We start from the raw sequence: 52,500 nt of genomic DNA on the forward strand, positions 1-52,500 counted from the left end.
ACTGAAATTTACTATGTAAAAAAGCGCCGAACATAGTCGGCGCTTTTTGTTAACGATGGCGCATAAGCGGGAATAACAACACATCTCGGATAGATGGAGAATTAGTTAGCAGCATAACCAATCGGTCAACACCAATTCCTAGTCCGCCTGTAGGCGGCATACCGTATTCTAACGCCTCAACGAAATCTTCATCCATCAGGTGGGCTTCATCATTGCCTTGCTCGCGTTCTTTTAACTGTGCTTCAAAACGTTCCCGCTGGTCAATCGGGTCATTTAATTCTGTAAACGCATTGGCGTGTTCGCGGGCTACGATGAACAGCTCAAAGCGATCGGTGAATCTTGGGTCTTCTTCATTTTTCTTGGCAAGAGGTGAAATTTCTACTGGATGTCCATAAATAAAGGTTGGCTGTATCAGTTTTTCCTCTACCTTTTGTTCGAAGAACTCATTTACAATATGACCATATTGCATGTGTTCGGTAATTTCCACACCATGTTCTTTTGCCAGGGCACGCGCTTCTTCCACGCTCATTTCCTTCCAGAAATCGGCTCCTGTGTACTCTTTTATGGCATCGACCATATGAAGTCTCTTCCACTGAGGTGTCAGGTCTACTTCATAGTCCCCATAATTAATCTTTGTTGTGCCCAATACCTCTTGGGCAATGTGGGCAATCAGATTTTCGGTTAGACTCATAATATCACGGAAATCAGCATAGGCTTCGTATAGCTCGATCATTGTAAATTCAGGGTTATGGCGGGTAGATACTCCTTCATTTCTGAAAACACGGCCGATTTCATAAACCTTCTCCAAGCCGCCGACAATCAATCGTTTTAAATGAAGCTCGATAGCAATCCGCATGTATAACGGAATATCCAATGCATTATGATGTGTGATGAACGGACGGGCTGCCGCTCCCCCTGCAATCGCGTGCATCATTGGTGTTTCGACTTCCAGGTATCCTTTCTCATCCAAATATCGCCGCATAGCTTGAATGATTTTACTGCGGGTAATAAAGGTTTCCCTGCTTTCCTGGCTCATGATAAGATCGAGGTAACGCTGACGGTAACGCTGCTCAATATCCTTTAAGCCGTGGAACTTATCGGGTAACGGACGAAGGGCCTTTGTCAGGAAAGTAAATTCTTTTACTTTGATTGAAAGTTCACCCATTTTTGTTCTAAAAACCGTTCCCTCAACTCCAACAAGATCGCCTAAATCAGCAGAATTAAAAATTTGGTAGGCCTCTTCACCGACTGCATCCTGTCTGACATAAATTTGGATTTGTCCTGTTAAATCTTGAATATGCGCAAATCCTGCTTTTCCTTTTCCACGTTTGGTCATAATACGGCCCGCAAGGCGGACAGAATCTGTTTTTCCTTCAAGCTCTTCTTGTTCTAAACTGCCGTATTGTCCTTGTACATCATTTGCGGTATGGGTCCGCTCATAACGCTTTCCAAATGGGTCAATGCCACTCTCTCTCATTTCTGCCATTTTTTCGCGTCTGACCATTAATTGGTCATTTAATTCTTCCTGACTCATGTTTAATCAACTCCAATATTTCTAAATATGTAATCGCCAGTGATTCCGCGTGGACATTTTTTCACATACTATATTATTTTACACAAAATCAAATGTATAGACATCAAAAATGTTGAAATAAATAAAACTGCCAGTTTTCCTCTGGCAGTTTCATTCCTAAAGTCATTATAGGTATTAGGCAATTCGCTGTCAAATTGCGGAGATTAACCAACAATCGCTTGATCATGGTCTAATTCTCTTGCTTCCACATCAGCCACTAGATCATTTAAGACCCCGACCAATTGATCACGGGTAATACATTCGTTAACCGCATTGCGTGCATTTGCATTGCCCCGGATTCCCTTTAAGTACCAAGCGGCATGCTTTCGCATTTCCCGAACAGCAATATGCTCATTTTTAAGGGCAATCAGGCGGTCTAAATGAAGGATGCAAACATCAATTTTTTCGCGCACAGGCTGTTCACCCATCAGTTTTCCGGTTTCTAGGTATTGAACAGTGCGGTAAATCATCCATGGATCTCCAAGCGCTGCCCGGCCGATCATAACACCGTCAACACCGGTTTCATCAAGCATTCTTTTTGCATCCTGTGGTGTCTTCACATCTCCGTTGCCGATAACCGGAATGTCGATGGATTGTTTCACTTCCTTAATAATATCCCAATTGGCCGTTCCTTCATACATTTGGACGCGTGTGCGGCCATGGAGGGACACAGCCTTTCCTCCGGCACGTTCAACGGCTTGGGCATTCCGGACGGCATATATATGGTCTTCATCCCAGCCCATACGCATTTTAACGGTAACCGGCTTTTCCACTGCATCCACTACCGCGGACACCATTTCATAAATTTTATTAGGGTCCAGCAGCCATTTTGCGCCTGCATCACATTTTATGATTTTTGGAACTGGGCAGCCCATGTTGATATCAATAATATCGGCGTTCGTATTTTGATCCACAAATTTAGCTGCCTCAACAAGGGTTTTCTTTTCACCGCCGAAAATTTGCAAGCTTAGCGGTTTTTCACGCTCATCTATATAGAGCATGTTCATCGTCTTTTCGTTTTTGAAAACAATCCCTTTGTCACTGACCATTTCGGCACAAACCAGTCCTGCCCCGAACTCCTTTACCGTCAAACGGAATGCAGAGTTGCAAACACCGGCCATCGGCGCTAAAACCACCGGATTTTTCATTTCGATATTCCCGATTTTTAACAATGATTACCCTCCCATCTTTTGTTAGTTATCTTTAGGTGTTAAATCATCAAGACTTATATTTAAGCACGAAGCTATTTTACTTAGCAAATCTTCTCCAGGAAGTCGGTTTCCTCTCTCAATTTCTCCTAAAATGGAAACTGATACACCTAGTTTTTTTGAAAAGCCTTCTTGGGTATACCCCTTTAGTTTCCGATAAGCTCGGATACGTCTCCCCCATTTTTCCGCTTCCATATTCGGACTCCTTCTTTAGGTAATGTAATAAACCATGGTGTAAGCTGTTCTTTTTCGAACATCCGTAAATCAGGATTTAACTCCAATAATGGCACCATCACAAATGCCCGTTCGAGCATTCGCGGGTGTGGAACAATCAGCTTCTCCGATTCAATATTTTCTTGGTTATAAAGGAGAATGTCAAGGTCAATCGTCCTTGGACCCCATCTTATTGCCCTTTTTCTTCCAAGTTCTGTTTCTATTAAAAGACACCGGTCAAGCAATTCAAACGGATTCAAGTCGGTGGTTACCTTGATAACCATGTTTAAAAATAAATCCTGGTCTTCGTAGCCAACCGGGTCGGTTTCGTATACAGAGGAGTAATTTACCAGCCGAATTTCCTTATTGCCTGTCAGATGGCGAATGGCACTCGTCATATTCTCATAACGGGTTCCAACATTTGAGCCAAGTGCAATAAATGCTGTGTTTGACACTTTTATCTCCTCCTTGTAATTTCTACCGCTACAAAGTTGTAGTGGCCTGGGATTGGCGGGTCAGGTTTGATGACTTTAACGGTTACTTCTGACACCGGGTGAAACCTCTCAAGGACACCGGAGGCAATCGCTTCCGCCACCGCTTCCACTAATTTTCTGGGTTTCCCTTCCACAACTTCCTTGCATAGTTGATAAAGTTCACCGTAATTAACGGAATGTTTCAAGTCATCAGTTTCTCCTGCTTTTTTTAAATCTGTCGAGACGGTCAAGTCGACATTAAACCGCTGTCCGAGAACGTTCTCTTCAGGAAAAACACCATGATAGCCGTAAAATTGCATTCCTGACACATAGATTTTATCCAATTGATTCACCTTTCCCCATTAAGGTATCCATCATTCTGGCCATCCGGCTCATTTCCTTGACATCGTGCACCCGGACCATCTGACAGCCTTTTTGAATGCCATAACATATTGTGGCCCCGGTACCTTCCATTCGTTCTGTTACCGGCAGATCCAAAGCCTCGCCAATCATTCGTTTACGGGAAACGGCCAACAGCACCGGATAGCCGAGCATAACAAGCTTGTCCAAATTTCGCATCATGAGCAGATTTTCTTGATAGTTCTTGGCAAACCCGATACCCGGATCCAGAATAATATTTTCATCTTTTACCCCGGCTTTTTTTACTAACGCAATACTTTCGTAAATGTCGTTCAGTACATCCCGGACAAATTGACCATAATGTTGGTCGCGCCTATTATGCATTAAGATAATGGGAACATCAAGCTCAGCGGCGACGGAAGCCATTTTATCATCAGCCTTGGCCCCCCAGATGTCATTAATGATATGGGCACCAGCTTTAATAGCCTGTTTCGCCACTTCAGACTTATATGTATCAATCGATAAAGGAACGTGAACATGCTTTTTCAGTTCTTCAATCACCGGTACAATCCGCTCAATTTCCTCTTCATCGGAGATTCTCGTATAGCCTGGCCGTGTCGATTCCCCGCCAATGTCAATCATATCGGCTCCGTCTGCCACCATTTGTTTCGCATGCTCAATGGCTTTATCCATTTGGTCGTAGTTTCCCCCATCTGAAAAGGAATCCGGGGTGACGTTTAGGATTCCCATGATAATGGTTTTATTCATATAATTTAAAGCATACGGGCCGCAGCGGATTTGTTCTTGAGCCTGTTTCATTGGTTACCCCCCTATGCAAAGTTCATCTCTCTTATCATACAGGAAAATCGATTGGTTTTCCTAATTTGCACATAAGAAAAGCGCAAGCGCCCTGTTCAGCGCACGACAAACCTAGAGAGCTCCAACTGAGATAAGGTGAAACTTCATTCAGCGAGCGTTTTACTCGTTGATTGTTAGTTGAACCAATCGGGTTCTTACGGGCAGTTGAGAATCTACTGCCCGTTGAACAGGATAAAGGAAACACGAAGGGCGAAGCGCATTCGTGCTTGACTTATCGTAGGGTGGAGACCGAAGGCGTCACGTCGCTAGGGCGCTGGAGCTAGACCATTCTAAAGTTCAAAAATTTTATACTTATCCACTAAAAAAGGCCCGGCGGGAGCCAGGACCTTTTGTGTGTATTATTCAGCATCGTATTGGTAAAGTGGAGTACTTAGATAACGTTCGCCGTTATCTGGAATGATAGCAAGTACTTTTTTGCCTTTACCAAGTTCCTTTGCAACCTTTAATGCAGCAGAAATAGCAGCCCCTGAAGAAATTCCGCCTAGTATGCCTTCTTCTCTTGCCGCACGGCGGGAAGCTTCGAAAGCTTCTTCTGTTGAAACTTGAATCACTTCATCGTAAATATTGGTATTAAGTGTATCAGGAACGAATCCTGCACCTAAACCTTGCAATTTGTGAGGACCTGGTTTGCCGCCTGAAAGAACAGGTGAATCTTTAGGTTCAATTGCATAAATTCTAACATTAGGGAATTTTTCGCGGAGAACACTTCCCGCACCGGAGATTGTTCCACCTGTACCAATTCCTGAAACAAATGCATCTAGGCCATCCATTTGCTCGGCAATCTCTTTACCAGTCGTTCTGCGGTGAACTTCTGGGTTAGCTTCATTTTTGAATTGCTGTGGCATAAAATAGCCGTTTTCTGAAGCCAGCGATTCTGCCTTAGCAATGGCACCTTTCATTCCTTCTGGACCTGGTGTCAAGACAAGCTCTGCACCATAGGCACGCAATAGGTTACGTCTTTCTAAGCTCATTGTTTCTGGCATCACGAATACAGCTTTATAACCTTTAGCTGCTGCAACCATTGCAAGACCGATTCCGGTATTGCCGCTGGTAGGCTCAATAATCGTGCTTTCGCCCGGCTTGATGAGACCTTTCTCTTCAGCTGCTTCGATCATTGCTAAACCGATCCGGTCTTTTACACTGCTGCCAGGGTTAAAATACTCTAGCTTTAAATAAACTTCTGCGCTGTTTTCATCTACTATCCTGTTTAATTTAACAATTGGTGTTTGACCGATTAATTCGGTAACTGAATTTGCAACACGAACCATAATGGCACCTCTATTCCGAGTATTTTTATTGGATTTATATAGAATTTATCAGTTTTCCCCTTGTTTTGTCAATCTATTTGTATCAGATTTCCTAAATAATTTGAAAAAATTTCAAAAAGAAAATCCTTGTTAAATTTGGCTGCTGATTGCGGTGAAAGCCGCTCTTTTTAAATAACAACAGGAACCATTAACCTAACCAAAAGAAAAACACAGAAATCAAACCTGTGTTTATTGTTCGTCTTTTGCATTGCCGTAAAACCAGTCCACTTTGGCTGCATCCCAGAGGGTATCTGCCGAAGCGGGGGAATTCATCTGTTCAAGGGCGATTTGCCGGCGAATCTGGTTTTTTACATCTTTAAAAGAATACGTCTTGCCGCTCATTTTCCCTTCCAATTTTACTATTGCGTAACCTTGGTCGGTTTTGATTGGCCCGCCATAGCCGCCTTTTTTCAACTTCTTTGTTGTCGCAATATAGCTGCCGGGATAGAGCTCGTCATCCTTTGTAATATAACCTATATCCCCGCCTTCATTTGCAGAAAATTCATCGATGGAACGCTCCATGGCTAATGCCGAGAAGCTCGACCCCTGTTTCAATTCCCTGATAGTCTTCTCTGCCTCTTGCTTAGTCTTTACCACAATATGCGACAGATGAAAGGCTTCGGGCACATTATATAAGTCTTTATTTTTCTCATAATAACTTTTTATCTCTTTTTCAGTGACAATCGCATCTTTGGTTAGTATTTCTTCGAGGAGCAAACTGTTTTTGATTTGCTCCTTCCACTTTTTTTCGGAAGGATAATTTTTTTGGTTAAAGGAATCATTGGTTGCCTGAAGCAGCCGATATTCACGGTTGACTTCTGAATCAGCAACCGTAATATGATATTTTTCAGCCAATTCCTGAACTACCTTTTGGTCTACCATATCCTTTAATACATCTTTTCCATATTTGGTTTCAAGCTCGTGAAGCCAATCCTGTCTTGTGATCTTCTGGCCGCCTATGGTCGCCACAGCCTCATTGCCCGCCGCGGTCCCGGAAGCATCTGTCTCTCTGGAGAGAAAAAAGGTAACGGTCAAACAATTGAGCACAACGAGCCCGGCAATTACCATCAAAAGCTGCTTCTTCCCCAAACTTTTCTCCTCCACCGGAAAATGTTATTTTGCCTCTTCCTTTAGCTTTTCTAATTCTTCCTTGGTGAACAAGTATTTTTCATTACAGAAGTGACAATGGGCCTCTGCCTGTCCGTCTTCTTCAATCATGGCCGAGATTTCTCCGGCACCTAGCCCAATGATGGCATCCGCGAACCGTTCTTTAGAACAGGTACATTGGAAACTTACGGGCATGGTCTCTATGATTTTTACATTTTCCTTATCAAACAATCTCTCCAATATTTGTTCAGGGCTTAAACCTTGTTCAATTAGTTTGGAGACAGGCGGAATGGCTTTTAATTTTTCTTCCAATCGGTTGATAACCTCATCATCAGTTCCCGGCATGATTTGTAAAATAAACCCTCCAGCCGCCAAAATCGTATCATCCGGATTAACCAGTACCCCCACACCTACAGATGATGGTGTTTGCTCTGAGACCGCAAAGTAATAAGTGAAATCTTCCCCTAACTCCCCTGATACAAGCGGAACCTGGCCGGAAAAGAAGTCACGAAGGCCGATATCCTTAACAACCGCCAATAATCCGTCGGTTCCGACCGCGCGGCGAACATCCAACTTGCCATGTTCATTATGTTCAAAATCAACTTGAGGGTTGCCCACATAACCACGGACCTCACCTTTGGCGTTACTGTCGACAATAATGGCCCCAAGTGGTCCGCCTCCGTTGATTTTAATCGTTAACTTTTCGTCCCCTTTCAGCATGGCCCCCATCATGACCCCCGCGGTCATCGTGCGGCCAAGTGCCGCTGATGCGGTCCGCCATGTCTGGTGGCGCCGTTGCGCCTCACTTACTGTCTCGGTTGTACAGGTTGCATAAGCCCTGATGCTCCCATTAAAAGCAAGTGCCTTCACTAAGTAATCCTTCATTCTTATACCCCTTTCTCGTTGCTACTCTTTAGCGTATCCATGTTCCGGGTATAGATAAGCTGCAAACCTTTTAATGTTAAAAACGGATCCACGACATCAATCACAGTTGATTCTTGTGCAATTAAGCTGGACAGGCCCCCTGTGGCAATGACGGATGGCTTCTTTTTGCTTTGTTCAATCATTCTTTTCACGATGCCCTCAACTTGTCCAACGTAGCCGTAAAGAATGCCCGCTTGCATGGCAGACACAGTATTTTTGCCAATCACGCCGCCTTCAGGACGGGCGATTTCAATCCGTGGCAATTTAGCGGCCCGGGAGTAGAGCGCTTCCGTTGAAATCCCGATACCTGGTGCGATTGCGCCACCCAAGTACTGCCGGTCATCATTAATATAGCAATACGTGGTAGCCGTGCCAAAATCCACGATAATCAGCGGACTGCCGTACTCGTGAATAGCCGCAACCGCATTGACGATCCGGTCCGCTCCCACCTCTTTTGGATTATCATATTTTATGTTTAATCCGGTCTTGATACCTGGGCCAACAACCAACGGTTTAATATGAAAGTACTTCTGGCACATTCTTTCCAATGCGAACATGATGGGCGGAACCACCGAGGAAATAATAATCCCGTCAATATCGGAAAAGGATAACCCGGAGAAGTCAAACAGTGATTTGACATTCATGCCAAACTCATCTTCAGTCCGGTGGCGGTTCGTCTCTACCCGCCAATGATGTTTCAAAAGCTCCCCTTCATACACCCCAAGGACAATATTGGTATTCCCTACATCAATTACGAAAATCACATCTATCACTCACTTTTACGATATATTCTTCTGCACATGGCAACATAATACCATACTATAGGTGCGGATGAAAAAAAAGAGTGCTTCATTAAGAAGCACCCTCATTTTATTTATAATCGATATCTTCAGGTGGGAGGTCCAAAATAGATTTTTCCTCTTCATCCTTTTTCTTGATTGTCACTTTTACATCATCATCTTTTTTAATATCTAATTTAACCGTTTCAAGCTCTGCTGGGTTTTCTGGAAGATGGCCTTTTTCAACCAAATAATGGATTTGCTCCGCATTCAATGTCTCCACTTCCAACAAGGTCTTGGCGATTAAATCTAGTTTTTCACGGTTTTCGGTAAGAATCTTTTTACATCTTTCATAAGACTCTTTTATGATCCGCTGGATTTCAAGGTCAATTTCATACGCAATGGCATCCGAATAGTTTTGCTCGTTATGAAGGTCACGTCCTAAGAATACTTGGCCGCCTTGATTTTGGCCAAACTGGAGCGGTCCAAGTTTCTCACTCATACCAAATTCGGTAACCATTCTGCGGGCAATTCCAGTAGCCCGTTGGAAGTCATTGTGGGCACCGGTACTAACCTCGCCAAATACAATTTCCTCCGCCACACGTCCGCCGAGCAAGCCGACAATCTTGTCAAGCAATTCCGGTTTGGTCATGAAATAACGGTCTTCCCTCGGAAGCATTACCGCATAACCGCCTGCTTGGCCTCGCGGTACGATGGTCACTTTATGCACCATGTCCGCCTCATCAAGAATGAGGCCAATGACGGTGTGACCGCCTTCGTGGAATGCCACAATTCTTCGCTCTTTTTCAGAGATGACCCGGCTCTTTTTAGCAGGCCCTGCAATAACGCGGTCGGTTGCTTCATCAATATCAACCATTTCAATTTTCTTCTTATTTTGTCTTGCGGCAACTAATGCTGCTTCATTCAATAGGTTCTCCAAATCAGCGCCTGAGAAGCCTGGTGTACGCATTGCAATATTTTTTAGGTTAACTGTTTCATCCAAAGGTTTGTTGCGGGCGTGTACTCTAAGTACTGCCTCACGGCCATTGACATCCGGACGGTCAACCGTAATCTGGCGGTCAAAACGGCCTGGACGCAATAACGCTGGATCTAAAATATCCGGACGGTTAGTAGCCGCAATAATAATTATTCCTTCATTGGCTCCGAAGCCATCCATTTCAACTAACAATTGGTTTAAGGTTTGCTCACGCTCATCATGACCGCCGCCTAAACCTGCCCCACGCTGACGTCCAACGGCGTCAATCTCATCTATAAAGATGATACACGGAGCATTTTTCTTGGCATTTTCAAATAAATCACGGACACGGGATGCACCAACACCAACAAACATTTCCACGAAATCGGAACCGCTGATGGAGAAGAATGGAACGCCTGCCTCACCAGCAACTGCACGGGCAAGCAAGGTTTTACCTGTTCCTGGAGGTCCCACAAGCAGGACACCTTTTGGAATCCGCGCCCCTAGTTCAGAGAATTTGCGCGGGTCTTTTAAGAACTCAACAACCTCGACTAGTTCGGCTTTTTCTTCGTCTGCACCTGCTACATCTCTAAAACGAACTTTTTTCTTATCATCGTTATAGAGTTTTGCTTTGGATTTGCCGAAGTTCATGACCCGGCTGCCGCCGCCTTGAGCTTGGTTCATCAGGAAGAAAAATAATATAAAAATAATCACAAACGGAATAATGGATGTGAAGAAAGTAACCCAGCCGCTAGTTTCTTTTGCAGGCATGATTTCCACTTTTGAATCCGATTGGTTAATACGTTCAATGATTTGTTCACTGTTTGGAACATATGTGATAAACTTTTTACCACTTTCAACATCTTTATCGAGTTGACCGCGGACTTCAAAAACGCCCCGATCTGGCTGCATTGAAAATGTATCGACTTCATTGTTTTCCAAATGGGCAATGAACTCATCATAATTAATATGATCAGTAGCTTCATTACTTCCGTTAAAGAAACTTACAACACCAATAATGACTAAAAATATCAATAAATAAAAGATGGTATTACGGAAGATCCGATTCATCTCTTACCTCCTCCCACTTAAACAAACTATACTAAATAGTATCATAGAAAATCTTGTTAATTCAAGGAATTGCTCTTACTGCAATAACTTAAGAAATGTCTCCAAAATGCTTAAAAAACTTCTTGTTTATAGCTATGGCTTAAATATTATTGCTGTATACTTCCGGCTTAAGAACACCAATATATGGAAGGTTTCGGTACTTCTCCATATAATCCAGCCCATAGCCGACCACGAACTCATCGGGCACGATAAAGCCGACATGATCCGCTTTGATTAGGCTCTTCCTTCCAGTAGGCTTATCAAGCAAGGTAACAATTTTAATCGATTTCGCTTTCCGGTAATGAAACAAATCGACCAAATAGCTTAAAGTTAAACCGCTGTCGATAATGTCTTCAATGATTAAAATATCTCTTCCTTCCACTGACGTATCCAAGTCTTTGAGGATTTTTACTTCCCCTGTAGAAACCATGGCATTTCCGTAGCTGGAAACATCCATAAAATCCATTTCCAGATAACAATCCATCCGCTTTAACAAATCCGCCATAAACGGCATGGCCCCTTTAAGGACACCTATTGCAAGCGGGAAGCGGTCATGATACTCTTCCGTTAACTGAGCGGCCAACTCCTTTATCTTTTGTTGTATTTCTTCTTCTGAAACTAAAACCTTTTCAATGTCCTGGTTCATCATTAAATGTCCCCCTAGAAGTTGATTCCTTCTCATAAGTGAGTTGTATATATGGTCGTGATGCTGTTTCCAATCCTTCATATGAAGACTTTTTCAGGCCTGGAAGCCAAAGAATGCAGTTATCTTTGTCCGTAATGACAGGCCATGTATCCCGGTCATGAAGCGGAATCTTTTGGTCAATAAAGATATCTTTTAACTTTTTTGACCCTTTCATTCCTTTTAACGTCATTCGGTCCCCATTTTTTCGAGTTCGAATGATCAGCGGCCAATTTACAGAGTCTGAATGAAACAATGCTGAATGAGAGCGTGTGGCGGGAGGTATTCCGTTTCCCGGCTTTATATGAATCGTTGATCCATTTGGCAGAGACACCGTTCCAGGTCCGTCTATTTCAAAACAATACTCTTCGGACTTTTCTGTCCTAAACCGAAAGGATAATTCGCTGTATGATCGGCTAACGATTAAGCCTTTGGGCAAATCCAGTCTCCCCGATGGCCCGCCATGCCGGATTAAGTAAAAAACATCGTCGATATGTACAGCAGAAAGATCACCTGCAGATTCTTTATAAAGATAGTTTAATATTAGTTGAATCCCTCGCCTTTGTAAAGGAGAAGGCATTGCAGAAAAACGTTCTATATCAATGATAATTTGCTGTTCTTGCCTGTTTTTCATTACTGTATTCAATTGTTGGACAGTTAATTCCTGAAGATATTTTTCATCAGCCTGCAAATCTTCGCTGAACCGTTGAAAATTATCATGGACATGCGGGTTTTCCTTCTTTAGAAACGGAATAACGTGATGCCGAAACCGGTTCCTGGTATAAACAGCTTCCAAATTGCTTGGGTCGATTCTTGGGGTCAAGTGATGCCGCAGGCAATAATCCTCTATTTCTGCTTTGGTTAAACATAAAAACGGGCGGAATAGCAAGCCCCCGGCAAACGGCCGGGAAAACGGGATTCCTGCCCGCGCCAGCCCAGTGCTGCCCCTGGTTAGCCTCATCAATACAGTTTCCATCTGATCATCACCATGATGGCCAAGCGCCAAATAGGAGCAGTGGTATTTCTCCATCACCTGCCGGTAAAATTGATACCGGACTTCCCTTGCTGCTGTCTCGGCACTTTTCCCCTCCGCCTCCATGATTTGCGGAACATTTACCTGAATCATTTCAAAAACAACCCCGTGTTCCGCACAAAAACTTTTGACAAAGATGGCATCCTCGAAGGACTCCTGGCCGCGAAACATATGGTCAACATGAGCCGCCACAATCTCGAGGTTCCATATTTCCCTCTGTTTGATAAAATAATGCAGCAGTGCCAAAGAATCCGGTCCTCCTGACACCCCAACTACCACTTTACTGTTTTCAAGCGCAAATAAATGACGTCTAAGAAAAGACCTGACCTTTGCTTCTAACATTTAAGATGCACTCTTTCTAATAAATTTTCCAATTACGTTACTCCATTCAGACAAATGGTGTTATTTTACCCCCAGGCCAATTTTCAAAGCCCGGTTATTATTGTGTTCTACTATACGATTTATAGGAAAATAAGTTTCAACATTTTTAAAGTAATTTCAAAAAAATATACCCGCCATAGATTAGCCCCAGGACAGCCGCGATAATGAAGGTTTCCTTCCAGTTGCCTTTTTTCTTTTTTTTACGGTAAGCTTGCCTGCTGGGGGGCTGGCTTGCTGTGCCAGGCCGATTCGGCTTTTGATTTACACCCGTACCGCGCGGGCTGTTGGCGCCTCCGCCAGGACGGGCACTTGCGCCAGAGGTGGCAGGCTGCCCCGCTGTTTCCCGTTTTGTTATTATCTGCAGCAAATCCTGTCTCATTTGCTTAGCCGAAAGGTAACGCCCCTCTAAAGCTCGTGTGATGACTTTCTCATATGGGTGCAATTCCTGCTTTTGCCTGAGGGCCTCTGTTAATTGTGCCATTCCCCCTTTTTGTTTGGCAAACCGATTCGGATAAGCCGTATTTATCATGATCATGGCACAAGCGAACAGGTCATATGAGGGTTCAGCTTTGCGTGAGCCGAGCCCCCAGTAACCGCGGTCATAAAACTCGGTAAACTCTTTTATGGCCCTGCCCTGAATGGTCGTCCCGCCAACATCAATACATCTTACAGCGGGAGGGGGGCCAGTGACAATTAAGTTTTCCGGTTTTAAATCGCCGAATACCCAGCCGTTTTCATGGAGTTGGGCCAGGTCATTTAACAGCTGCAAGAACACTACAGGCAGCCACGACTTTCCTTTCTGCTGGAGGAATGAAAGCAAGTCGGGGCCTTGAAGATATTCCATTACATAAAAAGAAAACTTTTCGGTGCCGGTTTGCCAATCGTCCACATCAAGCAAAGAAGGCCCAAGGGAAGACCCCTGGACCTTTGCAAAGGATTTTAGTACGTTTACCTCCGACGTGATAGACATACTATTATCGCTCATTTTTAATGCGGCTTGACGGCTGCCGTACTTTACAAGGTAGACCACCCCATTGGCTCCATATCCAAGTTCCTTAACCATTGTATACTGGTTGTGATGCCATTTTCCGGCCACAACCGTACCCGGCTTTATTTTATACCGACTCTTCAAAGAATGATTCATCATCATCTGACAGCAAGCTCCTTACACTTCGCTTTTCATTAAAGGACGACAGGGCGGCGCGAATTGCCGGACCCGTTGGGGTGATTCCTCCAGTCGACAGTTTGGAAAACACACTTGTCAAAGATTGTAGATTTGGCGTCCAGTCCAGCAATATTTCGACATCATTTCTTTTCCCGGGAAATGCATAAACAGAAAACTGATTTCCCCCGGTCCTGGCATTTAAACTAAGGGAAAGGTCCAACAGGGCCTCCTTTACTGTCGGAAGCTTGTGCTTCATGCTGGCGCTTGTATCGACAAGAACCAACACCTCCAATTCGACAGTTTCCCCGAGTTCATCGACAACCTCCATCACTTCGCCCCGTTTTTCCGGCGGCAGGTCTTCCATCGATTGCGAACGGCCGAGAATTTGCTGCAGCTCACGATTGACGACTCCTTGTATCGTCTGGTTCATTGCTTTGCGGGTCACCATTTGGACGGTCTGTGAGAGCTGCTGGGCATAGACAATCTGGCTGACTCCTCCGCCCGACATGGCGATTCCTTCAATTTCGGTCATTCCTTTTTCATCTATGACGTCATGCTCCATCACTCCAATGACATTCACGGTAATCCCTTGCTCTCTGGCAAGAGCGGCCATGGCAATTGGATCCTCACCCTGATTGGAACAGCCATCGGTTATCAATAAAACTTGCCTTATCTTCCCGGTATTCATATTTTTCTCCCTCCACATCCGTTGTATTGGTACCATTTTCGACGGAATGAAAGGTATTTATACATAAACAGCCGGCAAGCGGTGCAAATTAAGCCTTTATGCCCTGCGCCTTTTCTGCACGGGGATACTCGCCCATTTGGGGGTATTGTGCTTGATTTTTGCGACCATGACGGTCATATCATCATGAATGATATCCGACATTGATCTTATAACTTCCTCCAAGATCAAATCCGCCACTTCCTGCGGGTCATCCGTTTCCAACTCAATCAGTTTTCGTTTCATCCATAAATCATAATTTTCCACATGTTTAGGTCCCTCAAAGACCCCGTCGCTCATCATAATTAATAAATCACCTGCTTTTAGTTGTTCGCTCACCACATCCACTTCAAATTCCTGGAGAATCCCCATTGGCAAATTGCTGGCGGAAATCTTAATAATTTTCTTTCCACGTTTAATAAAGCTAGGAGTGGATCCAATTTTGAGGAATTTCGCTGCGGCATTTTTCAGGTCAATCATAGCCAAGTCCAATGTAGAAAATATCTCATCTGTAGTCCGTAATGAGAGGATAGAATTAATGGATTTTATCGCAATTTTTTCTTCAATCCCTGTTTGCAGGATTTTTTGTAATAGAAGCAAGGTCTCTTCACTTTCATAATGGGCACGTTCCCCATTCCCCATGCCATCACTTATGGCAATGGCCAACTTTCCCAAGCCCAATTCAATGGTGGAATGGCTGTCACCGGACACCAATCCGCCATCCTTTGCGGCGTGGGCAATACCCGTTTCCACAACATAGGCCTTGGAGGAACGGAAAACGGCATGGCAAAATCCATTGGGGTATTTGGCGCATTCCTCATGTTTGACAATGATCGTTTCCCCCACTATATCCGAGAGCATTGGGGCAATTAGTTTCTCGCATTCACCACGGCCGTGACAAAACGGAACGGCCATTTCAATGTCGACGTTTCCCGGTTCCAAACTATAAATCTCTACATTCTCTATATGGATTCCAAAGCCTTGGAGAGCTTCCATGACTTGTTCTTCCTGTTTATAATAGTTTTCCCGCTCACGCTGGATTTCCTCGGCAAAGTTATTCATCACTTCCGAAACGCCCAATAACTGGTCGGCAACCAGTTTCCTGCTTTCTTGAACCTTTTTCTTTAATTTTTGATTGGCTTGATAAAAAGTTAATTCCTGCCCAATCGTTTCATATACCTTTTTCGGCCTTGAACAGAGTTTTTCCCATTCCCTGGTCAGCCTCAAGGAAATGTTCCCATCATTCCGGTCCATTTCATGAATAATTTCCTCCATGCAAGCATAGGTTGTATGGAAGTTCTTCGCCCAGCATTGTTCCTTTTTAAAACAGGTTTGGCACGTCCGTTCGGTGACATGGCTCATAAAGTAATCCATTTCCCGTTCCGATTCATTTTCCACAGGTTCACTGTCGATTTGGGAAAAGCTCTTGGATAAGGCATGGAATACATTCGAGAATTGCGAGACCCGCTGGGCGGTCACATCGCGCATTTTCCGCATGAATTTTTGCTGTTCCGCCGTGTACTCAGGGGTACCTGGAATATATTTGGCCAATCGGGAAGTAAGAGCCTGAGGCGTCAAGAGAAACAGAAGAATAGCTGCTCCGGATTCCATTACGGCCATTTTTAAGGATCCGCCACCTTCTCCATACATTCCGATCAATAGTGTCGCGATCATCAAACCGATGGAAACCCCGATTTTTCTCCCTTCCTTCATCAACCCCCCCAATACCCCTGAAAAAGCCAGCAAACTCATTTGATAAAAATTGGACACACTTGCAAGGCTGAAGATTAGCCCGGTGACCACTCCCACCGTCGAGCCAATTGTCGCACCGCCAATAAACGCGAAGACTAGCACCAAATATCGTGACATAATATGTTCAAGCGATAGGTCTTCAATTTTCCAGCCAATCGTTCCTGTCAAAATCGATGCCAGCAAAATGATAATGCAAACAATCTCTTCTGTTTTTAGTAATTGCCTTCGCTTATGAAACGTGACCAAAGGGATGCTTTGCAGAAAAATCATCGTCAGGATAAAAGCAAGACTTGCTTGGACACCGGCCATCATCCCGTCATATAGTGTCAATTGTTCCGATAGAATCATAGCCTCCACTAACTTGCTGACTCCTAATACTGCACCCACCAGGTATGGCAACGTTCTCATTCCATTAACCAGCCATTTCTTGCTGATTTGATAGATGAGCATAAAACCGAAACATACGATAAAAGTAAACGCGGCATTTGCAAGTGACAGTGTTACCGCACCAGAAATTAATCCAATTAAGGCAAGCGGTGCCTTATCTCTTTTGATCAGATAGACAGAGGCAAAAAAGGGCAGACTAAACGGAGTAAGCTTTGCGAGAATCAAGGCTCGTCCAAGCAGGAATCCAACCATTAACAACAAGACCCCTTTTTTAATAAAAAAGGTTTCCAGCAGCGATTGAACTTTTTTCAAGCCCTTGCTGAAATCCGGTTTCGATGATTGAAGATTAACATCGCTAATAGGTTCAATCAGACTTTGTTCTACCTTTTCCATGTTCACACTCCCCATCTTGTATCTATTGACAACTATTATAAATTTGCTAGATTTAAAAGTTTGTCAAATTAGTGAACGCGGGAGTGAAAATCATTCGACTGAATCCTCTATATTTATTCAAATAATCAGAACTATCCCGAATTGCCGCCGGGACAATCAAATGATATTGGCATGTTTTAAGCTATTTTGTATGTTTCCTGCCGGGAATAAGAAAAGCGCAAGCGCCCTAATCAGCGCACGACAGGCCTCCTCCAAAAAGCTAACGCTTTTTGTTCCTGCGATGCTTATGCTCCCCAAGCAACTAACTGAATAGGCTTCATCGGCTTTGCGACGAGCTGAACAGCCGCTTCCTTGAATAATCTTTGGCGCAGGAGCAGAAGGCGCATTCGTGCTTGACTTATCGTAGGGCGCTGGAGCTAGCCCATTCACAAGGTCAAAAGTTTTATACTTTCTTATCTTTTAACAAAAAAAGACAAGTCCTAAAGACTTGTCTTTCATCTATTAAAACCAAGTAATCCTTGCGTTATCCATATAAATAATAGCAGCAAGTTAACCTCGTCTAGCACCTCTTCCGCCGCGCTTCGACTCCGTATTTCTCTTCAAGGAAGATAAACGATCTTCGCTATCCTTTAGGAAACGAGCCATTTTCGATTCGAAAGTTTCTGGCTTATTATTATTACGGTCATTTGCCCTTCCTTGACGCGGACGTTGTGAATGGGAATGTTTTCGTTGTTCTGATTCGGGTCTATCCTTTGCCTTTTTTATGGATAGTCCAATCTTTCCATCATTCTCGACGTTAAGGACTTTAACCTCTACTTGATCACCGACTTTTAAATGATCATTGATGTCCTTTACATAATTGTCCGCAACCTCACTAATGTGGACGAGTCCCGTTGAACCATCCGGCAGCTCCACAAACGCTCCAAAATTAGTAATTCCTGTTACCTTTCCTTGTAACTTGCTGCCTACTTCAATTGACATAAAAAAAACGTTCCTCCTTAGAAATATAAAAAATCATACTTACTATATATTATACAGAATGGGAAAATTAAGTGTCAATAACACGGCTATTTGGTTGTTTTTTCCTTCTTATCATCTGGAATACTGAAAATAATTTCATTTTGGTCGGAGAAAAAGTATTCCTTTCTGGCAAGCTTCGCGATATAATCATCATCATTTAATTTGACGATGTCTTCCTTTAATATCGCCTGCTGTTTTTTTAAATCGGCAAGCTCACGGGAGAGCTTTTCCTTTTGGGCAACCTTCACTTCAAACTTGGCTGTTTGGGAAAGGTAACTGGAGATCATCAAGTACGATAGTACGCTGGCAATAACAAAAAACAGGGAAAGCCTTCTGATTAACAGCTTTCTTTTTCTGGCTGAGGCAATTTCCGCATATTCCTGCTGCTTGGCATAGTCTGTCTCCATTTTGGATACAGTTCGTCGTTCAGCTCCCATTTATCCTTAATCCTTCCTGCTATTTTTTTCGTTTCCATTTTCCCAGTATCGTACTAATATAATTCCTGATTCTCTCAAAATTTCCTGCCGTTTTATTATATAACTTCTCGACGGATTTTTTAAGGCTTTTCGGCAAAAGTTTCCAAAAAATTAATAATATTCTAGTTATCACGTTGAATATGATTTTCAGAATCCATAATACTATCTTCCAAATAAGATTGACAAGGGATAGAAGCCCCCTGCCAATGGATAGAAGGATAATCACAATCAATTGAATGAGGCCGGTAATCGGTTTAAAAACTAACAGAATAAATGTATCGCGCAGGAAACGGGCAATTGAAATCACGGTTTGAATCAATATTTCCAGCAGCCGAAGATAGATGCCTTTGAACAGGCTTTGATAGGCAGCGAATCCGCAAAGCAGGGCTATAAAAATATAAAACCGCAGTTCGCCATTATTGGCCAAAAATAAAGCATAAAAAATAAGCAGGGCTTGGATTGTCCAAAAAAGAAGATCGTTTATGAAGACAATCCAAGACTTTCTTTTTGGGCGTTTCAAAAAACGCTGGTACGTATCTAGCAAAGCCCCAAATAGGGAGCCCATTCCAATCATGGAGAGCATCGTTAAAAATTGCGTGGAAAGGCTCATCGGAACAACTTGCTAAAGAACCCTTTAGCCTTCTCCCCATGATTTTCATCCAAATAGACCAGATCATATATTTTCCCCTTGATTGAAACGACCCCTTTTTCCACATCAAGGTTTTTCATTTGCAGATTTTGCCCCTTAATGGCTAAGAACCCCATCGTTGTTTCCAGCAGAAATTCTTCATTGTCAAAGCTTTCTACTTGCTTCACACCGGAAATTTCAAGAAGTTTTCTTCCTCTCATGATGACGTCATGGTCTGGAATACTACTTTTCGATGAATTCGTTTCGTAATATTGACTCATTCCTCATCCCTCACAATCCTTTGTACAACCATTCTGTACATACTATGTGAGGGCTGGATAAATTAGAACATCTCGTTATTGTTCCTCTTGGTAATTTACCCTTTCTTCTTTTAAAACGGTATACATCTCGGCCGCCTCTTCCTTCCGGGTCGTTTCCTGAATCCGCTCAATTCTGACCGTGACTCTTCTTTGACCAAGGCGAAGCGTCAGTTCATCCCCCACTTTGACTGTGGAACTGGCCTTTGCTTCCTTGCCATTGATCTCAATTCTCCCTTGATCGGAGACCTCTTTAGCCAACGTTCTTCTTTTGATAAGCCTTGAAACTTTTAAAAATTTATCTAACCGCATATCTAATACCTCCACAATCTAAAGACCTGAAAATTTTGCTTCGTCCCAGTAACGGTCCAATTCTTCAAGCGTAAAATCATCAAACGTTTTTCCGCTTTGATTCACTTTTTCTTCAATATACCGGAACCGGCGGATAAACTTCTCATTGGTGGCAAACAGCGCCTCTTCCGGATTAAGTTCCAAAAATCTGGCCACATTGACGAAAGCGAACAATAAATCGCCAAATTCCTGATTGGCCCGGTTGAACCCTTCCTCGGTGCCATCCAATTCAGCGATAAATTCCTGAAGTTCCTCTTTCACTTTCTCCAAAGCCGGCCCGATTTCCTTCCAGTCAAACCCGACATTCGCCGCTTTTTTTTGCAGTTCATAGGCCCGCAGCAAATTAGGCAGGGCAAGCGATATGCCGTCAAGGATAGACTCAGGAGTTTCATTCCCTTTCTCCTGCCGCTTGATTTCCTGCCAATTTTGCACCACTTCTTCGGCGCTGTCCGCTTTCACTTCCCCAAACACATGCGGATGCCGACGGATCATTTTGGCGGATATTCCTTCAATCACATCGTCGATGGTAAAGAACCCTTCATCCTCGCCAATTTGCGCGTGAAGCATGACTTGGAGCAATACGTCACCCAATTCCTCCACTAAATGATCAATATCCCCGCTGTCAATGGCATCGATGACTTCATAGGTCTCTTCAATCAGATATTTTTTTAACGATTCATGGGTTTGCTTTTTATCCCATGGGCAACCGTTCGGCCCGCGTAAAATCGCGATAATCTCGCGGAATTTCGTGAAGTTTTTCCATAGAATCGATTCTTCCTTGACCGGAGGCACATAAACAGAGGTGAGATTGTTGACAGTCATTTGACGGTCCAGTTCATATAAAGGCACCTTTTGAATAACCTCATCCTTACTGCCAGCTGCCGTGACAATTACCACGCCATAATCTTCGGGATACTTTTCCATTAACACCAGTTTGACGTCGGAGGCCACAAATTGGTCGTATACTTGACTGATGATGATATGCTGGTCCATTTGCAGCTGCCGAGGATGGATGTCCGTTCCATCCAACAGTTGAAAGCCTTCAACCGGGTCGACTTTTACCGAGATAAATAAGGCGTCAATAAAGCTTTGGCCGCCGCCTATTTTCACTTCAATCCCCTGTTTAGGTCCTTCTTCCAATAAAAGCTGCACAGTCCGTTCCGCTACAAGTGGATGGCCCGGAACCGCATAGATAAGGTCATTATCCTGTGATTTTTCCATTAGTGTACGGACAATTTCCTGATAAACCTCCTCGAACTGGTCATGTTTTTCATATACATCATCAAAGGAGACGCAGTTCATCCCTTCCTCCTGCAAAGAGTTGACCACGGGATGTTCCTTTGTCCGCAGAAAAACGATGTTTGCCTTCATAAGTCTCCGATAGACCCCGAGGGGCAACTGCTCGAGTTCGCCGGCCCCTAAACCTACAATTTCAATTGTTTTTACCATGATAACCTCGATCCTTTCGAGCCATAAGATGAATGAGTTTACTGCCAAACGGAAATAATCCGAGCTCTTCCTCAAGAAATGCTTTTCTTCTAATAATCGTGAACATAAACAGACCACCTCCCAATACTACAGCGGTTAATGATTCAAATGCCGCTCCGGTGCGCCCCCATTGTTTCGCCCCTGCCCATTCATCCAGAACGTAAATATATCCCTTCAAAAATATCAGCATTACGACGGCTGCCATCAGTATGGTCACAAAAAATCTTGCATTGAATAACCGCACTTGCAGGGAATTTTTTAACCGAAGCCATAGAGCTGCGGTAATCAGGCCAAGGGAGACGAGCGAGGAGATGGCTGCTCCCTCTGTATGAAAAACCGGAATCAACAATATATTAAATAAATATTTTAATGGAAACAGGAGGGTAATGGCTGCCGCGGGAAAAATGAGACTGCCTAACCCCTGCATAACCGCTATAATGGTTAAAATAACGGATGTAAAAAAAATAACAAAGCTTAACAACCCCAATACAGGAGAACCTGACCCGTTTTCAAATAGCATGATATTGACAGGCCGGATGATGGCCCACAAGCCGACGGATGCGCCGGCTCCGATGACGATACTTACTTTAATGGCCAATCGGATTTTATGGTGCAAAAATTGCGGTTTGGCTGCCAATCTCTCGCGGGTGATTAACGGGACAAGTGTCAAGGACATGGAAGTGGCCGCTACTGTCCCCAATTGAATCAGCGGCTGCCCCCGGTCAAATACCCCTTTTAGACTCTTGGCCATATCCGGCTCCATGCCGCCTGCAACAAGGAGAGAGTGGAGGTTAAGTGAATCTGCCAATTGCAAGAAAATCATAAGCATCCCGCTCAAACAAATGGCTAGCCCTTGGATAGTCAATGTTTTAAAAATTGGTCTCGCCTCTTGAAGCGTTGCAAGCAGGCTGTGAGTTGGCAGACCTAATATTTTCAATTCTTTACGTTTCCAAAGAAATGTAAACAAAATCATTGCGGCCACGATGCTTCCGGTAAAGGAACCGAACATCGCCCCTCCGCCAATTAAATACAATGAAACGCCTTTTTGCATGAACAGGTAGGATAATCCAAGAATGGTTAACACCCGAACAGCTTGTTCTGCCACTTGCGATAGGGCGGTTGGGATCATGTCCCCCTTTCCTTGGTAATAGCCTCTTAACACAGAGACAAAGGGCATGGTCAGAAACACAACCGAGACGACCCTAAATAATATCGCCAAGTGGCGGTCATGCATCCAAGAGGCAATCAAATCGGCACCGAAGTATAAAACCAAAAAACAGATGAGTCCAAACAGCTGCAGATAAACAAGTGAGAGTACCATGAGCAAAGGGGCCCTAGCATGATTGCCGGTTTCCCGCTGCTCCGCAAACAGCTTTGAAATGACCACCGGAAAGCCGGTCGTCGATAAAACAACAGCCATTCCATAAAATGGGTAGATTTGCTGGTATATGTAAAATCCAATATCTCCTACGATATTCTGAAAAGGAATCCGATATAATGCACTTAATATTTTTGTGATGATGGCCGCAGCCGTTAAAATAAAGGCTCCCCTGACCAGTGCCTTCGATGGGTTCACTGATTTCACCTGCCAATCATTAACTCAAAACAATATTATAACATTAAAAAAGGCAGCAACGGCTGCCCTTTTTAAGTATTATGTGTATTCTATTGCTCCATTTGCCTTGCTAGGAAGCCTGCTGCCGTTTCAACCGCTTTTTGCTCTACTTCCCCCAATGTTCCCTCTTTTGAGATAATCATGACGGCACCAATCGGGTCCCCATTGGCAATGATTGGTCCAATGGTGTAGGAGGTGACGGTTTCCTCGATGCCCTCCACCAAGGAAACCTCCCCCTGGGATGTCAGAAGAACCGAGTTACGGTCCTCCATTGTTTTTTCGACTAAATCACTAATATTTTTATTTAAGTAATCTTTTTTAGAACCACCTGCTACCGAAATATAGACATCACGATCACAAATTAAAACAGGATTTCCGAGGCTGTCAAATAAGGCTTCTGCATATTCTTTGGCAAAATCGCTTAATTCGCTGATTGGTGAATACTTTTTTAGAATAACTTCCCCATCGCGGTCAACGAAGATTTCCAATGGATCTCCTTCGCGGATACGCAGCGTTCTGCGTATTTCTTTAGGGATTACAACACGACCCAAATCATCGATTCGACGAACTATTCCAGTTGCTTTCATCCAATGTTGCCTCACTTTCATCTGATGATTTTTCAACATGGTAATGAAGGAAGTCCTTCGTATGTATCATTACCTGCTTTGAACATAGTATCTTTCATCTGGAAAGTTCTATACACATTCGCAATATTTTTTCACCTTTTGAAGAATCCTTCAAAGATGGAAAAAAACGAAAATGCCTAGAGCTGTCCATTAAGGGGTCTGACTCCACGCCTAAACCAATATATAGAGCATTTACTAAAAAGTAGCCCTATATATAGTGGAGTGGTGTCTGACTCCCTTTGCTTTTTGGACAGCCCTAGGCACTTATAAGTTTATCTGCATGTGTGTTGTTGGCAACTAGGTGCTAGACAGGATTCTCCTGGCCTTTTTTTGCTAACGGAATGCTTTTAATCATTTCCAAAACAATATGAAGCCATTGCGCAGGGTGATATTCTTTTGTGTCGATAACAATGATCAGCCTGCCGTTCTCCATCCCCGGCGTGACGGACCTGCCGAACTGGCTGCCGAGGTGGAAAATTTTACTGCCGTCAATCCCGTTGGTGATGTCCTCGTTCAAGAAAATCGTTACCTTTTGTTTTGCCTGTTTAATCTGCTCAACACCGTTTTGAAGGGCAAACACTTTGATTTCGGCTATTTGGAACAGGTAGGCAACCTCGTCAGGATACTCCCCAAAGCGATCCTGCATTTCCTCCTGCAGTTCTTCTATTTCTTCAAGAGAATCCGCGCCTCGGAAGCGTTTGTACATTTCAATCTTTTGATTGCCGTCTTTAATGTAAGAATCGGGAATGTAGGCGTCGATTTCCAAATCGATTTCCACGGTGCGTTTGGCTGTTTCTGTCAGGTTGCCTTTTCTCTCTTCAACCGCTTCCTTCAGCATTTGCGAATAAAGATCAAACCCTACAGAATCAATGAAACCATGTTGCTGGGCCCCAAGCAGATTACCCGCGCCTCTGATTGTCAAGTCACGCATGGCAATTTTAAAGCCGGAGCCTAACTCAGTAAATTCCTTGATCGCTTCCAGCCGCTTTTCGGCTACCTCGGTCAATACCTTATCCTTGCGGTAAGTGAAATAAGCATAAGCAACCCGATTGGAACGGCCGACCCTGCCGCGCAGCTGATAAAGCTGGGAAAGCCCCATGCGGTCAGCATCATAAACAATCAAGGTATTCACGTTTGGTATATCCACACCGGTCTCGATAATGGTCGTACTGACGAGAACATCGGATTCCCCGGCGAGGAAATTCAGCATAACCGATTCGAGTTCGTTCTCGGTCATCTGGCCATGGGCATAGGAGACCCGTGCATCCGGAACCAGCATGGAGATTTCCTCGGCTTTGCGCTCTATATCTTCCACCCGATTATACAAAAAGTAGACTTGTCCGTCCCGGGCCAGTTCCCGCTCGATCGCTTCCCTGACCAGTGCCCCGTTATACTCCATGACATAGGTTTGTACTGGGAACCGGTTTTCCGGCGGGGTTTCGATGACCGACAAATCCCTGACACCGAGCATCGACATATGAAGGGTCCTTGGAATCGGAGTGGCCGTTAGGGTCAGCACATCGACGTTGGTTTTCAATTTTTTGATCTTTTCTTTATGGGTAACGCCAAACCGCTGTTCCTCGTCGATAATCAATAAACCCAAGTCATGGTAAATAATATCCTTCGACAGGAGTCGATGGGTTCCTATGACAATATCGACAGTCCCTGCTTTTAACCCTTTAATGGTTTCTGTTTGTTGCCTTTTCGTGCGGAACCGGCTAAGCAGGCCGATATTAATCGGAAAGTCCTGAAACCTCTCCCTGATGGTTTCATAGTGCTGCTGGGCGAGAATAGTAGTTGGAACCAGAAAGGCCACCTGCTTCCCGTCAGCTATTGCCTTAAAAGCAGCGCGAATCGCCACCTCCGTTTTTCCATAACCAACATCACCGCACAAGAGCCGGTCCATCGGGCGCGGCCGTTCCATATCGATTTTGATTTCATGAATGGAGCGGAGCTGGTCCTCGGTTTCCTTGTATGGGAAAGAAGTTTCGAATTCCCGCTGCATATCGCCATCCGGCGAGTAAGCATAACCAACCGCCGCTTCCCGCTCAGCATATAGCTTGATTAAATCATCGGCGATGTCTTCGACAGAAGATTGAACTTTCTTCTTGACCTTTTTCCATTCGGAACCGCCTAGTTTATAAATCTTGGGCTCTTTGCCCTCTGATCCAACATACTTTTGCACAAGGTCAATTTGTTCAACAGGAACATAGAGTTTGTCAGACCCTTGATAGCGGATATGCATATAGTCCTTATGAACCCCGTTAATAACAAGAGTTTCAATCCCCAAATACTTACCGATCCCATGATTGACATGGACCACATAATCGCCGACTTTAAGCTCGGAGTAGCTCTTGATCCGTTCGGCATTGGAAAGCTTTTGCCGGTTTCCTGCCTTTTTAACCCGCTTTTTAAAAAGCTCCTCTTCGGTGATGATCGCCACTTTTTGGATGGTAAGCTCAAAACCGGATTGCAGGCTGCCCTGCATTATCTGAACCTTGCCTGCCATAAGCGGCTGGTCTCCCGTCACCAGCGATGCCTCAATTTCGTAATCCTCGAGGACACGTTCTAATTTCGTTACCCGATCTTCGTCAGCCCCTAAAAATAAGACCGCAAATTGGCCCTTTTTCCAGCGTTCAATTTCTGTCTTCAGCAAATGCATTTGCCCGTGGAAGTTTTGCATCGGCCGGCAGGACATGTTGATAATATTCTGCGGGCTGGTATTTGCTACATGGCGCAAAAATAACGACATATAAATAATCGGGAATGGCTTTCTTTGCAAAAACGCCAGCAAATCATGGGAAATCTGCAAATCGTGGACAATCTTGCCTTCACTGAGCAAAGCGGTATACCACTCCGCCTCTTCTTTCACCAGTGATTCATTCATCTCTTGAATCCGGCTGATTTCATCTATAATCACCAACCCGTTTTGGGGAAGGTAGTCTAGTAAACTAGCAGGCCTTTCGTATGCGAGTGATAGGTATTTGAACACTTGCTCTGGTTTTTGTCCGTTTTTCAATTGTTCCAGTTCAAAACTGATATTTTGCGAGAGCTGGATTTTCGCTTTATCATCCTTTAACCTTCTTAAGCTTTTGGCCAATCCTTCCTCAAGCCCGCTGACCATTCTGCTAAAATTCTCGGGTTTTAGCAAGACCTCTGATGCCGGACCAATGACCACCTCAGAAACCTTGTCACGGGAACGTTGGTCTTCAAGAGAAAAGTACCTGATGGATTCAATTTCTGTGTCAAATAATTCAATCCGGATTGGGTTATCTTCTGTTAGGGGGTAGATATCGACAATTCCACCTCGGACACTGAATTCACCTGGTGTGGTGACCATCTCCGCCCGGATATATCCCATATTGACCAAGTCCATTAACATTTTATCAATATCCAGGTCTGCCCCTGTCTTTATGAAAAATTGGTTTTCTTCCCATAATTGTTTAGGGGGGAGAATTTTCTTCAATCCCGCTACCGGAACAATTAATATTCCTTGATTGGACCTGCTCCAATAATTTAATGCCTCTATTCGGTTGGCCCTCAGTTCAGGGCTTGCCACGCTCATTTCAGCTGCTATCAGTTCATTAGCCGGGAAAAGGAAGACTTCCTTTTCGTTTACTAGATTGGCAATATCATCATAGAGTTTCTGTGCTTGTAATAGATTGTGGGTGACAATCAGAATCGGCCGCTTCGTTTTTTCATAGATAGAAGCTGTAAGCACGGTTCTGGATGATCCTGATAGCCCGGCAACCAGCTGCTCCCTTAATCCTTCTCCAATACCTGCCAACACGGATTGGACCTCTTCCTGATTGAGGAACAATGACTTTAAGCCATTCATGTCTTCTCTCCTCCTCTCCTGCATGTTAAATTCAAGTTTTCTATAAGCCAATTTTTTAAAACAGAAAAATGCTTTGGAGTCCTTCCAAAGCTATCTTAATGAATCAGATAATCATATTGATGGTAATCCGGATTCCGTTCTAACGCTTCCTGGCAGTCTTCACAAATGGCGGCAATATGAATATCGCCTGATGGGTCATAGGATACCATTTCCAATCTTTCTTGATCCGTTAATTTATGAAGTCCGAGGGATTCCGAATAAATCGACGCCTGTTGAATTGAGCCAAGGTTTGTCCCGCAATGGCGGCAATGATAATGAACGGCCACACCTGTCCCTCCTATTTTTTGAGTCGCTACTAGTATTAACTTGTTTGGAGGAACTTATTCAACATACCCATTTAGTTCTTTAGATGCAGCTTTTTGGTTTTTCTTATAAGTATGAAACAACGGCTTGGTTGATGAATGTCTTACTGATTATAATCATTCATAACTTGTAAAAACGGCTTATTCAGCCATGCTTCGCAAGCATCTGCACTTTTTTTGACGGCTTGCTCCAAAAACGGCACTTCTTCCTGATGGAATCGGCCAAGCACGTAGTCAGGGACACTCATGCCGCTTTGGGGCCTGTCAATCCCGATGCGGATCCGGTTAAATTGCTGCGTGCCAAGATGGGCCACAATTGACTTAATCCCATTATGGCCGCCAGGGCTCCCCTTTTGCCGCAGTCGGATTTTCCCGACCGGCAAATCGAGATCATCATAAATGACCAGCAGATCCTCTTGCTCCATTTTATAATAATCCATCACAGCCCGAATCGATTCACCCGATAGATTCATATAGGTAAGCGGTTTTAACAGCAATACCTTTTCGCCATTAACCGTTCCAATTCCGTACAATCCTTTTAATTTTGATTGGTTAAGCGGAATGGCCAGCCGGCTGGATAATTCCTCAATTACCTCAAATCCGATATTATGCCTAGTATGCTCGTATTGTCTGCCAGGATTCCCCAGTCCAGCGATTAACTTCATTTTCCCCACCTCTTCCGGCTTAGACCGCTTATTAAATATGCGAAACATTGTATTCTCCCTTATAAATATATGTGAGAAAAGACGTAACCAAAATAAGGTTACGTCTCCCGGTTATTCATCTTTGCCAACCGGCTCTGTTTCCCTGCCTTCTTCGTTGTCAGGGTGACCGCCTTCCTGCTGTTCCCCGGCATTAATTTCTTCCTCTTGTTTTGGAGGAAGGATCGAGGCTATTACTTCATCCGCCTCATGATTAATTGTAAAATCCCCTTGGTAAGGAATATCCGCGATTGTGAGTGTTTCGCCGACTTGTAAATTGGATATATCCATCTCAATTTGCTGTGGAATTTGGTCTGCTGTGGCGGTAATCGATAGTTGATATAACGGCTGCTGCAATACGCCGCCATCCTTCACACCGGCTGCATCGCCAGTCAGGGCCAGTCTGGCATCCACGGTAATTTTTGATGATTTGTCAACAGCCAGGAAGTCAACATGGAGAATTTCCCTTTTGATGTTGTCCTCTTGGTAGTCTGATAAAATGACATCCTGCTTCCGCCCATCAATATCAAGAGAAATGATCCCGTTTCTGCCCACGGCACGGATGGTTTTCGTCAAATCAGCTGAGCTGACAAAAACAGGTTGGCTCGCTACCTTTCTGCCATAAACCACCGCAGGTATATCTCCATTTACTCTATGTTTCTTTAAATCGGAGCGGCGCAGTTCCTTTCGTTCCTTCGCTTGTAAAACAGTACTCAAAGTTTTAGCCACCTTCCTATTTTGTTAAAAACTGTCTCTATAAAATTGCCCCAAAACAGGAAGAGCTAAACATATTTTTCTTAGAAAACAACGAAGAGGACGACTCCAGTCAGGGGGGCAGCCCCCCGGTATGAGCCATCCTTCTTTAAAAATTAATCAAACAGAATGCTGACCGATTGCTCCTCGTGGATACGAATAATCGCTTCCCCGATTAATGGGGCAACCGAAAGGCCTATTAATTTTTCAATTTTCTTTTCTTCAGGAAGTGAAATAGAATTCGTCACAACCAGTTCTTTAATTTTTGAGTTTTGGATCCGTTCAATGGCAGGACCGGACAATACAGGGTGTGTACAGCAAGCGTAAACTTCTTTTGCCCCGTTTTCTGCTAAAGCATTGGCTGCCAGCGTAATCGTGCCGGCTGTATCGATGATGTCATCAATCAGGATTGCCACTTTTCCTTCAATATTACCGACAATATTCATAACCTCGGCGACATTCGGCCTTGGACGGCGCTTATCGATAATCGCGATTGGTGCCTTAAGACGCTCTGCCATTTTTCTGGCTCTGGTAACACCGCCATGGTCAGGTGATACCACCACAATTTCGCCTTTCAGTTCTTTGTTCTTAAAGTAATCCGATAAAATCGGCACACCCATTAAGTTGTCAATCGGAATATCAAAGAAACCTTGAATCTGCGGCGCGTGTAAATCTAAGCAAAGGACACGGCTTGCACCCGCGGTTTCAAGCAGGTTAGCCACCAATTTGGCTGTAATTGGCTCCCGGGACCTTGCTTTCCGGTCTTGGCGGGCATATCCATAATAAGGCATGACAATGTTGATGGTTTTTGCGGAAGCCCGCTTTAAAGCATCAATCATGATCAATAGTTCCATGATATTATCGTTGACAGGCTGGCTGGTGGATTGGATGACATATACATCACAGCCGCGGATACTTTCTTCAATATTGATTTGAATTTCTCCGTCACTGAAACGGTTTACTGAACATTTTCCCAGTTCCACCCCGATGACTTTGGCAATATCTTGAGCAAGTGGTAAATTTGAATTTAAGCTGAATACCTTTAAGTTTGGATCTAAGTATTGGTTAGACATGTTGGCCCTCCTGATTTGATTCGCTTATTTCTTTCGATTAAGCTTTTCTGCGTAATTTTCCTTATTCACCTGGTGTGCACGTGCAATGGATAAAGCTTTTCCCGGTACATCCTTTGTGATGGTTGACCCGGCAGCTACATAGGCTCCTTTTCCAACAGTAACCGGTGCGACTAAGTTGGAATTGCAGCCAATAAATACGTCATCTTCAATCTTCGTCAGGTATTTATTTTTCCCATCATAATTGACTGTAATCGAACCGCAGCCCAGGTTGACGTTCCTGCCGACCTCGGCATCCCCGATGTAGCTAAGATGTGACGCTTTGCTGCCTTGTCCAAATACAGCCTTTTTAATCTCCACGAAATTGCCGATCTTGACATCATCAAGAATAGTTGAATCCGGACGAATATGAGCAAACGGGCCAATGTTAACCTTAGCCCCAATCTCACTTTGATGGGCAGCCGATTGTCTCACTGTGGTTTCATTGCCAATCCGGCACGAAACAATTTCAGAATGGGGGCCAATTTGGCATTCCTCCCCAATCACTGTCTTCCCTTTCAGCATCGTGCCGGGATAGATAATAGTATCTTGTCCAATTTCCACCTCTGCTTCAATATAGGTAGTGGCAGGATCGATAATCGTTACTCCATTGCGCATATGGGCTTCGTTGATGCGGCCCCTCATAATCCGCTCTGCTTCGGACAAAGCCACACGGTCATTAACCCCCAAGGTTTCATCCAAATCATCCGTTTGGTAAGCCGTCACCACTTCGCCTTGTTTTTTCAGGATTTCGATCACATCGGGCAAATAGTATTCACCTTGTGTGTTTTCATTGGATACGTTTTTTAACGCTTCGAACAAGGCAATATTGTCAAAGCAATAGGTCCCGGTATTGATTTCATTAATTTTCCGCTCTACATCAGAGGCATCTTTATGCTCCACAATCTTTTCAACGTTTCCAGCCTCATTTCGGATAACCCGTCCATATCCGGCTGGGTCGGCAATGCTTGCTGTAAGAATGGTAGCCTTTGCCTTTGCTTCTTCGTGATGCTTAAATAAAGCTTCCATCGTTTCAGCTTTTATGAGGGGCGTATCGCCGCAAACAACGAGGGTCACTCCCGCTTTTCCTTCAAGCAAGCCTTCAGCCTGCATAACCGCGTGGGCAGTCCCTAGCTGTTTCTCCTGCAACGCATAATGGCTCAAAGAGCCTAATTGCGCTTGAACTTTTTCAGCCCCGTGGCCAATAATGGTGACAATTTCTTTTATATCAAGCTGTTGAACCTGGTCTACTACATGTTGAACCATCGGTTTTCCGCATACAGGGTGTAAAACCTTATAAAGCTTTGATTTCATCCGAGTCCCCTGACCCGCGGCTAAAATCACAGCATAACGATTAGACATGAACAGTCCTCCAATTATTCACCTTTTTATCCATTAAAAATATTATCGTAAATGGGGGCTCATTTCAAGGAATCCATGAGAATGTTGAATAGACAGATTTTTTGCTCTAAAGCGCGGAGACGGGGGATTAACCAGGGGGATCATTGAAACAATAAAAAGAGCCTTACCACGAAGAAAGGCCCTAGTTGTTTTTTTATCGTTTTCAGGAAGCTCCGGCTTCTTCAAACTCTACTTCCAGTTCACCTAAACGGTGATATTCAGCTAATACAGCTTCTTGAATTTTCCCGCGTGTTCCTGAGTTGATTGGATGCGCAATGTCACGGAATTCCCCATCAGGAGTCCGTTTACTTGGCATAGCAACAAATAAACCGTTGTTTCCGTCGATAACACGAATGTCATGAACGACAAATTCATTATCCAATGTGATTGATGCAATCGCTCTCATTCGACCTTCCGTGTTAACACGGCGTAATCTTACGTCAGTTACTTCCATGTGCTCACACCCTTTTTCTTATGATAAAAAGCTAGTTAAGTAATTCAACAATAATTTGCGTTTTCCTTCTTTAATTTTAAAATTTTTTAGAAAAATTAGGTCAAAAGAGTGAACTTTTGTAAAAATTGGGTGTTTTATAACAAAATTGTATAAAAAATATAAAGGCACAGGTGTTACCGTTTTCATTTTTTGCCCGAAATCCCCGGACAATGCCGGTTATTTCACTAATGCGATTACTTCAATTTCGACAAGGGCATCCTTTGGCAGCCGGGCTACCTCGACACAGGATCTGGCAGGCTTATGGTTGGAGAAATATTCACCATACACTTCATTAACGGCAGCAAAATCATCCATGCTCTTAATAAAAACGGTGGCTTTTACGACTGTTTCCAACGATCCTCCTGCTTCAGCCAGTACCGCTTGCAAATTGTGGAACACTTGGTGAGTTTGCTCTTTCACATCGCCTGTCACCATGGTTCCTTCTGATGTCAATGGAATTTGACCAGAGCTGAAAAGTAGATTATTGACAATAATCCCTTGGGAATATGGTCCGATTGCGGCCGGTGCTTGATTAGTTTGAACTGTTTTCATAATAATTGCCCCCTCTTAAAAAAATTTCCTTCATGTGCGTTAATCTTTTTCTCTTTTACCTCAACATTGGAAAGTTTCACGAGTGATAGATAATCATCCACCAACCGCTCTTCCGTTTCCTCCGCTTCTACCAAAACAGCGATACCGGAAACATGGGCATTAAATTCCTCCAGCATGCTCACCATGCCCAACACGGTACCTCCGGCCTTCATGAAATCATCGACAATCAGGACCTGCGACCCTTCCTTCAGGCTTCGCTTCGAAAGAACCATGGTTTGGATCCTTTTCGCCGAACCTGATACATAATTAATGCTTACCGTCGGCCCTTCGGTGACTTTACTGTCCCTGCGCACAATGACTACCGGAACATTGAGCTGGCTCGCAACGGCATAAGCCAAAGGAATTCCCTTTGTGGCAATCGTCATGACCACATCAATTTGGGCGTCAGCATATGCCGAGGCAATAATTCGCCCAGCCTTTTGGACAATTTGAGGATTCCCCAATATATCGGTCAAATACAAATAACCCCCCGGCAGCAACCGGTCAGGATCCATAATCAATTGGCAAAGCTCGTCGACAAACGGCTTTGCCTTTTCCTTGCTGACTTTTACAAAAAACTTTACTCCCCCTGCTGCACCCGGAACGGTTTGCAAGGTGCCGATTCCTCTAGCCTCAAACGTCTCCTTGACTATGGCTAAATCTTCACTGATGGAGGATTTGGCGGAGTCGTAACGTTCTGCAAAAAACGTTAGCGGCACCAGCTGGCGAGGATGGTCCAGCAGGTAATTTGTCATATCAATCAAACGTTCACTGCGACGAAATTTCATAACAACCCCCTATAGCCGAATATTCTACTTAAAGAATACTATTATTGTGCGTCTTTAATCAAGTGTATTTCGTTCCCCCAACATTCTGACGGCAAAAACCTGATCGCAGAAACCTCTTAAGCCGTTATAAATCCGATGCATCCGTGAATCATGCTGGACCAGCCCAAACACAGTTGGCCCGCTCCCGCTCATTAGTACAGCGTCAGCCCCGAACCGTTTCATTTGGTCTTTAATTTGCGCCACTTCCGGATGCAGGTTTAAGGTGACCTGCTCCAATACATTCTCCATATTCCGGCACACCATATCGTAATCATGGTGATGAAGGGCCTCCATCATGGCGCCGATGTTTGGGTGGTTTATCGAGTGTACATCCAGCCTGCGGTATACATCTGCTGTTGATACGCCGATAAATGGCTTAGCGAGGATAATCCAGCAGGTTGGCGGTGCCGGCAGCTCCGTAATTTGTTCGCCTCGTCCTTTTGCAAGGGCTGTCCCTCCATAAACACAAAACGAAACATCCGAGCCAATCTCACTGCCGATTTCGGCAAGCTCATCCAAGCTTAATCCAAGGTTCCATAGTTTGTTTAAGCCTCTTAATGCCGCGGCTGCATCGCTGCTTCCGCCAGCCAAACCAGCAGCAACAGGTATGGTTTTTTCAATGGAAATGGCCACACCCTTTTTAATCCCAAACCGTTCTTTTAAAGTTTGTGCTGCCTGATAGGCCAAATTCCGCTGGTCATCCGGAACATAACGGTTTTGTGAAATAATATGTATTTGGTCTTGCTCTAATAAGGTTAGTTCCAGCCGATCTGCTAAATCAATGGTCGTCATGATCATTTCAACCTCATGATACCCATCGGTTCGTTTATGTAAAACATCTAAAGCTAAATTAATTTTAGCCGGTGCCTTGACCAAAATCTTCACTGCGTCCACCTACTTCTACATTATCCGGCACATTTCAAGTCTTGTGCATATGATATCCGAAATCTATATATTGTCCTATTTTACCACAAAATGAAGATTGTAAGACGTCAGATAAGTGAATAAGCTTGCAAAATGAAAATTTATTTGATTCCCCCTCCAACATGGCACATAAAAAAGCCAGGGAGGTCCCTGGCTAGCTGCGGCATGCTTGCTTGTTTAAATTTAAAGCAAAAGTACTTGGTTTAAGAGTCAGAGGGGTTCCGGGAGGCCAATCGTGCCTCTGCCAGTTCTATGGCACGTTTCACCATATTCCCCGCATCCTTCGAACGGATACCGCCCCAGCCTTCCTTTTGGACAACATCATAGAAACCAAGATCCTTGGCAAGTTCTTCTTTAAATTGGTAGGACATGATACCTCTTCTTCTGCCCATCTAAACAACCCCTTCCTAAGCCGCAGCATTCTTAGTATGGTTAGATGGGGAGAATTCATGAATAATCCCATAAAAAAGCAAAAAGCAGTAAACCAAGTTTACTGCCGCGTTGCTTATATACTAGCTTAAAGCCACATTTCCTGCTGCATCTTCATAGAAGGTAATTTGAACTGTCTCTGTTAATACATCTGCATAACTATAGGAAACACGTTCAAAGGCGTTCTCGTCTTGATCTAACTCAATCACGAAAACAGAAGGATAGGTCTCGGCAAGGATACCGGAACGTTCAATCGTTTTGCGGCGTCCTCCATTGGCCTTCAATAACAATCTTTTCCCTAAATTGGAGTCTAGGGCCTTTTTGATATCCATTAAGGTTTTTGTCATTCGGTCCACCTCACTATGTAAAAGTATACCACATTGACATAGTTCTGTCAAACAAAAATATAAATTATATCAGTCCGACAAAAAGATTGTCAATCATTTTCATCCTATTTTTTTTGCTAATTTTCAACATTTCTATCGTTGCCTGATTTTCAAATAATTATGTACATACAAAAAAATATGAAACGCCCGAAATTATCTTAGATTTAATGAGGTTATGGCGCCCAAAGGCGGGCGCCTGTTCATGATTCCCTTATTCATCCTGTAAATTCTGAAAGGGCATGCCTGTTCTTAAGACCCCTTTCGTATCAATACCGCCTAACCCTTTTTCCCCTGTTAACGTATTGCGCAGGACTTCCCACACATTGATTCTTTCCATAAATGGCGTGAAGCTTACTTTCGCCACAATATAGACAGGGTCAAGAGCATGGATATTGACCCTTGCCGGTGAACTGGCAAAGTTTGCCCCGGCGTGAATCAGCGATTCAAAATGTGATTGACAGGCACCCGCAAAAATCACTAGTTGATCAAGATGGGGAATCTTGCTTCTCGCTTCCCTTACCGTCATGACAAAATGTTTAGAGTGACGGTAGGCATTAATGTCCGAAATCTTTCCCTTTGCCTTCGAATAGGCGTCATGCCCGGTGATGACTAAAATATCCGGGCGGTAGTAATCAATAAGCCCGCCGATTTTCAAGTGCATTTCCTTTTCGTTACAGTAAATTCCGACCACAGGCACACCAATTTTTTCATAAAGTGCCATGCATTTTTTCAAATATGCCGGGTCTCCGTCAAGATGCAGGACTTTCCCGGGCATTTGAAAGAACCTGCTTTGTGACACATATCCGCCCGTTGCCTCATATTCTTGCTTCTCCCTTAGTAAATCTACATCCTGGGTAAACAGCTTAAGCGATTGCGCCTCGAGTGTCCGAGATTCCCTCGAGAATTTCTCCCTTTGTAAGGGATCTATGGCAAGCAAATCCCCACAAGGCGCATCGGCGACAAGGCGGATGTCTTCCCCATAGAGTATAGCGTAATCTTGACCATCTATTTTCTGAAAATCAATTACGCGAAAAAGAATGTCGCAATTGTATGAACGTCTGCCGACAATATCATTTATTTTTATAGTCACTGCCGTCACTCCAATTTGGCCAGCAAAATAAGTTTTCTTTGATAGGCTATGCTTACACAAATGTCCATGTGATTAGGAAAGTGCCGCAAATCAGCGGAATGGGGCCATATGACCAAAAAAAATAGACCTATATAGGTCTATTGGAAGTGGGGATATAAGGCGTCGCTTAACCGGGCAAATTCCTCCAGGGAAAGGGTTTCTCCTCGTCTTGTCGGCTCAATTTCGCTAGCAGACAAAGCGGAAAGGATTACCTCCTTTTTTTGCTTTCCGTTCGGAAGCTGGCTGGTTAAATTATTCAGCAGTGTTTTTCTCCTTTGGGCAAAGCTTGCCTTCGTTACCTGGAAGAAGAAGTTCTCATCCTGGACGCTGACAGCAGGCTTATCCCGTTTGATCAGCCTGATGACTGCTGAGTCGACATTCGGCTGCGGGACAAATACGGTTTTTGGGACAATCATGACGGTTTCCGCTTCCGTATAATACTGAATCGCAATCGAAAGCGACCCGTAATCCTTAGTCCCTGGCTGTGCTGAAATCCGGTCTGCCACTTCCTTTTGCAGCATGCAGACAATCCCACGTATAGGCAAACGGTCTTCTAACAGCTTCATAATGATTGGCGTCGTGACATAATAGGGTAAATTAGCTACCACCATGACCTCGTCCGTACCGCTGAATTCCTCCTCCATAACGTCTCGGATGTCCGCCTTCAGTACGTCCTGGTGAATAATTTTGACATTGGGATAAGGCGACAGGGTATCTTTTAAAATCGGCAATAGCCGCTGGTCGATTTCGAACGCCACCACTTTTTTTGCGGAGCGGGCCAACTGCTCGGTAAGCGCCCCAATTCCTGGTCCGATTTCAATAGCCCCCGATTCTCCGTTCAAGTCCGCGAAGCTAACGATTTTTTTCAAAATATTGGTATCAATTAAAAAGTTCTGGCCCAGGCTCTTTTTGAAAGAGAAGCCGTATTTTTCTAAAATGGCCCGTGTTCTCAATGGGGTTGCAATATCTTTATCCATTCTGTTCCTCCTCGAAGACAATCGCCAGCGCTTTGGCAAATTCCTGTTTGCTGATTTGAAACATCATCAACCGCTTATGCAGCTGTTTTCCATTCGTATACCCGATTTTTAACAGCTCGCCAAGACGGATTCTACGTTCCTTGGCGCCTGCTCCGCCAATCAGCCCGGCCGTTACCAGATCTTCCTGGGTGATTTCCTCTGTCAGGCCCTCCTGCATCGTTTGGGCATCTTTTAGCGCTTCTCTAATGTCCTCGGGACTGGCATGCTCCACCCCGACCCCTCGATTCCTTTTGGCCAAGGCTTTTTCTTTGGTTATAAAGGCATGTTTACAGCCCGGCACACTTTGGGCGATGGTTTTGCGGATTTTTTCTCCGGGATAATCCGGGTCTGTAAAAATAATGACCCCTCTTGTCGCTTGGGCCCGTTTTATTTTTTCAATCGTTGCCTGATTTACGGCAGACCCGTTGGTCTCAATGGTATCGGCATCGACTGCCCGCCGGATGGCGGTCGTATCATCCTTGCCTTCCACCACAATAAACTCTTTTATCTTCATATTTCCTCCGTTGAAAGTACCTTTGCATTATGCGGATAGTACTAAATTTAAGACTCTGTTAACAATATTGTTGATTTTTTAACCCTGTTGATTGGAGCGGATAAGCTCGACTCCTGCGGGAGTACGGGGCTGGGGAGACCCCGCAGGCGCTTCTAGCGCCGAGGAGGCTCCCCGGCACGCCCGCGGGTTCGCTGAGCGACTGGAGCGGAAATCAACAGCAAAATTTAAAAAACTAAATCATAATGAAAAAAACTGAAACAATTCTGTAATGTCCATCGTCTATATTATTAAAATCCCTCATATAGTAAAGTATAAACAAATTGAGGAATTCGTTACGTTGATAAGTATAATGAAAAACCCCAGAAAAGTAAAAAATGCAGAGGCCCCTTACCCCTGCATTCAAAGCATTCTACTGTAAAATGGTGATCTTTACTTTCTTTCGTCCCCAGCGATAAGCTTCAGCATTTGATGGCACAAAAACATCAATTATGTACCCTTTGATGGCCCCGCCAGTGTCAGCGGCCACAGCATAGCCATAACCCTCGACATAGACCTTGCTTCCGAGCGGGATGACTCTAGGGTCCACAGCAATGACTTTCATATTAGGATTAGCACGCAAGTTGAGACCGGTTGCAGTTCGTCCGGAACACCCATTGCAGTTGGCTGTATAAGCCGTTGCCGTTACATACATTTCTCTTCCCGCTGGCGCCTCACCCCGGGAAACCTGTGTCGCTAAATCCTTAGTGCCCACAGCCACAACTTGGTCTTGCTTGGCTGTCATCAATTGCTCATTCACTAATTTTCTGTCTACTTCTTGACCGTTTTCCAAGGTAACTTCATATTGTCTCGAAACACGCCCTTGTTTACCTGGAGTTATCGTCTTTTGCGTTCCTTTTTCCAGGCTTTCATCCTTTTTGGAAATCACAGCAAATTCCAAGGGTTCTTCCACTACATCGGTGACTTTTTCTACGCGAATGACGTTAACAACACCATTCATTGTGATGGGTTCTGTTAATGACGGTTCAACTCGGTCCAATTCATTTAGTTTAATGCCCTGTTGTGATAAAAAGTCAACGACCGTAGTCGAAGTGGACCAGATTTCTTGCTCTTTTCCGCCGTCAATCAGCGTAAGACGATTGGCCTTTTTTACACCAATAGTCATTTTGTTTTGAATTGCCGTTTGCGGTTTTGGTGAGACTTGATCGTGGTCATTCAGTATGATGTTCTGCTCTTTTAATGCTTCAGCCACGGTTTCGGCTGTTGTCCAGATCGTTTTTTTCTCGTTGTCCTTTACAATAGTAACCTGCTTTGCCTGCATCCAAACGACCCGAAGATCATCCTTCACCTTCGAAGCGGCTTTTGGATACAAGTAGTCTTTTGATTGGGGAGATACGCCTAGTTCTTCCTCTAACAACTCCTTTATCGTATCTGCATGTGTTTTAATAACCATTTCCTCGTCATTCAAAGTAACAGCCACCGTTTTTTTGGAACCTTCATAGAACATGATTCCCAGTGCGGTAAGGCCCACTATGAAACTAGTAAAAATAATGGTTAAACTCCTTCCGTTCAAAGACTGGAGCAGGTTTTTCATGTGTTTGAATACGATGAAAAACGCCTCCTTTTCTCGCATAGATTTAGAAAACCATGCTGTCGGCTGTCAGCCCTTGCCTATCCTGTGAACGTATTACTAATTATCCATAATACTGGAACCCTTGCAAAGGAAAACTTCTCGACATGGTCATCCTATGATGAAAAGGAGACGTGTAGAACTTTTTGTTTTTAGAAAAAATTAGGACAAGCTTCCTGCCTTTTCGACAAAATCCTTTATCAAATGATGCCGAATAATTTTTTAGCATTTCGTGTCGTTGCTTCCGCTATCTCTTCATATGTCAACCCCTTTATTTCGGCAATTTGTTCGGCCACCAGCTTCACATACCCCGGTTCATTCCGCTTCCCGCGATATGGATGCGGGGCCAAATAAGGACAATCCGTTTCAATCAATAGTTTATCCAAAGGGACTTCTGCTGCGACTTCCTTCGGCTTTTTGGCATTTTTAAACGTGACCGGGCCGCCAAGTGAAATGTAAAAGTTCATGTTGATACACTCCTTGGCGGTTTCTGGGCTGCCGCTGAAGCAATGCATAATACCTCCCACCTCTTCGGCGCCTTCCTGTTTGAGAATCTCAACAATATCAGCCGTTGCCTCACGATTATGGATCACGATGGGGAGTTTCACCTTTTTTGCCAGCCTGATTTGCTTGCGGAATACCTCTTTTTGAATATCCTTCGGTGACTTATCCCAGTGATAATCAAGCCCCATCTCGCCAATCGCCACAACTTTTGGATGGTCCGCCAATTCTTCAATCCATTGTAAATCCTCTTCGGTCATATCAATAGCATCCACAGGGTGCCAGCCAACACAGGCATAAATGAATTCATACTGTTCCGTAAGCTCCATCGCTCTTTTAATCGTTGGACGGTCAAAACCTACAACAACAACATTGGAAACACCCTGTTCTTGCAGCCTTCCAATTACTTCTTGTAAATCCTCATTAAACTGTTCATCATTTAAATGGGCATGGGTGTCAAATAACATATAAAAAGTCCCCTTTTTTATTAATTATTCTGTTATTATTACAAATACATTACCAATATTATGACATGTTTCGTCTATTTTACATTTTGATAAAATTAATTGACCTCTTTCAACAAAACATTTAATAGTTGTCTAAAAATATCAAATATTGTTTCACGTGAAACATTTACCATAAGAGAAAAAATGCTCCAGCACCATAAGAGGCGTTGGAGCGTATTTGAAAACACTGTTTTATTTCACTTTAGAACCGTTTGGCAAGGATTGGTCGACTGTTGCGACTGATAGCTGGCCATCCTTTGAGCCGGCAAGAATCATCCCTTGGGACAATTCACCGCGGAGCTTGACTGGCTTCAAATTGGTTATACAGATCACTTTGCGGCCAACCAGCTCTTCTGGCTTATAATATTGGGCAATTCCTGAAACCACCTGGCGTTTTTCATAACCTAAATCAAGCTGAAGCTTAAGGAGTTTATCTGCCTTTTTGACAGGTTCTGCTTCAATGACTTCTGCCACACGCAAATCAATTTTCATAAAATCATCGATGGCGATTTCCGGAAGCTCTTCAGGCTTTTCCTCTTGCTTTTCTACTTGTTTTTCCGCAGCAGGAGCAGGGGTTCCGCCTTGCATCTTGGCTTTAATGTATTCCACTTCATCCTTCACTTCCAGCCTTGGGAATAACGGGGCATCCTTTTCCACTTTCGTACCGCTTGGGATGAATCCAAATCCTTCTAAGCTCTCCCAAGATTTAAGCTTTTCGTCGGCAATGCCCAATTGTTTGAAGATCCCTTCAGGCGTTTTCGTTAAAAATGGCTGCAACAGGATGGCGATCCGACGCAAGCTTTCGGCTAAATGAACCATTACACTTGCCAGTTCCTCGCTTTTTGCCTCATCCTTCGCCAATGTCCATGGCTGGGTTTCATCGATATATTTATTGGTACGGCTCACCAGTTGCCAAACATTGGTTAACGCAACGGAGAACTCCATTTTTTCCATTGCTTCCTCATATTTTCTCACGGTTTCTTGATTGACCTGCAGCAACGCCTGATCAAATTCCCCTGCAGAACCGGCATAGTTTGGAATGAGCCCATTAAAATATCTATCAATCATCGCCACTGTGCGGTTTAACAGATTGCCAAGGTCATTGGCCAAGTCAAAGTTAATCCGTTCTACAAAGCCTTCTGGGGTAAACACTCCGTCTGCGCCAAAAGGAACTTCCCGCAATAAATAATAGCGCAGGGCATCCAGGCCATAACGGTCAATCAATGTGACCGGGTCCACCACGTTTCCTTTTGACTTGGACATTTTTCCATCCTTCATCAATAGCCAGCCATGGGCAAAGACCTTCTTCGGCAGCGGCAGATCAAGCGCCATTAACATGATTGGCCAATAAATTGTATGGAATCGGACAATTTCTTTCCCGACAAGATGGACGTCCGCCGGCCAGTACTTCTGATATTTAGCATCATCATCTGTCCCGTACCCAAGGGCTGTGATATAGTTTGAAAGGGCATCGATCCAAACATAAATGACATGCTTAGGGTCTCCTGGCACCTTAATGCCCCAATCGAAGGTTGTCCGGGAAACGGCCAAATCCTCCAATCCTGGCTTAATGAAGTTATTAATCATTTCATTCTTGCGAGATTCCGGTTGAATAAATTGAGGATTTTCTTCGTAGTACGCCAAAAGCTTATCCACATACTTACTCATTTTGAAAAAGTAAGATTCCTCTTTTACTTTTTCCACCGGGCGGCCGCAATCCGGGCAATTGCCATCTACTAGCTGGCGGTCAGTGTAAAAAGATTCACAGGGAGTACAGTACCAGCCCTCATATTGATCAAGGTAAATATCCCCCTGCTCCAGCAGACGGGCAAAAATCTTCTCCACCACTTGCTTATGGCGGTCCTGAGTAGTGCGAATAAAATCGTCATATGAGATATCAAGCTTTTTCCAAAGCTCTTTGATGTCGGCCACCATGCCGTCTACATAGGCTTGGGGAGAGACTCCCTTTTCTTCTGCCTTCCGCTGAATCTTTTGTCCGTGCTCATCTGTTCCTGTCAAATACATGACATCATAGCCGCGCATCCGCTTATACCGGGCCATTGCATCACCGGCCACTGTAGTGTAGGCGTGTCCTATATGTAAATTTCCACTAGGATAATAAATCGGAGTGGTTAGATAAAACGTTTTTCTATCCATAGTATCCCTCCTCAAGGATTGCAATCTATCCATTCATTATTGCCTGTTTTTTATCTTCTATATCATCAAAAATATACCGAAAAATAGGTAATTGTGCAACAAAGCTAAATCAAAGACTGCACAAGCACCTTGGACAGCACCGTATGACCCGGAGCCCTTCCAACCGAGATAAGTGTAAACTCACCGAATGGCAAGCCGTTAGGCGGTTCATGAGGCGAAAGTTGATTGACTTATCGTAGAACGGAGAGCGAAAGACACTAGGCGTTAGGGCGCTCCCCGAAAAGCTCACGCTTTTTCTTCGTCGATGGCAATGCCGTCGAAGCTTTCCTAGTGGAGAGGGACAATTTTCAAAGCAAAAAATTTCCACCTTTTCTTTTTTCTAAGAACACTCATAAAATTAAGACATCGTTCGAATATTTTTTTGTATGACACAAGAGATTTGATGAATTTTGTCGAATAATCACAAATTACTAGTTTTGTCTGTTTCCACCACAATAATATTATTAATCCAACATTTGTAAACAGATAGGAACCAAACATTGAATAGTCAACAATTTAGACAAATTTAATAATTTTTCCCTAATATTTCAAAATAAAATAATTGACGAATATGGGAATGGCTGGTATTATTAGTCATATAAAATTTGTCGAATAATGACGAATAGAGATAGACTAAATGACATTGTTTAATAGTGAGAGGAGCTAATAAAAATGAAATCTACTGGTATTGTACGTAAAGTTGATGAACTTGGCCGCGTGGTTATTCCAATTGAATTACGACGCACACTTGGCATTGCCGAGAAGGATGCACTTGAAATCTATGTTGATGATGACCGCATCATCTTAAAAAAATATAAGCCAAACATGACTTGCGCGATCACTGGCGAAGTATCCGATGACAATATGACTCTTGCAGGCGGCAAGTTAATCCTAAGCCGTGAAGGTGCAGAAATCCTATTAAAGGAAATTCAAAGCCAGTTTGTTGCGAAGTAAGAACTTGGTTTTCACCAAAGGCTCCAGAATACTGGAGCCTTTTAAATTTAGCTAATCCACATGGTATGCTTGATAAACTTCCCGTTTGTTCATGCCTCGGTCTTTAGCGGTTTGCTTGATGGCATCCTTTGAAGACATATCATTAACAGAAATATAATGGTTCACATGTTCCTCAATGGTCAGCTTGCCCCACCAGGCTGCTTCTTGTTCAACCGGCTCTTTGGAGCCCTCCACAATGAGAACAAATTCCCCACGGATTTCATCTTGGTCCGTCCACTGCAGAACTTCCTCGAGACTTCCCCTAATAAATTCTTCAAATCGCTTCGTCAGCTCCCTGCAGATGACAATCTGTCTAGGCCCTAACATCTCCAGCATTTGTGCCAAAGTTTCCTTCAGCCTGTGCGGCGATTCATAAAAAATTAACGTGGCTTCTTGGCGTTTTAATCCTTCCAATTCATGCCGTTTTTCCTTCTTGCTGCGGTTAAGAAAACCGTAAAAGTAAAAGGGTTGACAAGGGAGACCGGATGCGATTAAGGCGGTAAGAGCCGCGTTCGCACCAGGCAGCGGAACAACGGTCAGACCCTCATTGACTGCTTGGGCCACCAACTCATATCCTGGGTCGGAAATGGCCGGCATTCCAGCATCGCTGACCAACGCTATGTGCTGCCCTTCCTTCAGCTTTTCCAACAGTTTGGCACCGCTTGATTCTTTATTATGCTCATGATAGCTGACCACAGGAGTGTCAATCTCAAAGTAATTCAGCAATTTCCTTGTGTTCCTCGTATCTTCTGCCGCGATTAGATCCGCTTGCTTTAGTATGTTGACTGCTCGGAATGTCATATCTTCCAAATTGCCGATTGGTGTGGGCACGAGATATAACATTCCTTTACCATCTTCATTTTCAAAGCTTTTCTGTTGCCACATCATCATCACCCGATTCTCTATTTAAAAACTCCAGCTTCTTCTTGCGAGGCAGCCTCTTAAACTGATATTCCGCCTTTAAGGCCTCACCTTTTTGCTGATAACATTTGTAAAACGTTAATGTTACGGGGCCGCGCCCTCTTGTATATTTTGCCCCTTTTCCCTCATTGTGCAGACGGATGCGCCGTTCCAGATTATTCGTATATCCGCCATATAAAGTTCCATCTATACAGGTGAGGACATAAAAAAAGTGTTCTTCATTCTCCATATAAAATCTCTCTTATCTCTTTGGTATATTCATCATTGTCCTCATAGACAACAAGAGGTGGGAGAATTTTCAAATCGGGGCTTCCGTCCTTAATGGCTTCCACTAATAAAGTATTTGCTTCCTTCCCCTTTTTCGAGTACACGAATTGGATCCGTTTGGGTTCCAGCCGATACTTTCTCATCAATGTAATGATATCCAACAATCTGCCTGGCCGGTGGACAAACGCAACCTTGCCGCCTTGTTTTGCCAGTTCACTGGATGCTTTCACTGCATCTTCTAAAGTGCAAAAAATCTCATGGCGGGCTATGGCCAGATGTTCGTTCGGATTAACCGTCCCTGCCGGCGGGGTCGTAAAGTACGGTGGGTTGCAGGTAACGACATCAAATTTCCCATAACCTAACTGCTTGGGCATCTCTTTAATATCCCCGTGAATCATCTGCAGTCGATGCTGCAGGAAATTGTATTCGATACTCCGTACAGCCATGTCATAAAGCCGCTCCTGGATTTCCACACCAATGATTTTCCCTTTTGTCCTGGCACTCAAGAATAACGGGATGACACCATTCCCGCTGCACAAATCAATCAAATTTCCTTTTTGGATAGGCACATAGACAAACCTTGCCAAAAGAACGGCATCCAAGGAAAAGGCAAACACGGAAGGGCTCTGAATGATCCGCAAATTTTCTGCCAACAAATAGTCTAGACGCTCATCATCCTTTAAATGTACCACTCATAATCAATTCCTTCTCACTATGTATGAAAATAGAGGCTGATCACCGTCAGCCTCTTAGTAATAACCATATCTATATAAAGTTCTATGAGAATTGTCCAGCTACAGTGCCCTAGCGGCGAGAAGACTTCGCTCTCCGCCCTACGATAAGTCAACATCGATTCGCCTCCTGCTCCTGCGCCAAAGCATATTCGAGGAAGCGGCTGTTCAGCTCGTCGCAAAGCCCTAGAAGCTTATTCAGGTAGTTGCTTGGCTCATCGTGTTTCCTTTATCCCGTTCCGGGCATAGGCATCGCACGAACAAAAAGCGTTAGCTTTTTGGAGGAGGCCATACGCCGCTGACCAGGACACTTTCGCTTTTCTCATTACTTCTTATTTAGAAAGGAAAGGCAGAATAAACAGTCGCCTTCCTTTCGTAAACTGCCAAAGTGGAGGTTGCAGATATGGAACCCCTCCTGGTAAAGCCGGGCAAGATTGTCATATCCTTCCCCTACATCAAAAGGTTTTGCGCTGGGAATTTGACTCCCAGCCTCACCCTTTTTTATATGAGATTCCTTTACCTTTAATTCCGGAGTTGCCTCTAAACGGCGCCTTAAATGTTCATTCTCGAGCTTTAGAGCATGGTTCTCTTCTAGTATTTCGGCTAAATGCTCCTTTAATTCTCCTAGTTGCTGGTAAAGATGGCCAATTTGTGTCTCCATATTACTTACTGATTCAAATATCTCTTTTTTATCCACTTCTTCCACCTCATTAATCTGTGGATTGTATTGAAAAGGCACCTTCTTTAATTTCATCCAAGGTATACTCCAGAACCTTTTCTTGTTCCAAAAGTTCAACTTGAAGTACCCTCTCGAGTATATTTAACCCTACCACTTTACCGGTTCCATGTGGTGTTGCAATTTTTTCCCCAAGGTCAGGGAGCTGTTCTTTTGCTGTTTCGTATTCATCATTTTCATATTTTAAACAGCACATCAACCTGCCACACAAACCGGAAATTTTGGTTGGATTCAACGATAAGTTTTGGTCTTTAGCCATCTTAATCGATACCGGGTCAAAGTCCCCTAAAAAGGTGGAGCAGCAAAGCATTCTTCCACAGGGGCCAATTCCGCCAAGCATCTTTGCTTCATCGCGTACCCCGATTTGACGCAGTTCAATCCGCGTGCGGAAAATCGCCGCCAAGTCCTTTACCAACTCGCGGAAGTCTACTCTTCCATCAGCGGTGAAATAAAAAATAATTTTGTTGCGGTCAAATGTATATTCAACATCTACCAGTTTCATATCCAGTTGATGTTCGATGACTTTTTCATTGCATACATCATAAGCTTCCTGTGCGGCGAGCTTATTTTCATCAACAATCATACGATCCTTATGGTCTGCAATTCTGACAACTTTTTTCAATGGCAGGACGACATCGTGCTCCTCAACCTGTTTACGAGCGATGACGGCCTTCCCATATTCCACTCCGCGGACTGTCTCAACAATCACGAAGTCATCTTTTTGAATTGGCAGGTCCCCAGGATCGAAGTAATAAATTTTACCCGCTTTTTTAAAGCGTACTCCTACAACATCATACAAAAGAAGATCCCTCCTGCAATTTTAACACAAGCTGTTCCATCAACAGCTGAGGATTCATATTCGCTGCAAGCTTCTTCTTGGCATCAAGAATAGCTGACATTTGATTGGCTAAGCGCCGGCCGGACGTCTGCAAGGCAAACTGCTGCAGGCGGTCGATTTCTCCCCTGAACACGATTTGCTCCTGCTTATCCAATTGTATATATAGTAAATCCTTAAAGAAAAGAAGTAATAGGTCTAAACCGCGTTGAAGCTGTTCTTTTTCTCTGAAGTGCCCAAACCAGTCATTTTGCAAAGAAACAAGGGCTTCCAAATGACTCTTTCTCAACACCTCAAATAATTTTACCACTATTTTTTGGGCTAGTGCAAACCATTCATCGACATTTAACTCAAGGGCTTCATCCAAGCTGTTTGTCAGCTGGGCCAAGAGTGGTGCCTTTTGCGGGCTGACGCCGCTCGCTTCAAGTTGTTTGATTAACACCTGTGGAGACAGCGGCTGAAAGGTTAACACTTGGCATCTTGAAAGAATGGTCGGCAATATGGCTTGTGGCTGTTCTGTCAGAAGAAAGGCTGTTGTTCCAGGGCCCGGTTCTTCCAGAAACTTTAGCAAACTATTGGAGGCGCTGACACTCATTTTATTAGCGTGAACGAGCAGATAAACCTTCTTTGAGGACTCCACTGCTTTTTTGGAAAACTCCGCTTGCAGTTCACGGATTTGGTCGACCTTAATTGAGAGGCCATCCGGTTCAATCAGATGGACATCAGGATGATTTCCGTTATTGATACGGCGGCATTGGTAACAAGATTCACATGGTTTGTAGCCATCCACTGGTGACTCACAAAATAAAGCCTTCGTAAATAATAAACCGATGTCTTTTTTTCCTGTCCCTCTCATGCCCTCAAACAAATAGGCATGGGCCACCCGGTTTTTGACCAAGCTGTTTTTCATCATTCTTAATACGGCTGGCTGCAGCTCATCCAGTTGATCCCATGTCTTTCCCAAACTTATCACACTCGCTATCTTAAACTACCGCTTTCAAAAACGGACTTTAAAAATGTTGAAATTGTTCAATAGGCAGTACAAACACAGTGGCCCCGCCCACTTCCACTTCCACAGGATACGGAACATAGGAGTCGGCATTGCCGCCCATTGGTGAAATTGGTGAAACTAGCTGTTCCCTGGCACTGCAGTTATCTTTTATGATTTTGAGAGCCCGTTCGACCCGGATGTCCTCGGTCCCAATCATAAACGTGGTATTTCCTGATTTTAAAAACCCGCCTGTTGAGGCCAGTTTCGTTGCCCTAAAATTGTTTTCTACCAATGCCTTGGATAATCGATTGCTGTCTTGGTCTTGGACCACCGCAATAATGAGTTTCATCAAATCCACCTCTCCTCTATTTTTCTAAATCTAGTATCCTTAATCTTATTATAACAGGTTATAGTCCGGCATTCATTCGCAATAATAGGAAGACCGGAGATTTCTAGGCAAAAAAATAGCATGGGTTGGTATCGACCCATGCATAAGTAACTTAAGCCTTGCTTTCTGAAATTTTCTTTTGAACCAGCTCTTGGGCCTCGACAAATACCTCATCCAATGTTTTAGAAGCATCAATTCGCTTGACTCGGTCCGGGAAGCGTTCCAATAGGAGTAAGTACCCCTCCCTGACTTTATGATGGAAGCTAAGATTCTCCAAGTCCAAGCGATTGACCTCTCTCCCTTTGTTTTTATTAATCCGCTTCAACCCAAGCTCGGGATCGATATCAAAATAAATCGTTAAGTCAGGCATCATTTGCTCAATCGCAAACTGGTTAATTGAAAATACTTCATTAAGCCCTAGCCCGCGCGCATATCCCTGATAGGCCAATGAACTATCGACAAAACGGTCACATAGGACTATTTTTCCATCCTCAAGAGCTGGCATGACCTTTTCCACTAAATGCTGCCTTCTTGCCGCCGCATAGAGGAGTGCCTCTGTTCTAGGGTCCATTGACGTATTTTCTTTTGCTAAAATCACCCGGCGGATTTGTTCGGCTATATCAATCCCACCTGGTTCCCTTGTGACAAGGGCATTTGGGAAATGTTCCGCGACCATGCTGAGGATAGTCGTTTTCCCCGCTCCATCAGGGCCCTCAAATGTAATGAATGTTCCATTGTTCATTTTGTATAAACCTCCAAATTGTTCCATTCTTAAGCTGTTGTAAATATTTTTATTGTCCCCTCACTTAGCTTGGCTCCACCCTGAAATCTCGCACCCGATTCTGTTAGGCGCTTTAATTGGCGGAGCTTTTCCACTGTGATCGCCTCACCCCTTAAAAACAAGGGAATCCCCGGGGGATAAGGAATAATTGTTTCCGCACTAACCTGTCCGAGGGTCTGATTAATAGGAAATTCTATCTCCTGAATATGTTGCATTTCTTTATAGCCGAAAGCAAGCTCCGATATTTTTTCTTCGGGAAGCCACAGGTCGGCGCTTATTTCTTGTACCGGAAGGCTGGAAAGCATGTTTCTAATTTTAGCCGCAGCTTCACCCAAAGGGTAATCCTGCCCTGTTTTTAGTAATGGGAGAACCAAAAGGACATTATAGGGATCGGCTAGCTCTGTAAAAATTGCCGCTTCTTCCAATTTCCTTTGCAGCTCAAAGCCAGTCAGTCCACACCGGGATTGGATGGTTACTTTTAATGGGTCACCATGTGAACCAGGAAAACTTAGTACCGTTATTTGAGGAATATCGGCTAATTGTTCCTTAAACTGTTTTATTTTCATCTGCAAATAATCTAAGTCATAAGAGTTATAGGCAGCCAAGTAGTTTCTTGCTAAATCAAGTGATGCCATGATGGCATAGGATGGACTGCTCGACTGAAAAATATGTAAATAATTCTCTAGCTTATGAATATCTACCCATTCGCTGTTAAAATGCAAAAATGACCCCATCGTCATAGCCGGCAATGTTTTATGTGCAGATTGAATGGTGACATCAGCACCTAATTCACTTGCTGAGGCCGGGAAGGGACCTCCTATTATAAAATGGGCACCATGTGCTTCATCGACTAAGACTGGAATCTGATGGAGATGGGCTTCTTCAATAATTCCTTTTAAGTCATAAACCATGCCATAATAATTGGGATAGGTGAGTACAAGTGCCTTGGCATTAGGATAAAGTTTAATCGCTTCTTTTACCGTCCCAACGCTGACACCAGCAGCGATTTTCCACCGAGGGTCCCATTCCGGTTCTAAAAAAATGGGTCTTGCTTTCGTTAATCCTAACGCATTTAATATTGATTTATGACAATTTCTTTGAACCAAGACGACATCATTCTCTCTAACAGCAGCCATCACCATGGCTAAATTGCCGACGGTTGAGCCATTGATAAGAAAATGGCTCTTTTTCACATGATATAATTCTGCTAATAAAGTTTCCGCATCCAGTATGGCACCCTCAGGAGAATGGAGGTCATCGAGCCCCGACAATTCCGTTGCATCCAATTCCAGCAACTGCTGGAATACTGCCTTTGCATCGGATGAAAAAATCTGCCCGTTTTTATGCCCGGGAACATGAAAGGATATCGGCTTCTTGTTCCGATACTCCATTAAGGCGTCATACAAAGGGGTCTTCGTTTGGTTGTTCATATTCTCCCCCCTATTAAGAGTCTCATTTATTGTAAATGAAACTGGGTAGAATTTCGAGTGTTTTAGAGTTTCTTCCGGTTGGCTCCTTTGAACCGGGCAAAAAAATAAAGCCCTTTAAGGACTTGTTTTATGAGAATATTTCCGGTGTGTTTATTTTTTTAAGCTTTTGAAGAAAATATTTATATTTTGGATCGTTCGTGTTTGTTTGAATCAAGTCTTTTTCACAGTCTGTACAAATAAATGAAGTGTATAGATGTATGCCTTTTGGTTTTTGTATCTCACAGATTACACAGGTTTCTTCCAAGTGATGATGTGCTAAAAATGAATTCATTCCCTCCACCTCCATACATCTATTCTTCCCGGCATTTTCGGATTGTAAACAATCTTTAGAATTTTCATTTGACATTACCTATCATATGTAGCAGATTGGATTTGGGTGTATGTCTATAGGCGATTTGTTGAATGGTACATAATATTTTTCTAGAGATTTTAATTACAGTGATACTTTCTCCTTGAAATCAATCTAAAATCGGGCTAGGTCATTTTAGTACGCATTAAAATGTGTTTTGACTTACTTGTACCGTTCGCTGCACACTAACTTTTACGGTTCATGTTTTTCCTTATAGCGGTCGCAACTTATATACCGGCGTTTTTGAATGAATATCCGTCACTTTGCCATTTAAACACAAAAAAGACAACCAATTCAGGTTGCCTTTTCCCATTGCCTGGCAGCGTCCTACTCTCACAGGGACTTGCGTCCCAACTACCATCGGCGCTGAGAAGCTTAACTTCCGTGTTCGGTATGGGAACGGGTGTGACCTTCTCGCCATTGCTGCCAGACTATTTTGCTTGAGAGATCGCTCCCTCAAAACTGGATAATCAGAAGAAACTTTGGTAAAACGAGTCTGCTTTATTAGTGTTGTCTAGCTCCAGCGCACAGCGTCTAGTGTCCTTCGCTCATCTCCCTACGATAAGTCAACATCGAATCGCTTGCGCTCTCCGTGTTTCCTTTATCTCAGTCGATGCGCTCCAGGCCATACGCCGCTAACCGTGCGCTTCCGCTTTTCTTATTGGTTAAGTCCTCGATCGATTAGTATCAGTCAGCTCCACACGTCACCGTGCTTCCACCCCTGACCTATCAACCTGATCATCTTTCAGGGATCTTACTAGCTTGACG

53 protein-coding genes and 2 rRNA genes (1 of these 55 only partly in view) are annotated in these 52,500 nt (G+C 43.8%); 1 reads left to right on the top strand and 54 read right to left on the bottom strand.

Features of this window, described 5'->3' with window-relative positions; all coding sequences use genetic code 11:
* Nucleotides 1–49 precede the first annotated feature (49 nt).
* From lysS to metG, 42 genes are all read right to left on the bottom strand, one after another.
* The gene (gene lysS, locus ACY8D0_RS07780; protein WP_462409974.1) at nucleotides 50–1,534 is read right to left on the bottom strand and encodes a lysine--tRNA ligase; all 1,485 of its coding nucleotides are present in this window, start codon (nucleotides 1,532–1,534) and stop codon (nucleotides 50–52) included.
* A gap of 203 nt (nucleotides 1,535–1,737) precedes the next feature.
* The gene (gene dusB / locus ACY8D0_RS07785; RefSeq protein WP_462409975.1) at nucleotides 1,738–2,745 is read right to left on the bottom strand and encodes a tRNA dihydrouridine synthase DusB; all 1,008 of its coding nucleotides are present in this window, start codon (nucleotides 2,743–2,745) and stop codon (nucleotides 1,738–1,740) included.
* Between the two features lie 21 nt (nucleotides 2,746–2,766).
* Nucleotides 2,767–2,976, bottom strand: coding sequence for a helix-turn-helix domain-containing protein (locus ACY8D0_RS07790; protein WP_462409976.1), 210 nt, complete (start codon nucleotides 2,974–2,976; stop codon nucleotides 2,767–2,769).
* Complete coding sequence (gene folK, locus ACY8D0_RS07795; protein WP_462409977.1) at nucleotides 2,928–3,449, bottom strand: 2-amino-4-hydroxy-6-hydroxymethyldihydropteridine diphosphokinase; 522 nt, start codon at nucleotides 3,447–3,449, stop codon at nucleotides 2,928–2,930. The genes ACY8D0_RS07790 and folK overlap by 49 nt, the downstream gene beginning before the upstream one ends.
* A gap of 2 nt (nucleotides 3,450–3,451) precedes the next feature.
* The gene (folB, locus tag ACY8D0_RS07800; protein WP_462409978.1) at nucleotides 3,452–3,811 is read right to left on the bottom strand and encodes a dihydroneopterin aldolase; all 360 of its coding nucleotides are present in this window, start codon (nucleotides 3,809–3,811) and stop codon (nucleotides 3,452–3,454) included.
* Entirely contained in the window at nucleotides 3,804–4,646 is an 843-nt protein-coding gene (folP, locus tag ACY8D0_RS07805; RefSeq protein ID WP_462409979.1) for a dihydropteroate synthase, read from the bottom strand. The genes folB and folP overlap by 8 nt, the downstream gene beginning before the upstream one ends.
* Before the next feature lie 398 nt (nucleotides 4,647–5,044).
* A complete protein-coding gene (cysK, locus tag ACY8D0_RS07810; protein WP_462409980.1) occupies nucleotides 5,045–5,974 on the bottom strand; it encodes a cysteine synthase A in 930 nt (309 codons plus the stop codon).
* Between the two features lie 228 nt (nucleotides 5,975–6,202).
* On the bottom strand, nucleotides 6,203–7,102 hold the full coding sequence (locus tag ACY8D0_RS07815) for a peptidyl-prolyl cis-trans isomerase (protein WP_462409981.1): 900 nt from the start codon (nucleotides 7,100–7,102) through the stop codon (nucleotides 6,203–6,205).
* Nucleotides 7,103–7,126: 24 nt separating this feature from the next.
* Nucleotides 7,127–8,005, bottom strand: a complete 879-nt coding sequence (gene hslO / locus ACY8D0_RS07820; RefSeq protein ID WP_462409982.1) for an Hsp33 family molecular chaperone HslO — start codon at nucleotides 8,003–8,005, stop codon at nucleotides 7,127–7,129.
* Nucleotides 8,006–8,007: 2 nt separating this feature from the next.
* Nucleotides 8,008–8,808, bottom strand: coding sequence for a type III pantothenate kinase (locus ACY8D0_RS07825; protein WP_462409983.1), 801 nt, complete (start codon nucleotides 8,806–8,808; stop codon nucleotides 8,008–8,010).
* Nucleotides 8,809–8,914: 106 nt separating this feature from the next.
* A complete protein-coding gene (gene ftsH / locus ACY8D0_RS07830; protein WP_462409984.1) occupies nucleotides 8,915–10,870 on the bottom strand; it encodes an ATP-dependent zinc metalloprotease FtsH in 1,956 nt (651 codons plus the stop codon).
* A gap of 139 nt (nucleotides 10,871–11,009) precedes the next feature.
* Nucleotides 11,010–11,555: a hypoxanthine phosphoribosyltransferase gene (gene hpt / locus ACY8D0_RS07835; protein ID WP_462411315.1), complete on the bottom strand. Its 546-nt coding sequence runs from the start codon at nucleotides 11,553–11,555 to the stop codon at nucleotides 11,010–11,012.
* On the bottom strand, nucleotides 11,539–12,966 hold the full coding sequence (gene tilS, locus ACY8D0_RS07840) for a tRNA lysidine(34) synthetase TilS (RefSeq protein ID WP_462409985.1): 1,428 nt from the start codon (nucleotides 12,964–12,966) through the stop codon (nucleotides 11,539–11,541). Before tilS ends, hpt begins: the two co-directional genes overlap by 17 nt.
* Before the next feature lie 145 nt (nucleotides 12,967–13,111).
* On the bottom strand, nucleotides 13,112–14,152 hold the full coding sequence (locus tag ACY8D0_RS07845) for a protein kinase domain-containing protein (RefSeq protein WP_462411316.1): 1,041 nt from the start codon (nucleotides 14,150–14,152) through the stop codon (nucleotides 13,112–13,114).
* The gene (locus ACY8D0_RS07850; protein WP_462409986.1) at nucleotides 14,121–14,858 is read right to left on the bottom strand and encodes a vWA domain-containing protein; all 738 of its coding nucleotides are present in this window, start codon (nucleotides 14,856–14,858) and stop codon (nucleotides 14,121–14,123) included. Before ACY8D0_RS07850 ends, ACY8D0_RS07845 begins: the two co-directional genes overlap by 32 nt.
* A 96-nt stretch (nucleotides 14,859–14,954) precedes the next feature.
* On the bottom strand, nucleotides 14,955–17,426 hold the full coding sequence (gene spoIIE, locus ACY8D0_RS07855) for a stage II sporulation protein E (RefSeq protein ID WP_462409987.1): 2,472 nt from the start codon (nucleotides 17,424–17,426) through the stop codon (nucleotides 14,955–14,957).
* A gap of 549 nt (nucleotides 17,427–17,975) precedes the next feature.
* Nucleotides 17,976–18,407 carry a S1 domain-containing RNA-binding protein gene (locus ACY8D0_RS07860; protein WP_462409988.1) on the bottom strand — a complete coding sequence of 144 codons (432 nt, stop codon included), beginning with the start codon at nucleotides 18,405–18,407 and terminating at the stop codon, nucleotides 17,976–17,978.
* 86 nt (nucleotides 18,408–18,493) lie between these two features.
* Nucleotides 18,494–18,883 carry an FtsB family cell division protein gene (locus ACY8D0_RS07865; RefSeq protein WP_462409989.1) on the bottom strand — a complete coding sequence of 130 codons (390 nt, stop codon included), beginning with the start codon at nucleotides 18,881–18,883 and terminating at the stop codon, nucleotides 18,494–18,496.
* A 19-nt stretch (nucleotides 18,884–18,902) separates the two neighbouring features.
* Nucleotides 18,903–19,532 (bottom strand): spore cortex biosynthesis protein YabQ, encoded by a 630-nt coding sequence (yabQ, locus tag ACY8D0_RS07870; RefSeq protein WP_462409990.1) that lies wholly within the window; start codon nucleotides 19,530–19,532, stop codon nucleotides 18,903–18,905.
* Nucleotides 19,529–19,831, bottom strand: coding sequence for a sporulation protein YabP (gene yabP, locus ACY8D0_RS07875; protein ID WP_462409991.1), 303 nt, complete (start codon nucleotides 19,829–19,831; stop codon nucleotides 19,529–19,531). Before yabP ends, yabQ begins: the two co-directional genes overlap by 4 nt.
* A 75-nt stretch (nucleotides 19,832–19,906) precedes the next feature.
* A complete protein-coding gene (locus ACY8D0_RS07880; RefSeq protein WP_462409992.1) occupies nucleotides 19,907–20,179 on the bottom strand; it encodes an RNA-binding S4 domain-containing protein in 273 nt (90 codons plus the stop codon).
* 18 nt (nucleotides 20,180–20,197) lie between these two features.
* Nucleotides 20,198–21,667 carry a bifunctional methyltransferase/pyrophosphohydrolase YabN gene (gene yabN / locus ACY8D0_RS07885; RefSeq protein ID WP_462409993.1) on the bottom strand — a complete coding sequence of 490 codons (1,470 nt, stop codon included), beginning with the start codon at nucleotides 21,665–21,667 and terminating at the stop codon, nucleotides 20,198–20,200.
* A complete protein-coding gene (locus ACY8D0_RS07890; protein ID WP_462409994.1) occupies nucleotides 21,651–23,282 on the bottom strand; it encodes a putative polysaccharide biosynthesis protein in 1,632 nt (543 codons plus the stop codon). The genes yabN and ACY8D0_RS07890 overlap by 17 nt, the downstream gene beginning before the upstream one ends.
* 89 nt (nucleotides 23,283–23,371) lie before the next feature.
* Nucleotides 23,372–23,908 (bottom strand): stage V sporulation protein T, encoded by a 537-nt coding sequence (gene spoVT / locus ACY8D0_RS07895; protein WP_462409995.1) that lies wholly within the window; start codon nucleotides 23,906–23,908, stop codon nucleotides 23,372–23,374.
* 343 nt (nucleotides 23,909–24,251) lie between these two features.
* A complete protein-coding gene (mfd, locus tag ACY8D0_RS07900) occupies nucleotides 24,252–27,785 on the bottom strand; it encodes a transcription-repair coupling factor (RefSeq protein WP_462409996.1) in 3,534 nt (1,177 codons plus the stop codon).
* A 95-nt stretch (nucleotides 27,786–27,880) separates the two neighbouring features.
* Nucleotides 27,881–28,111 carry an anti-sigma-F factor Fin gene (locus ACY8D0_RS07905; RefSeq protein ID WP_462409997.1) on the bottom strand — a complete coding sequence of 77 codons (231 nt, stop codon included), beginning with the start codon at nucleotides 28,109–28,111 and terminating at the stop codon, nucleotides 27,881–27,883.
* Nucleotides 28,112–28,251: 140 nt separating this feature from the next.
* The gene (gene pth / locus ACY8D0_RS07910; protein WP_462411317.1) at nucleotides 28,252–28,812 is read right to left on the bottom strand and encodes an aminoacyl-tRNA hydrolase; all 561 of its coding nucleotides are present in this window, start codon (nucleotides 28,810–28,812) and stop codon (nucleotides 28,252–28,254) included.
* A 111-nt stretch (nucleotides 28,813–28,923) separates the two neighbouring features.
* The gene (locus ACY8D0_RS07915; RefSeq protein WP_462409998.1) at nucleotides 28,924–29,565 is read right to left on the bottom strand and encodes a 50S ribosomal protein L25/general stress protein Ctc; all 642 of its coding nucleotides are present in this window, start codon (nucleotides 29,563–29,565) and stop codon (nucleotides 28,924–28,926) included.
* Between the two features lie 152 nt (nucleotides 29,566–29,717).
* A complete protein-coding gene (locus tag ACY8D0_RS07920; RefSeq protein WP_462409999.1) occupies nucleotides 29,718–30,674 on the bottom strand; it encodes a ribose-phosphate diphosphokinase in 957 nt (318 codons plus the stop codon).
* A 24-nt stretch (nucleotides 30,675–30,698) separates the two neighbouring features.
* Nucleotides 30,699–32,072, bottom strand: coding sequence for a bifunctional UDP-N-acetylglucosamine diphosphorylase/glucosamine-1-phosphate N-acetyltransferase GlmU (gene glmU, locus ACY8D0_RS07925; RefSeq protein ID WP_462410000.1), 1,374 nt, complete (start codon nucleotides 32,070–32,072; stop codon nucleotides 30,699–30,701).
* A 202-nt stretch (nucleotides 32,073–32,274) separates the two neighbouring features.
* Nucleotides 32,275–32,565 (bottom strand): septation regulator SpoVG, encoded by a 291-nt coding sequence (gene spoVG / locus ACY8D0_RS07930; protein ID WP_042453823.1) that lies wholly within the window; start codon nucleotides 32,563–32,565, stop codon nucleotides 32,275–32,277.
* A 216-nt stretch (nucleotides 32,566–32,781) separates the two neighbouring features.
* Nucleotides 32,782–33,156, bottom strand: a complete 375-nt coding sequence (locus ACY8D0_RS07935) for a RidA family protein (RefSeq protein ID WP_462410001.1) — start codon at nucleotides 33,154–33,156, stop codon at nucleotides 32,782–32,784.
* Nucleotides 33,153–33,983, bottom strand: coding sequence for a pur operon repressor (purR, locus tag ACY8D0_RS07940; RefSeq protein WP_462410002.1), 831 nt, complete (start codon nucleotides 33,981–33,983; stop codon nucleotides 33,153–33,155). The genes ACY8D0_RS07935 and purR overlap by 4 nt, the downstream gene beginning before the upstream one ends.
* A gap of 54 nt (nucleotides 33,984–34,037) precedes the next feature.
* Entirely contained in the window at nucleotides 34,038–34,907 is an 870-nt protein-coding gene (ispE, locus tag ACY8D0_RS07945) for a 4-(cytidine 5'-diphospho)-2-C-methyl-D-erythritol kinase (protein ID WP_462410003.1), read from the bottom strand.
* A gap of 242 nt (nucleotides 34,908–35,149) precedes the next feature.
* Nucleotides 35,150–35,338: a small, acid-soluble spore protein, alpha/beta type gene (locus ACY8D0_RS07950; protein ID WP_462410004.1), complete on the bottom strand. Its 189-nt coding sequence runs from the start codon at nucleotides 35,336–35,338 to the stop codon at nucleotides 35,150–35,152.
* Between the two features lie 120 nt (nucleotides 35,339–35,458).
* On the bottom strand, nucleotides 35,459–35,722 hold the full coding sequence (veg, locus tag ACY8D0_RS07955; RefSeq protein WP_251554306.1) for a biofilm formation stimulator Veg: 264 nt from the start codon (nucleotides 35,720–35,722) through the stop codon (nucleotides 35,459–35,461).
* A gap of 250 nt (nucleotides 35,723–35,972) precedes the next feature.
* Nucleotides 35,973–36,851 (bottom strand): sporulation peptidase YabG, encoded by an 879-nt coding sequence (yabG, locus tag ACY8D0_RS07960; RefSeq protein WP_462410005.1) that lies wholly within the window; start codon nucleotides 36,849–36,851, stop codon nucleotides 35,973–35,975.
* A 137-nt stretch (nucleotides 36,852–36,988) separates the two neighbouring features.
* A complete protein-coding gene (rsmA, locus tag ACY8D0_RS07965) occupies nucleotides 36,989–37,867 on the bottom strand; it encodes a 16S rRNA (adenine(1518)-N(6)/adenine(1519)-N(6))-dimethyltransferase RsmA (RefSeq protein WP_462410006.1) in 879 nt (292 codons plus the stop codon).
* On the bottom strand, nucleotides 37,860–38,420 hold the full coding sequence (gene rnmV / locus ACY8D0_RS07970) for a ribonuclease M5 (RefSeq protein ID WP_462410007.1): 561 nt from the start codon (nucleotides 38,418–38,420) through the stop codon (nucleotides 37,860–37,862). Before rnmV ends, rsmA begins: the two co-directional genes overlap by 8 nt.
* A 409-nt stretch (nucleotides 38,421–38,829) precedes the next feature.
* A complete protein-coding gene (locus tag ACY8D0_RS07975) occupies nucleotides 38,830–40,011 on the bottom strand; it encodes a ubiquitin-like domain-containing protein (RefSeq protein ID WP_462411318.1) in 1,182 nt (393 codons plus the stop codon).
* 236 nt (nucleotides 40,012–40,247) lie between these two features.
* Nucleotides 40,248–41,015, bottom strand: coding sequence for a TatD family hydrolase (locus ACY8D0_RS07980; protein ID WP_462410008.1), 768 nt, complete (start codon nucleotides 41,013–41,015; stop codon nucleotides 40,248–40,250).
* 231 nt (nucleotides 41,016–41,246) lie between these two features.
* Nucleotides 41,247–43,211 (bottom strand): methionine--tRNA ligase, encoded by a 1,965-nt coding sequence (metG, locus tag ACY8D0_RS07985; RefSeq protein WP_462410009.1) that lies wholly within the window; start codon nucleotides 43,209–43,211, stop codon nucleotides 41,247–41,249.
* Between the two features lie 705 nt (nucleotides 43,212–43,916).
* On the opposite strand from metG, the gene ACY8D0_RS07990 reads away from it, so the two are divergent.
* Nucleotides 43,917–44,204, top strand: a complete 288-nt coding sequence (locus ACY8D0_RS07990; RefSeq protein ID WP_462411319.1) for a transition state genes transcriptional regulator AbrB — start codon at nucleotides 43,917–43,919, stop codon at nucleotides 44,202–44,204.
* A 51-nt stretch (nucleotides 44,205–44,255) separates the two neighbouring features.
* Here ACY8D0_RS07990 and rsmI read toward each other — a convergent pair whose 3' ends face one another.
* The 12 genes from rsmI to ACY8D0_RS08050 form a co-directional block, all read right to left on the bottom strand.
* A complete protein-coding gene (gene rsmI / locus ACY8D0_RS07995; protein WP_462411320.1) occupies nucleotides 44,256–45,128 on the bottom strand; it encodes a 16S rRNA (cytidine(1402)-2'-O)-methyltransferase in 873 nt (290 codons plus the stop codon).
* Complete coding sequence (locus ACY8D0_RS08000) at nucleotides 45,106–45,393, bottom strand: GIY-YIG nuclease family protein (protein WP_462410010.1); 288 nt, start codon at nucleotides 45,391–45,393, stop codon at nucleotides 45,106–45,108. The genes rsmI and ACY8D0_RS08000 overlap by 23 nt, the downstream gene beginning before the upstream one ends.
* On the bottom strand, nucleotides 45,383–46,123 hold the full coding sequence (locus ACY8D0_RS08005; protein WP_462410011.1) for a tRNA1(Val) (adenine(37)-N6)-methyltransferase: 741 nt from the start codon (nucleotides 46,121–46,123) through the stop codon (nucleotides 45,383–45,385). The genes ACY8D0_RS08000 and ACY8D0_RS08005 overlap by 11 nt, the downstream gene beginning before the upstream one ends.
* A 364-nt stretch (nucleotides 46,124–46,487) precedes the next feature.
* On the bottom strand, nucleotides 46,488–46,859 hold the full coding sequence (gene yabA / locus ACY8D0_RS08010) for a DNA replication initiation control protein YabA (RefSeq protein ID WP_462411321.1): 372 nt from the start codon (nucleotides 46,857–46,859) through the stop codon (nucleotides 46,488–46,490).
* Between the two features lie 13 nt (nucleotides 46,860–46,872).
* Nucleotides 46,873–47,697 (bottom strand): PSP1 domain-containing protein, encoded by an 825-nt coding sequence (locus tag ACY8D0_RS08015; RefSeq protein WP_462410012.1) that lies wholly within the window; start codon nucleotides 47,695–47,697, stop codon nucleotides 46,873–46,875.
* On the bottom strand, nucleotides 47,690–48,697 hold the full coding sequence (holB, locus tag ACY8D0_RS08020) for a DNA polymerase III subunit delta' (RefSeq protein ID WP_462410013.1): 1,008 nt from the start codon (nucleotides 48,695–48,697) through the stop codon (nucleotides 47,690–47,692). Before holB ends, ACY8D0_RS08015 begins: the two co-directional genes overlap by 8 nt.
* Nucleotides 48,698–48,743: 46 nt before the next feature.
* Nucleotides 48,744–49,073 (bottom strand): cyclic di-AMP receptor DarA, encoded by a 330-nt coding sequence (locus ACY8D0_RS08025; RefSeq protein ID WP_462411322.1) that lies wholly within the window; start codon nucleotides 49,071–49,073, stop codon nucleotides 48,744–48,746.
* Nucleotides 49,074–49,224: 151 nt separating this feature from the next.
* Nucleotides 49,225–49,854: a dTMP kinase gene (gene tmk, locus ACY8D0_RS08030; protein ID WP_462410014.1), complete on the bottom strand. Its 630-nt coding sequence runs from the start codon at nucleotides 49,852–49,854 to the stop codon at nucleotides 49,225–49,227.
* A gap of 29 nt (nucleotides 49,855–49,883) precedes the next feature.
* Nucleotides 49,884–51,323 carry an aminotransferase class I/II-fold pyridoxal phosphate-dependent enzyme gene (locus tag ACY8D0_RS08035; protein ID WP_462410015.1) on the bottom strand — a complete coding sequence of 480 codons (1,440 nt, stop codon included), beginning with the start codon at nucleotides 51,321–51,323 and terminating at the stop codon, nucleotides 49,884–49,886.
* Nucleotides 51,324–51,450: 127 nt separating this feature from the next.
* Nucleotides 51,451–51,654, bottom strand: a complete 204-nt coding sequence (locus ACY8D0_RS08040) for a sigma factor G inhibitor Gin (protein WP_462410016.1) — start codon at nucleotides 51,652–51,654, stop codon at nucleotides 51,451–51,453.
* Between the two features lie 392 nt (nucleotides 51,655–52,046).
* Nucleotides 52,047–52,163 (bottom strand): 5S ribosomal RNA (rrf, locus tag ACY8D0_RS08045).
* Between the two features lie 230 nt (nucleotides 52,164–52,393).
* Nucleotides 52,394–52,500, bottom strand: a 23S ribosomal RNA gene (locus ACY8D0_RS08050); it runs 2,831 nt beyond the window's last position.

This window comes from Neobacillus camarae (genome assembly GCF_054950115.1).

Bases quoted from the DNA above. Each gene is read 5' to 3' on its own strand.
- lysS (WP_462409974.1), bottom strand. From the start codon at position 1,534: ATGAGTCAGGAAGAATTAAATGACCAATTAATGGTCAGACGCGAAAAA.
- ACY8D0_RS07790 (WP_462409976.1), bottom strand. From the start codon at position 2,976: ATGGAAGCGGAAAAATGGGGGAGACGTATCCGAGCTTATCGGAAACTA.
- folP (WP_462409979.1), bottom strand. From the start codon at position 4,646: ATGAAACAGGCTCAAGAACAAATCCGCTGCGGCCCGTATGCTTTAAAT.
- cysK (WP_462409980.1), bottom strand. From the start codon at position 5,974: ATGGTTCGTGTTGCAAATTCAGTTACCGAATTAATCGGTCAAACACCA.
- hslO (WP_462409982.1), bottom strand. From the start codon at position 8,005: ATGAAGGATTACTTAGTGAAGGCACTTGCTTTTAATGGGAGCATCAGG.
- ftsH (WP_462409984.1), bottom strand. From the start codon at position 10,870: ATGAATCGGATCTTCCGTAATACCATCTTTTATTTATTGATATTTTTA.
- hpt (WP_462411315.1), bottom strand. From the start codon at position 11,555: ATGAACCAGGACATTGAAAAGGTTTTAGTTTCAGAAGAAGAAATACAA.
- tilS (WP_462409985.1), bottom strand. From the start codon at position 12,966: ATGTTAGAAGCAAAGGTCAGGTCTTTTCTTAGACGTCATTTATTTGCG.
- ACY8D0_RS07845 (WP_462411316.1), bottom strand. From the start codon at position 14,152: ATGATGAATCATTCTTTGAAGAGTCGGTATAAAATAAAGCCGGGTACG.
- ACY8D0_RS07850 (WP_462409986.1), bottom strand. From the start codon at position 14,858: ATGAATACCGGGAAGATAAGGCAAGTTTTATTGATAACCGATGGCTGT.
- spoIIE (WP_462409987.1), bottom strand. From the start codon at position 17,426: ATGGAAAAGGTAGAACAAAGTCTGATTGAACCTATTAGCGATGTTAAT.
- ACY8D0_RS07860 (WP_462409988.1), bottom strand. From the start codon at position 18,407: ATGTCAATTGAAGTAGGCAGCAAGTTACAAGGAAAGGTAACAGGAATT.
- ACY8D0_RS07865 (WP_462409989.1), bottom strand. From the start codon at position 18,883: ATGGGAGCTGAACGACGAACTGTATCCAAAATGGAGACAGACTATGCC.
- yabQ (WP_462409990.1), bottom strand. From the start codon at position 19,532: ATGAGCCTTTCCACGCAATTTTTAACGATGCTCTCCATGATTGGAATG.
- yabP (WP_462409991.1), bottom strand. From the start codon at position 19,831: ATGAGTCAATATTACGAAACGAATTCATCGAAAAGTAGTATTCCAGAC.
- ACY8D0_RS07880 (WP_462409992.1), bottom strand. From the start codon at position 20,179: ATGCGGTTAGATAAATTTTTAAAAGTTTCAAGGCTTATCAAAAGAAGA.
- yabN (WP_462409993.1), bottom strand. From the start codon at position 21,667: ATGGTAAAAACAATTGAAATTGTAGGTTTAGGGGCCGGCGAACTCGAG.
- spoVT (WP_462409995.1), bottom strand. From the start codon at position 23,908: ATGAAAGCAACTGGAATAGTTCGTCGAATCGATGATTTGGGTCGTGTT.
- mfd (WP_462409996.1), bottom strand. From the start codon at position 27,785: ATGAATGGCTTAAAGTCATTGTTCCTCAATCAGGAAGAGGTCCAATCC.
- pth (WP_462411317.1), bottom strand. From the start codon at position 28,812: ATGAAGTTAATCGCTGGACTGGGGAATCCTGGCAGACAATACGAGCAT.
- ACY8D0_RS07920 (WP_462409999.1), bottom strand. From the start codon at position 30,674: ATGTCTAACCAATACTTAGATCCAAACTTAAAGGTATTCAGCTTAAAT.
- glmU (WP_462410000.1), bottom strand. From the start codon at position 32,072: ATGTCTAATCGTTATGCTGTGATTTTAGCCGCGGGTCAGGGGACTCGG.
- spoVG (WP_042453823.1), bottom strand. From the start codon at position 32,565: ATGGAAGTAACTGACGTAAGATTACGCCGTGTTAACACGGAAGGTCGA.
- ACY8D0_RS07935 (WP_462410001.1), bottom strand. From the start codon at position 33,156: ATGAAAACAGTTCAAACTAATCAAGCACCGGCCGCAATCGGACCATAT.
- purR (WP_462410002.1), bottom strand. From the start codon at position 33,983: ATGAAATTTCGTCGCAGTGAACGTTTGATTGATATGACAAATTACCTG.
- ACY8D0_RS07950 (WP_462410004.1), bottom strand. From the start codon at position 35,338: ATGGGCAGAAGAAGAGGTATCATGTCCTACCAATTTAAAGAAGAACTT.
- veg (WP_251554306.1), bottom strand. From the start codon at position 35,722: ATGACAAAAACCTTAATGGATATCAAAAAGGCCCTAGACTCCAATTTA.
- rsmA (WP_462410006.1), bottom strand. From the start codon at position 37,867: ATGGATAAAGATATTGCAACCCCATTGAGAACACGGGCCATTTTAGAA.
- rnmV (WP_462410007.1), bottom strand. From the start codon at position 38,420: ATGAAGATAAAAGAGTTTATTGTGGTGGAAGGCAAGGATGATACGACC.
- ACY8D0_RS07975 (WP_462411318.1), bottom strand. From the start codon at position 40,011: ATGAAAAACCTGCTCCAGTCTTTGAACGGAAGGAGTTTAACCATTATT.
- ACY8D0_RS07980 (WP_462410008.1), bottom strand. From the start codon at position 41,015: ATGTTATTTGACACCCATGCCCATTTAAATGATGAACAGTTTAATGAG.
- metG (WP_462410009.1), bottom strand. From the start codon at position 43,211: ATGGATAGAAAAACGTTTTATCTAACCACTCCGATTTATTATCCTAGT.
- rsmI (WP_462411320.1), bottom strand. From the start codon at position 45,128: ATGTGGCAACAGAAAAGCTTTGAAAATGAAGATGGTAAAGGAATGTTA.
- ACY8D0_RS08000 (WP_462410010.1), bottom strand. From the start codon at position 45,393: ATGGAGAATGAAGAACACTTTTTTTATGTCCTCACCTGTATAGATGGA.
- ACY8D0_RS08025 (WP_462411322.1), bottom strand. From the start codon at position 49,073: ATGAAACTCATTATTGCGGTGGTCCAAGACCAAGACAGCAATCGATTA.
- tmk (WP_462410014.1), bottom strand. From the start codon at position 49,854: ATGAACAATGGAACATTCATTACATTTGAGGGCCCTGATGGAGCGGGG.
- ACY8D0_RS08035 (WP_462410015.1), bottom strand. From the start codon at position 51,323: ATGAACAACCAAACGAAGACCCCTTTGTATGACGCCTTAATGGAGTAT.
- ACY8D0_RS08040 (WP_462410016.1), bottom strand. From the start codon at position 51,654: ATGAATTCATTTTTAGCACATCATCACTTGGAAGAAACCTGTGTAATC.